The following is a 57,671-nucleotide window of genomic DNA, read 5'->3' on the forward strand; positions in this document are numbered from 1 at the left end:
CTCCGACTCGGCAGACTGCCTGGCCGTGGCCACAAAGGAGACTCTGGCCATACGCGACGGGCTTATTTTGTCAATGCTGGCGCCTGAGCCTGGTCTGGACAGCGATCGGTTGATGGACCTGTGTGTTCGTCCCAATGATCCGTCGAATGTGACGGCGCTCTGCAGCATCCTGGATGCGGTCTTCAAGGACACTGCGACACGGCCGGACCAGCCCCGCTGTCGTGCAGGGCTTGCCATGCTTGAAGCCATGGCGGATCAGGTTCCGCCGGGGTTTCGGTCCCAGCCACTGGCGGTCGCGGCCTATGTCGACTGGTGGAGTGGGGGATCCCGAGCATCGGGGTTTGCGCAGAAAGCCCTGGCAGACGACCGTTCCTGCAGTCTAGCCGCCATCGTCCTGGCCTTGATAGGCCGTGGCATCGATCCGGCTTGGAGGCAATTGAGCTGAATCGGGAATAATCGTCCCCCTGGGGTGGTTCACTGTAATGAGTCTACGATTTGACCTTGCCATAGCTGTGCCCTTAAAGCAGTGTCGGCGGGTGGGATGATCCAGGAGGAGAATTTGGCCACGAAGGACACCAAGTCAGCCAAGACAGCCGCAGTGGATACCGCAAAGGGCCGGGGCAGTTCGACTGCCGGCAGGACCAAGACCACCACCAGGTCCAAGACCAGCAGCAAGGCGTCCCGCAAGACCACGTCCCGTAAGAGCGCCGCTACTAGCACCTCGGCGACCAAGAGGAACCGCCGTCCGGCCTCCAAGACCACCAAGAAGGTCGAAGAGAAGCCCATCCTGCAGCAGGAGGAGCAGGAGCCCGACGAGGATCTGCTGGAGGATCAGGAGGACGACGACCAGCTGGAGGACGAGCCCGACGAGGACGATCAGGAGGAGGATGAGGCCTCCCAGGTCCATGATGAGGCCGAGGAGGACCGCAAGGCCGCCCATGCCCTTGCCGCCAAGGTCAAGGGCGCTTTCGTCGTCGACGATTCCGATGACGATGAGAATGTCACCCCCTCTGGCAATCCCAAGCGTCGCGTGGTCACCGCCGGCGCCACTGCGGATCCTGTCAAGGACTACCTCAAGCAGATCGGCCGCGTCAGCCTGCTGAACGCCGAGCAGGAGGTGGACCTCTCGGAGCGCATTGAGGCCGGCCTCTATGCCCAGCATCTGCTGGATACCGAGGGCGAGGGTATGGACTTCAAGCGTCGCCGCGAGCTCAAGTGGGCCGCCAACGATGGGAAGAAGGCCAAGGATCATCTGCTGGAGGCCAACCTGCGACTGGTGGTCTCCCTGGCCAAGCGCTACACGGGCAGGGGCATGCTCTTCCTGGACCTGATCCAGGAAGGCAATCTGGGTCTGATCCGTGCCGTGGAGAAGTTCGACTACACCAAGGGCTACAAGTTCTCCACCTATGCCACCTGGTGGATTCGTCAGGCCATCACCCGCGCCATGGCCGACCAGGCCCGCACCATCCGCGTGCCCGTCCACATGGTCGAGGTCATCAACAAGCTTTCCCGCGTCCAGCGTCAGATGCTGCAGGATCTGGGCCGCGAGCCCACCCCCGACGAGCTGGCCAGGGAGCTGGACATGCCCGTCGAGAAGGTCCAGGAGGTCCAGAAGTACGGACGTGAGCCCATCTCCCTGCACACCCCTCTGGGTGAGGACGGCGACTCGGAGTTCGGCGACCTGATCGAGGACACCGACGCCATCGCCCCCTCGGACGCTGTGGCCTTCTCCCTGCTGCAGGAACAGTTCCAGCAGGTTCTTGAGACCCTGAGCCCCCGTGAGGCCGGCGTCATCAAGATGCGCTATGGCCTGGAGGATGGGCAGCCCAAGACCCTGGACGACATCGGCCGAGTCTACGGGGTCACCCGTGAACGCATCCGCCAGATCGAGTCCAAGACCATGTCCAAGCTGCGGCATCCCTCGCGCTCGCAGACCCTGCGTGACTTCCTGGATCAGTGACCTCTGCGCCCGACGGGGAGGCCCTGACACTGTCGAGGCCTCCTTGCTAGAAATGGTCATCGGTGCGTAAGCGACCGCCCATGTGGGACTCCTGTCCTCCTGGGCGCCATGAGGTGAACGGCGAGGTAAATGGTGGCGAAAAAGCCTGATAAGGAAAAGTCCTATGGTGCCGGCAGTCTGACGGTTCTGGATGGCTTGGACGCGGTGCGCAAGCGTCCGGGTATGTACATCGGGACCACGGACAGCCAGGGGCTCATGCACTGCCTTTGGGAGATCATCGACAACGCCGTGGACGAGGCCCTGGCCGGTCAATGCGACCACATCAAGGTCATCCTGCACAGGGATGGCTCCATCGAGGTGGATGACAACGGCCGAGGCATCCCCGTTGATATAGAGCCTCGGACAGGGTTGACCGGCGTGGAGGTGGTTCTGACCAAGCTTCACGCGGGAGCCAAGTTCGGCAACTCTTCATACACGGCTGTGGGCGGCCTGCACGGCGTGGGATCTTCGGTGGTCAACGCCCTGAGCTCCCGACTGGACGTGGAGGTGGACAGGGACGGCAAGACCCACCGGATGCGCTTCCATCAGGGCCATCCCGGTACCTACCAGGACCCTGATCCGGAGCATCCCTCGCCTGACTCGCCCTTTAAACGCACCAGGAAGAACCGGCCTACGCCCCTGGAGGTGGTCGGCAGCGTGCCCAAGTCCAGGACCGGCACCAGGGTGCGCTACTGGGCCGACCCGGAAATCTTCAACCCCACGGCCCGGTTCAGCTACGCCCAGCTGATCGACCGGGTACGTCAGACCAGCTTCCTGGTGCCTGGCCTCAAGATCACTGTGATCGACGATCGCATCCCCGCCACAGGAAGTGCCGAGCAGGATCTGCGCCTGGAGGTTGACGGCGAACCTGCTGCAGAGCCGAATAATCAGGACGTTCAGGAGAACCTTCGTGAATCGCCTGACAGCGACGATCACTCTGAAGAAGGCGACGGGGACGAACGTGCCGAAGACGCGCAGGCCGAGGATGCCGACCTTTCGGCCACCGAGAGGGCCGACCGGGCCATGCTGCAGCCGGAGGACGAGTCCGGCCATCAGCGGGTGGAGGAGTTCCTGCACACCGGTGGGGTGACGGACTTTGTGGACTTCCTGTCCAAGGGCGAGCCGGTCAGCGACATCTGGCGGATCAGCGGCCAGGACACCTACCAGGAAGAGACCCAGCGGGTCGGTCCCGATGGCGAGCTGCACGCCGAGCAGGTGGAACGTGTCTGCGGGGTGGATATCGCCCTGCGCTGGGTCAATGACTACGATTCAGTCGTTTGTAGCTTCGTCAATGTGGTGGAGACGCCCGGCGGGGGCATGCACGTGGACGGGTTCATGAACGCCATGACCCGCCAGGTGCGCAAGGCCGTTGAGGCCAACGCTCGCCGTCTCAAGGTCAACCTCAAGGATTCTCACACCAAAGTGGAGCGCGACGACGTTCTGGCCGGGCTGGTGGCCGTGGTCACCGTGCGCATCGCCGAGCCGCAGTTCCAGGGCCAGACCAAGGACGTGCTGGGTACGGCCCAGGTCAAGCCCATCGTCACCCGGATGACCGACGACCAGTTCGGCCAGATGATCAGCGGCTCCAAGCGCGGCTTCAAGGAGCAGTCCGGCCAGGTGCTGGAGAAGATCGTGGGCGAGATGCACGCCCGCGTCCAGGCACGCAAGACCAAGGAGGTCACCAGGCGCAAGAACGCCCTGGAATCGGCCTCCATGCCCTCCAAGCTCTCGGATTCCATGCCCGGCAACGACGACATCGCCGAGCTGTTCATCGTCGAGGGCGACTCAGCCCTGGGCACGGCCAAGGCGGCCCGAAACTCCATGTTCCAGGCCCTGCTGCCCATCCGTGGCAAGATCCTCAACGTGCAGAAGGCCTCCCTGTCCCAGATGCTGACCAACAAGGAGTGCGCCTCCATCATCCAGGTGGTCGGCGCGGGCTCGGGAGCCAGCTTCGACATCGACCAGGCCCGCTACAACAAGGTCATCATGATGACCGATGCCGACGTGGACGGCGCCCATATCCGCATCCTGTTGCTGACCCTCTTCTACCGCTACATGCGGCCCCTGATCGAGAACGGGCGGGTCTACGCAGCCGTGCCGCCCCTGCATCGAATCGCCCTGGCAGGCAGGAACAAGGGGAAGTTCATCTACACCTATTCGGACGATGAGCTGGAGGGCAAGCTGGCCGATCTGCAGGCCAAGCACATCGACTACAATCCCGATGTGCAGCGCTACAAGGGTCTGGGCGAGATGGACGCCGACCAGCTGGCCGACACCACCATGGATCCCAGGACCCGCATGCTGCGCCGCATACGCATGGAGGATGCCGCTCAGGCGGCCGGTATCTTCCCCCTGCTCATGGGGGACGACGTGCCGCCCCGCAAGCAGTTCATCGTGGACAATGCCGACGACTTCGACCGGAGCAAGATCGACACCTGATCTGTCTTCAGCAAGGCCCGAAAGGTGGGGAGAGGAGCGTAACGCAGATGAGCAGCGATCCCTTGGGTAATTTTTCCCCGCAGACGGCCGGCTGGTTTCGTCAGGCCTTCCCTCAGGGTCCCACGCCGACCCAGGTGCAGGCCTGGCCGGCCATCCGTTCAGGCGGCGATGCGCTGATCATTTCGCCCACCGGCTCGGGCAAGACCCTGGCCGCCTTTCTCTGGGCCATCGACGAGCTTATGACCATGCCCCGGCGCTCCCGGAAGCCTGGGGTCGCCGTGCTCTACATCTCGCCCATGAAGGCCCTGGGGACGGATGTGGCCCGCAACCTGCAGGCTCCGCTGGAGGGCATAGCCGAGCGCTTTGTACAGCAGGGAGGTAAAGCGCCCAAGGTCCGGACGGGCATCCGTACCGGAGACGCCGACGCCCGCGGCCGCAGAGCCCTGGCCGCCCATCCTCCGGATATTCTGGTCACCACACCTGAGTCCCTCTATCTGATGCTGACCTCCAAGACGGCCAGCACGCTGAAGAACGTGCAGACCGTTATTGTGGACGAAATCCACGTTTTGGCGGGCAATAAGCGCGGGGCTCATCTGGCGCTGAGCCTGGAGCGCTTGGACGACCTGGTCGGAGGGCCTGTGCAGCGGATCGGCCTGTCGGCGACGGTCCGTCCACCCGAGCAGGTGGCCCGTTTTCTGGGCGGCAGCCGTCCGGTCAGTCTGATCCAGCCCAGGTCGTCCACAGCCATGGACCTGCGCCTGATCGAGCCCCTGGAGGACATGGGGGATCTGGCCGCGCCGCCCGGCGAGTCCAGCCAGGAAGGGCAGGAGGGGGACCAGAGAAGCGGATCCATCTGGCCTGCCGTCGAGCGGGCCATCCTGGATCAGGTCCTGTCCCACCGCACCACCCTGGTCTTCGTCAACTCCCGAGGACTCGCCGAACGCCTGACCGCCCGGCTGAACGACCTGCACCAGTCTGATCTGCAGGCATCCGGCCACGACCGGCCAGGTTCATCCGATGAAACAGCTGAGCCCAGGGAGCCGGCCCACTACGATTCGGCCACCGGGTCCACCTCCGAGAGAACCTCCGGCCTGAGCGTCGACCAGCCCATCGCCATGGCCCATCATGGTTCGGTATCCAAGGAACGCCGCCGCCAGGTGGAGGACGATCTCAAGGCCGGCAGACTGCGGTGCGTGGTCGCCACCTCAAGCCTGGAGCTGGGTATCGATATGGGTTCGGTCGATCTGGTCATCCAGGTCAATGCCCCGCTGTCGACCGCTTCGGGACTGCAGCGGGTGGGCCGGGCTGACCATCAGGTGGGTCAGGTATCGCAGGCCAGGCTTTTCCCCCTAACCCGCGAGCAGATCCTGGAGTGCACGGCCAGCATGGAGAGCATGGTCCAGGGTGACATCGAACCCACCATCATGCCCAGCAGTCCCTTGGATGTTCTGGCCCAGCAGACGGTGGCCGCGGCCGCCATGGGCCCGCTCAAGGAGGAGGACTGGCTGGCCACGGTCAGACGGGCCGCGCCCTTCGCCCACCTGGACCAGCAGGTCTACCGGGCGGTGCTGGGCATGCTCAGCGGTGCCTACACCTCCCAGGATTTCACCGCCTTCCGTCCCATACTGGTCTGGGACCACCAGACCGGTATGCTGACGGCCCGGCCCGGCGCGCAACGACTGGCGGTCACCTCCGGAGGCACCATTCCCGACCGTGGCTCCTACAGTGTGGTCATGCCCTCCGAGGCCGCCGGCGGCAAACCCCGCCGAGTGGGGGAGCTGGATGAGGAGATGGTCTACGAGTCCCGCAAGGGGGACGTGATCACCCTGGGTACCACCTCCTGGAGGATCCAGCAGATCACCCGCGACCGTGTGGTGGTCGTGCCCGCTCCGGGACGCTCCGCCAGGCTACCCTTCTGGCATGGGGAGGGCACCGGCCGCGACCCTGCCTTTGGCCGTCGCCTGGGCAGACTCGCCATGGAACTGTCCCAGGGCCTGATACCGGCGGTCCAGACTGCCTCCGGCCGGCCGGGTTTCACTCAATCAGTAAGCACTCGTCTGCTGAAGGACGGCCTGGACCGTCCTGCTATCAACAATCTGGCCGCCTTTCTGGCCGAGCAGCAGGCCTCCACCGGCCGGGTGCCCGACGACCGGCACCTGGTGGTCGAGCGCTGCCCCAACGAGGAGGGTGATCTGAGGCTGATCCTCCATTCGCCATACGGCCGCAGGGTCAACGAGCCTTGGGCCCTGGCCATCGCCGCCCGGCTCTCCCGTGAGCGCGGATACGACGGATCCGTCTGGGCGGGGGAGGACGGCATCGTCGTGCAGATTCCGGGCACTGATGCCTTCCTGGAAGATCAGCGAATATTCGGATTCACCCCTGATCAGGTGGAGCGCGAAGTCCGACGGCACCTGGTGGGCTCAGCGCTCTTCCAGGCCCGCTTCCGCCAGTGCGCAGCCCGCTCGCTCTACATGCCCAGGATGGAGCCGGGTCGTAGGGTTCCGCTCTGGCAGCAGCGTCTGCGGGCCTCCCGTCTGCTGGACGCGGCTCTGAAGGAGGATGACTTCCCCCTGGTTCTGGAGACCATGCGCGAGTGCCTGCAGGACGTCTACGACATGCCTGCCCTGCGCGAGCTCATGGCCGACCTGGAGCAGGGGAGCGTTCGTCTGGTCCCGGCCTCCACCAAGGCCCCCTCGCCCATGGCTTCAGGGCTGCTCTTCGGCTACCTGGGGACCTTCATGTACCAGTACGACATGCCCAAGGCTGAGCGCGACGCCGCCATGCTGGCCATCGACTCCGACCTGCTGGAGCAGATGGTCGGCCAGGTGGACATGGCTGACCTTCTGGACCAGGAGACCGTAGACCAGGTGACTGCTGATCTGCAGCGGCTTTCGCCCAGAACCCGGGCCAGGGGAGCCGAAGGACTGGCCGACCTGTTGCGCACCCTGGGCCCCATGGATTTGGCTGGGATTCGTCGGCGCATGCGCGGGCAGGAGGACGAATCGGTTACGGAGGCACAGGTCCGGGCCATGCTGGAGGAGCTGCAGACCCAGGCCAGGGTGGTCCAGGTCAGACTGGGTACACGCGACTGCTGGGTATGGGCCGGTCAGGCAGGGCGGCTGACGGCGGTTCTGGGCCTTGGCATCATCCGGCCATCCGCTCAGTCAACACAAAAATCGGAATCGGACAGTGAAGCCTTTGACCAGCTGGTCAGGCAATATGCCGAAGTCCATGGGCCATTCACCACCGAGGACCTGGCCGGTCACCTGGGTCTGGGCAGCGCTCTCTTGGAGGACCGACTGCGCTCCCTGGCCTCACGCGAGCTGCTCATGACCGGGGTCTTCCCCAGGCCTGACCTGAGTGCCTATGGCGAGCCGGGATTTGAGGGAGGCGAACCCCGCCGGGGGTGGCTGGATCCCGAGGTCTTCCGTCGGCTGCGCTCGCGGTCCCTGGCCAAGGCCAGCAAGGCCGCCAGTCCTGTCCCCGGTCATGTCTACAGCGACTTTCTTCTTCACAGGCAGGGTCTGGCACCCCTGGGCCAGGAGCCCTTGATGGGCACCGAAGGATTGCTGGAGGTGGTCGGGCAGCTGGAGGGGCTGGCTCTGCCGACCGAACTCTGGGAGTCGGCCATCTTCCCGGCCAGGGTGCGTGATTACGGACCGGCCTTGATGGACGATCTGCTGGCTTCGGGCCAGGTGGTCTGGGTGGGGTCCGACCAGGGGGAGGGCCCGTTGGGCGCCATGACCTTTTATCTGGCCGAGGACCTGGATGATGAGCTTCCAGCACAATCTGTTGGTCCTCCGTCGGTCACGGATGTGGCCGGCAAGTCGAGCAAGGCGGGCGACGCGTGCGATCTGGAAGAGACCATGCTGGATGTTCTGGCCGACGGGGGAGCCTACCGCTTCGATCGGCTTCTGCGCGCCTGCGCCGGCCGGGGCGGGAATGACGTTGAGTCTCTTGGTTTTGAAGCCCCCGATCAGGAGGCCGTGGCACGGTCGCTCTGGGATTTGGTCAGGTGTGGACTGGTCACCAACGCCTCCCTGGCTCCGGTTCGGCGCCTGATCCGAGGATCAGGGTCTCAGTCCTCGGGGAGGACCCGACGCCTGCCCCACGGCCTGCATGGACACGGCAGGCCCAGGGGTCGTGCAGCCATGATGCGGGCGACAAGCTCAACAGCGCTGTCAGCAGCGGCGGAGGGGTTCTGGACCCTGGTTGTGGATGAGCGCGGGTCAGCAGGAGGCTCAGCGGGGACTGGCATGGCCGGTTCATGCGATGAGTCTAGAGGCAGCCAGGACGATGATCGACAGCGGACCGTCCGCCTGGTCCACGAGGAGCAGGCCATCCTGGACCGCTATGGGCTCCTGGCTCCGGTGCTGCCTGAGGTGCGGTCCCTGCCTGGCGGATTCTCGGCCCTCTATCAGGTCTGCAGACGGATGGAGGAGGCCGGTCAGCTGACGCGTGGGGTCATCGTCGACGGTTTCGGCGGTGCCCAGTTCGCCCCCCGAGAGGTGATCAACCAGCTCAGGGACTTCCAAGAGGATGAGCGCCGGAGCGATGGTGAAGACAGATCGGGGCAGCGACCTCCCGAGCCCGTGGTCATGGATGTGACCGATCCCGCCAACCTCTATGGCACGGCTCTTGTCTGGCCGACTACATCAGGGGATGCCGGCGGTCGGCCCATTCGGCGGATGGGGAACCTCTTGATGCAGCATCGAGGCTGCGCCCTGGTCTATGCGGCGCCCAAGGGGCATCATCTGCTGGTCTTCGGCGAGCCCGAGCGTGGATTGCTGGAGGCGGCCTTCGCCCAGCTGGCTTCATGGCTGAGGCGGGGCGGGCAGGGACGCATCCTCTTCAGTGATGCCAATGGCCGGCCTCTGACCATGCGTGAACCGGTGGGCATGGCCCTGGCCGCCGCCGGATTCACGGCCGGACCAGGCGGCATGGCCCTCTACTGAGCCTTGTGTGAACGTGTCCTCAGGCTACAAAGGCGATGGGCGCTGCCAGCTCCTGGCCGGAGGCATCCCGGCGCATGTCCACGTCGGGCAGGTCGACCGGAGAACAGGCAGCGGTGCTGGCGTGCAGGGGCCAGGCGCCCACCCGGGCCAGCAGCAGGGTGTCCTGACCCTTGAGGAAGCGCTGGGAGCGCACGCCCCTCGTGCCACGGCCCTTGACCGGATACATCTCCAGCGGAGTCAGCTTGGCCGACCCATTCTCGGTGCCGGGCAGAGCCTCGGAGTCACCGGCCACGGTCAGGACCACGGCCCCGGCCTGGGTGCTCATGCCATCTTCGCCGGTCTCCTGGTAGGTCCAGCCGATCTCTCCGGCCGGCACAACCGCGAAGGTGGCGACCTGGCAGCCCTGGACCAGTCGGATGCCCACCATGCCTGCCGCATTGCGACCCTGGGGGCGAACCTTGTCGCCGGTGAAGGTCAATAGGCTGGCATCCGAGGAGATGAGCACCATGCGGTCCCCGTCCTGGCAGGGGGCTGCGAAGACCACCTGATCCTCATCCTTCAGGTCGATGACCGTCCAAGAGTCCATGGTGGTCGGGGACTCGCGGTTCCAACGTTTGACCGTGCCAAGCCGGGTGCCCAGGGCCAGGGGCCGGGTGTCGGCCATGTCGATGACGGTGACGGCGTGCTCGTCGGCCTGTGGTTCGGTGCTGGCGGTCCCGCCCAGAAGTTCGTCAGCCACGATGCCCCCGCTCAGGTTGGGGTTGGCGGTGGCGGGGATCAGCGGCAGGTCGGCCACAGGAGCGGTGATCAGCCGTCCAGCCGTGGTGACCAGGCCGTAGGTGGCCAGGGTGGTGGTGGCGAATATGGCGATGATCTGGTCGTCATGCCCCCGGTCCTGGTTGCGTGGCCGGGACCGCCAGGCGTCCAAGGCTCCTGGGGTGCTGCGTGCCAGCAGGCCGGTGGCGCTCATCATGACCGTGCAGGGCTTGTCCTCCATGTGCAGGTCGCCGCCGTCCCCGCCGCGGCTGGTTCCTCCGCTTGCCATCAGTGCGGCCTGTGGGCCGGCACCGGCCTTGCCGGGGGTTTGCTGGTCGCCGGCTGCTGCCGACTGCACGGGGGCCAGATCGCCGGAGGGCTCCTGGTCCAGGATGACCGTGCGCCTGGGCGTACCCCACTGGGCCACCGCCTGGTCCATCTCCTGGATGACCACACGGTCAAGCTCGGCCGAGGAACCCAGAATCCGCTCCAGTTCCTCCAGCTGCTTGTTGAGGTCGTCGCGTTCGCCCTCCAGCTCGATCCTGCTCATCTTGGTCAGCCGCCGCAGCCGCAGGTCAAGAATGTACTGGGCCTGGGTCTGATCCAGGTCGAAGACCGCCATCAGCTTGGTCTTGGCCGCATCCGCATCGTCCGAGCTGCGAATGACCTGGATGACCTCGTCGATGTCGACCAGGGCCAGCAGAAGACCCTCGACCAGATGCAGACGTTCCAGGGCCTTCTTGCGGCGGAACTCGCTGCGTCTATGGATGACCGTGCGCCGGTGTTCCACCCAGACCTCCAGCAGCTCCTTGAGCCCCATGGTTCTGGGCCGTCCGTGGACCAGGGCCACGTTGTTGATGGTGAAGGAGTCCTCCAGGGGCGTGTACTTGAAGAGTTTGCCCAGGACCTTGCCAGGGTCGAATCCCGTCTTGATCTCGATGACCAGGCGGGTCCCGTTGTGCCGGTCGGTCAGGTCGATGGCGCTGGAGATGCCCTCCAGCTTGTGGTTGCGCACCCCATCCGAGATGCGTTCCAGAACCCGTTCGGGTCCCACCATGAATGGCAGCTCAGTGACCACGATGGCCTTCTTGCGGGCGGTCACGTTCTCCAGGTGGGTGACGGACCTGGTCACGAAGGCCCCCCGGCCGTGCTCGTAAGCCTTGCGGATGCCGTCCCGACCCACGATGACCCCGCCGCCGGGCAGATCCGGGCCGGGCACGTAGCGCATGAGTTCGTCCAGGCTTGCGTCCGGGTGGGCCATCAGATACTTGGCAGCGGCCACCACCTCGCTCAGGTTGTGGGTGATCATGTTGGTGGCCATGCCCACGGCGATGCCCGAGGCTCCGTTGACCAGCAGGTTAGGGATGGCCGAGGGCAGGACCTGGGGCTCCTTGAGCTTGTTGTCGTAGTTGGGGGAGAAGTCCACCGTGTCCTGGTCGATGTCGGCGTTCATGCCCAGGGCCGCCGGAGCCAGCCTGGCCTCGGTGTAGCGGGAGGCCGCCGGTCCGTCGTCCAGGGATCCGAAGTTGCCGTGGCCGTCGACCAGGGGCAGGCGCATGGCGAAGGGCTGAGCCAGCCTGACCATGGCCTCGTAGATGGAGGAGTCGCCATGGGGGTGCAGCTTGCCCATGACCTCGCCCACGGCCCTGGCGGACTTCATGTAGGGGCGGTCGGGGTTGAGGTTCATCTGGCCCATCTGATAGATGATCCGCCGCTGGACCGGCTTGAGTCCGTCACGGGCGTCGGGCAGGGCCCTGGCGTAGATGACCGAGTAGGCGTATTCCAGGAAGGACTTGCTCATCTCCTCGTTCAGAGGGGTTTCGACGATGTGCTCCTTGACCTGCCTGGGGTCGTACCCCGCCGCCTTGCTCCTGCGATGAGTTGCCATGCTCCAGCTCCTGCTCCTTCACGTTCCGCCTTATGATAACCGGACGGTCCGCCAAAGCCTTCACCGCAGGGATGCGGTGTCGGCCTGGGGTCTGACCGTGCTTGAATGGAAGGCATGGGTCTGGATACACCTGACATGAAGGAACTGCTGCAGCCGAGTCCGCCTATCCAATACGGGGACCGGGCGGGGGCTAACCATGTTGGCGGGGCCAGGCATCTGTCCGCCGTCCTGCCAGCCCTGAGTGCCTGCCTGGGAATGCCTGTGGCCACCGACGTCCATCCGTCTGCCAAGGCTCTCCAGGAGGCTCTGGGACTGCCGGAGGCCCGGTCGGTGGTCGTCGTCCTGGTGGATGGGCTGGGATTCTGGAATCTGGTCAGCCGCCAGGGCCATGTGCCCTACCTGCGCTCGCTGCTGTCCGAGCCCATCAACCAGCGTCCCCTCTACACCAGTCTGCCCTCGACGACCGTGGCGGCCATGGGGGTCTTCGGCACCGGAACCAGCCCTGGACTGACCGGCATGACCGGCTACACCCAGCTGAACCCGGACACCGGCCAGTTGGGTCAGATGATCCAATTCAGGGGCGCTCAGGATCCCGAGCACCTGCAGCGCCGTCCCACGGTCTTTGAGACCCTCCAGGCGCAAGGGGTCCGTGTGACCTCCTCGGGCCTGCCGCGTTTTCGCGATTCAGCCCTGACCCGCGCGGCTCTGCGTGGCGGGGAGTATCTGGCCCACAACCACTCCCGTCAGCGTCTCCTGGCCGCCTGCGAGGCCGCCCGCCAGCCGGGTCTGACCTACCTCTACATTCGCGATGTGGACAAGGTGGGCCACCACAGCGGCTGGGAGGGTGAGGAGTGGGTGGCCGCTCTTGAAGCCACCGATGCACAGCTGGCCGAGCTTCATCGCCGCCTGCCTGCCGGGACACTGACGGTGATCATAGCCGATCACGGCATGGTTGAGTCCGATCCGAACCAGCGCATTGACATTGCCCAGGATCCCGAACTGAACCGGGATGTGCGACTGGTGGGCGGCGAGCCCAGGGCGGTCATGCTCTATCTGGACCAGGGGGCGAACCCCCAGGTCGTGGCTACACGCTGGCGTGAGCGTCTGGGGGAGCGGGCCTGGGTGTTGACCCGGGACCAGGCCATCCAAGGGGGAATCTTCGGCCCTGTGGACGCTCGGATCCGACCCATGATCGGCGACCTTCTGGTGCTGGCCGGTGACCGGATCACCCTGGTGAATTCTGCAGATCAGACGGATGCCGCAACCAGGCTGCCCGGCGTGCATGGTTCATGGACCCGTCTGGAGACGCAGATTCCCTGCCTGATCGACCTGGTCTGACTACTTGCCGAAGAGGATCTCATCCCAGCTGGGCACGGCCGACCGTCCGGAGTGCTTTTTGGCCCGCTTGCTGCGGCGACCCTCCTTGGGCTGATCCTCCTGCTCGTCCTGCCCGGCATCATCGCCTGGATCCTCTTGCCGGGGCTGCTCCTGGTCCGCCTGGCTCTGTCCATGGTTCTGCACGGGCAGGACCATGGTGGATTCGTTGTCCCTGATGGGAGGATGCTCGGCTGTGTCGGGGTCCTCGGTCAGTTCTGCGCTGGGGTGGCTGGGCTCTTGCTCGGCTGTCCGCTCCTGGCTCTCCTTGGGCTTGCCATAGAGCCAGGCCGTGAGTGCCGCCTGACGTTCACCGCTCTCCTGGCCCTCCGATCCGGCGTCCTCTTCTTCGATTTGGGTAAAGGTATCCTTCTGGCTTGGAGGCCGCCTGTCGGTCTGATCGTCAATCGCTTCGGCAGGCCGATCCTGACCATGATCGTCTGCGGAATCATCCAGCAGCATCCTTGCCGCCCCGTTCAGACAGGTCACGGTGTTGTCATGCATGTTCCAGGCCCAGCGGGCGTTGAAAATCCGCTTGTCCAAGGTAAACACGCCGTTGATGTTCCAGGGTTCGTACCCTCGTCTGGTGGCCTGCCAGGACACCTGTGACAGGCTGACCCCTGCGCGGGCCAGCACCTTGCCGATCAGTTCCTGGTAGTTTCGCCCGCCCGACCCCTTGGGCGCCGGCATGGTCAGGAACTGCTCGATGGCGTACTTCTTTTCGGTCTCCACCGGGGCCGCGAAACGCCGTACCAGCGCTTCGTTGACAGCGTATTGCTGAGCCACCTGCTCAGGGCGAGCGCCGGCGCGCACAGCCGCCTGAATGGCCGAGACAGGCAGGGGCTTGGACTTGCCGGTCTGGGGGTCAACGTCCTCTTCTTCCTTGACCTGCTTGGCCTCAAGAATGGCGCGATCAAGCGCATCGTCGACCCTTACGGCGAAGTGCCGGTGGTCACAGACGAAGACCAGATCGCCCCTGTCGTCGACATGGTCAAAGCTGGCCACCCTGGTCCCATTCTCAGACATGCACGCCCCTATCCTCTTACGGTTCCTTTACACGGCCTTAGGTATTTCCATTGTGCCCTACGGTTGGTATTTTACGTGCTTTTGAAATCGTGTATCCTATGCGCAGTACATATCGTGTGAAATGACCGGCATACGAGGTGGCCGGCCGAACAAGGAAAGGGTACACGATGGCACAGGATTACGATACCCCGCGCGACAAGGACGAAGACGAGGAATCCCTGCAGGAGCTGGGCAAAAGCGGCCAGGATGCCGGGGCCGACCTGGACGACGACGAGAACGCCATCGCCGAGGACTACGAGCTGCCTGGCGCCGACCTGAGTAATGAGGACTCTTCGGTGACCGTCATCCCCATGCAGGGCGATGAATTCATCTGCTCCAACTGCTTCCTGGTCAAGCACCGGAGCCAACTGGCCTACACCACCCCCGACGGCAAGCCCGTCTGCAAGGAGTGCGCCGCCTGATGGCCTACGACGAGTCCTACAACGAGCCAGAAACGGTCGAGGTCCTGTTCAAATCCTTGGATGGGGCCAAGGTGCCGGAATACGCCATGCCCGGCGATGCAGGTGCCGATCTGCGAGCCAGGGTGGCCGTGGATCTGGCTCCCTTCCAGCGGGCGCTGGTTCCCACCGGCGTCGCTCTGGCTCTGCCCAACGGGTACGTCGGCCTGGTTCACCCGCGCTCGGGACTGGCAGTCAAGATGGGGGTAACCGTGCTCAACGCGCCCGGAACCATCGATGCCGGGTACAGGGGCGAGATCAAGGTGCCGCTGATCAACTTGGATCCGCGTGAGTCGGTTCACTTCGAGCCCGGGGAGCGCATTGCCCAGCTGATCATTCAGCGCTACGTACAGGCCCGTTTCGTGCCCGCGGAACGTCTGCCCGGCTCGGCGCGTTCGGATGCCGGATTCGGCTCGACGGGCCGCTGAGGCATCCTTCGGACACGGACGGCCTGAATGGGTCAGGCGCAAGTGTAAGATTGGTGCATCATATCGCTACATTGGAGGCTTGAATGGTCACTCAGGAGGGCAGCGTCTGCAGCAATGATGTCGGCGATCAGACCCCTTCTGGCCTGTCCTCCAGAGCCTTGGGATGTGAGGTCAGCGACGATCCGCTCAACCCCCTGATGTCCATCTGGGAGATTTGCGCCGCCCATCATCCGGGCGAGGATCTGTCCATGCTCCAGCGCGCCTATGACCGCGCTGTGGTCCAGCATGCCGACCAGAGGCGCAAGTCTGGCGAGCCCTACATCATCCATCCGCTGGCTGTGGCACAGATTCTGGCAGACCTGGGCATGGGGCCCAAGGTGGTTTCGGCTGGTCTGCTGCACGACACTGTGGAGGACACCGACTACACCCTGGAGCAGTGCAGGGACGAGTTCGGCGACACGGTGGCCGGCCTGGTGGACGGGGTCACCAAAATATCCAAGATGGACTACGGCGATTCGGCACAGGCCGAGACCATACGCAAGATGATCGTGGCCATGAGCCGAGATGTGCGCGTCTTGGTGGTCAAGTTGGCCGACCGGGTCCACAACGCCCGCACCTGGCGCTACGTCAAGGCTTCATCAGCCCAGCGCAAGGCCCGCGAGACCCTGGATGTCTATGCGCCCCTTGCCAACCGGCTGGGCATGAACGCCATCAAAACCGAATTGGAAGAACTCAGCTTCAAGACTCTCTATCCCAAGATCTACCACGAGATCGTGGTGCTGGTCTCCCGCAGGGCGGGCCAGCGGGAGGTCTATCTGAAGCAGATCCTGGACGAGATCCACGAGGATCTGGACGCCCAAGGCATCAAGGCCCAGGTGACCGGACGGCCCAAGGACTACTTCAGCATCTACCAGAAGATGATTGTGCGCGGGCACGATTTCGCTAACATCTATGATTTGGTCGGGGTGCGGATCATTGTGGACACCATCCGCGATTGCTATGCGGCCCTAGGCGCCGTCCATGCCCGCTGGAGTCCGGTGCCTGGGCGGTTCAAGGACTACATCGCCATGCCCAAGACCAACCGCTACCAGTCCCTGCACACCACGGTGGTAGGCCCGGGCGGCAAGCCGGTGGAGATTCAGATCCGCACCTGGCAGATGCACCGTCGTGCCGAGTTCGGCATCGCCGCCCACTGGAAGTACAAGGAGAACGGGTCCGCCGGCCGCGAGCTCTCCCAGCCGGACAAGTCCGACGTCAAGCGTGAGCGCCAGGAGGGGGAGCTGAGCCAGGAGGACAACCTTACCTGGATCCAGCAGCTGGCCGACTGGACCAGCGAGACTCCTGACTCCAATGAATTCCTGGGCTCCTTGAAGGATGATCTAGGCTCGGCCGAGGTCTATGTGTTCACTCCCAAAGGCAAGATCATCTCCCTGCCGGCCGATTCCACGCCGGTGGACTTCGCCTATGCCGTCCATACCGAGGTGGGCCACAGAACCATGGGCGCGCGCGTCAACGGCCGTCTGGTCCCCCTGGATACCAAGCTGCGCAACGGGGATACTGTGGAGATCCTGACCAGCAAGTCGGACACCGATGGGCCTTCGCGCGACTGGCTCAGCTTCGCCAAGAGCCCCCGCGCCCGCAGTAAGATCCGTCAGTGGTTCAGCAAGGAGCGCCGTTCGGAGACCATCGGAGAGGGCAAGGACGAGCTGATCCGCGCCATGCGCAAGCGGAACCTGCCCGTGGCCACTCTGCTTACCCCCGAAGCCATGGTGGGTGCTGCCGACGAGCTTAACTATCCCAATGAGAATGCGGTCTACGCCGCCATAGGCGACGGACAGGTCTCCACTCAGAATGTGATTTCCCGGCTGGTCAATGATGCCGGCCGGTCAGCCCTTGAGGACGAGGTGGAGCAGGAGGCCATTCCCCTGCAGCGGGTCACCAAGTCCAGCCGGCCGGAGACCTCCCAGGGGATCTCGGTCAAGGGTGTGGACGATGTCTGGGTCAAGCTGGCCCGTTGCTGCACCCCGGTGCCGGGAGATCCCATCACCGGGTTCATCACCCGCAACCAGGGCGTTTCGGTTCATCGGTCCGACTGTCAGAACCTTCTGGACCTTCGCAAGAAGCAACCCGAACGGATCATCGAGGTCTCCTGGACAGGCAAGCAGGGCACCTTCATGGTCCAGATCCAGGTGGAGGCCCTGGATCGGCCCCACCTGCTCTCCGACATCACTCAGGTGCTGTCCGACCACGGCGTCAACATCCTGTCTGGCAGCCAGTCCACTGGCCGTGACCGGGTGGCGGTCAGCCAGTTCGTCTTCGAAATGGGCGACCCCCAGCATCTGAACACCCTCTTGTCGGCAGTCAGGAAGATCGACGGGGTCTTCGATGCCTACCGTCTGACCGGAGCCAAGGGTTCGACCAGCCCCCATATGCGGGCCATCTGACCTTCCATCTCAACCACCGCTATGTCCGCTTTTCCTCTACACTCTTGCGACGGCAGGGTCACTTGCTTTCGGCCTTGAACTGAAAGACGGTTATCAACGGTGGTTACGGAAGGGCCCCCGGTGGTCGATGACCAGGCCGGGGGCCCTGAAGCAGTCAGATGCGATCAGCGCACGGCGTTCATCCACTGCTCCTTGGTGGCCTTCTCGGCCTCAAGCTCCTGCTTCTTAGCCGGATCCTGCTCGGCGGCGATCCGACGGTCCAGATCCTCAAGCTGGGCGGCCAGCTGCTGCTCGAAGCTGGAGACGCGGGCATCGGCCTCGGGGTCCGACTGGTTCCAGGCTGCATCCTCCACGGCCTTGATCTGCCGGTCCACAGCATCCATCCTGCCTTCGATCCGGCGCATGTCGTCACGGGGGACAAAGCCGATGCCGTCCCATTCCTCCTGGATCTTGGCCAGCTCCTGCCGGGCCTGCTTGGCGGCCTTGGCATCCTTGACGGGCAGCAGAGCCTCAGCCTTGGCCACCAGGGCTTCTTTCTTGGTCAGGTTTTCGCGCTCGTTGACCGAGGTCTTGTCCCGGTCTGCCTGACGGGCGTTGAAGAAGACATCCGCGGCCTGACGGAACCGGGCCCAGAGGGCATCGTCATCCTGACGTCCTGCCCGTCCGGCCTGCTTCCAACGGTCCATAAGCTCGTTGAACTGGTGGGAGGTGGGTCCCCAGTCGGTGGAGTCCTTGATCTGGTCGGCCTCGGCGATGATCTCCTCTTTGATCCGCTTGGTCTCTGTCCGTTGGGCATCACGCTGCTGGGCCCACTTGCGGCGGGCCTGGTTGAAGGTGGTGCGGGCGGAGGAGAAGCGCTTCCAGAGCGCGTCCGCGTCGGCCTTGTCGATGCGGATGGTGGTGCGCTGGTGGTGCTGCCACTGCTCGAAGAGGGAACGGAACTTGTCCGCTGTGGAACGCCAGTTGGTGGAGTCGCCCAAGGAGGCAGCCAGCTCTTCGGCCTTCTCCACAATGGCGGTCCGCTCCTTGATGGCCTTGGCCATGGCATCCTTGCGAGCCTGCGCCAGCTCGGCCTTGCGTGCCTGCCCCTGTTCGGCCAGCTGGTGCAACTGCGTGCGGAGGGCTGCGAGGTCGCCGACGGCCTCGGGCTGGCTGGTCTCCTCCTTGAGTGAGGTTATGGACTCGTCAATCTCGTGGGCCTTGATCTTAGGGCTGCGCAGCCTGGAGGCGAAGAGGTTCAGCTTCTCCTTGAGGTCCAGGTAGCGGCGGGCGTAGAGGTTTAGGGCCTCCTTGGCATCAGCGTTGGGGAACTGGCCCACCTGGCGCTCCTGGTCGCCCTCGCGGACGAAGACATTGCCCTGCTCGTCCACCCGTCCGAAGGCTTCTGCCTTGTCGATCTCCTCCTGGCTGTAGGTGGGAGCGGCCGAAGCGGCCTTGACATGAGGGGCCTTGTGGGCCAAAGCCGCAGGGGAGGGGACTGCCTTGGGCTTTGCCGGCGGCTCAGCCGGTACCGGTGCGCTCTGGGTCTGTCCGGCTTCGGGTGTCGTGGCAGCGGCGACCTGGCCCGCCGCATCCGCGGTGTGCTCCTCCTGCGGTGTCGAGGTGTTCTCGGGTGTGATGGCGGTGTTGTCGGCCATGGCCAGCTCCTTAGGCTTGTGTGTTGGAGAGATCGCAAAATATGGCAGTACCATTTTCCTTGACCTCCTATAGTATAGGTTCTTATGGCAAAAGGCACATCTCTATCCGGTTTCCCTGAATGGCTTCCTTCACAACGAGTGGTGGAGCAGCGCGTTATCGACACGCTCCGCAAGGTCTTCGAATTGAACGGCTACATCGGCATTGAGACCCGGGCAGTCGAAGAGGGCTCCAGCCTGCTCAAGAAGGGGGAGACCAGCAAGGAGATCTACCTGCTCTCCCGGCTGCAGGATCTGGGCCAGGAAAAGGATGCGCCGGTGGAGCGTCGGCTGGGCTTGCATTTTGACCTGACCGTGCCGCTGAGCCGCTACGTGGTGGAACACAGCAACGACTTGACCTTCCCCTTCAAGCGCTGGCAGATTCAAAAGGTCTGGCGGGGGGAGCGCCCCCAGGAGGGACGGTTCAGGGAGTTCGTCCAGGCTGATATTGATGTGATTGGCAACGGGGAGCTGCCCGACCACTACGAGGTCGAGGTGCCCCTGGTCATGCTGAGCGCTCTGGAGGAGCTGCGGGCCTTCGGACTGCCCAAGCCCACCGTGCATGCCAACAACCGCAAGCTTTCCGAGGGATTCTACAGGGGTCTGGGTCTGGAGGATGTCGAGGGCGTGCTGCGCGAGATCGACAAGCTGGACAAGATCGGCCCTGACGAGGTGGCCAGCCTGCTGGTCAGTGAGTGCGGTGCCAACCAGGACCAGGCCAGGGCCTGCCTGGATCTGGCTGAGCTGACTGCCGACGATGGCGAGCAGCTGCGCCAGCGGTTTGACGCCCTGGTCGACAAGGTTGGCATCGACAAGCAGTCTTCTTCATACTCCTTGGCCATTGAGGGGCTGGAGACGCTGGCCATGATCATCGACGAGGCCGCACGCATCCGGCCGGGCTCTGTCATCGCCGACCTGAAGATCGCCCGCGGCTTGGACTACTACACCGGCTCTGTTTATGAGACTTTCCTTGAGGGGGCGCAGTCCCTGGGATCCATCTGCTCCGGCGGCCGTTATGACAACCTGGCCAGCCAGGGCAATCGCACCTACCCGGGTGTGGGGCTGTCCATCGGGCTTTCGCGCCTGCTCTCCTACCTGTTGGCCCAGGGGGTTCAGGCCTCTCGGGTCTCCCCAGCGGCGGTCATGGTCGCTGTTTGGGACGAGGAGGATCGCACCGTCAGCAACCATATCGCCCAGGACCTGCGTGCCAGGGGGATCGCCGCTGACGTGGCACCCACCGCAGCCAAGATCGGCAGGCAGATCCGCTATGCCGACCACCTGGGCATCCCCTATGTCTGGTTCCCCGCCAAGGAGGGCCAGCAGGAGGGTGACCAGGTCAAGAACATCATTACCGGTGAACAGATTCCGGCTGACCTGGTGTCGTGGACGCCGGATAGCCTGTATGCCCGGCAGAGTGTGGAATACCAGGCCTGACGCACGGGCAGGCCGAGCATTATGGAGGTACAGGAAAGCATGGGCCAGTCGGCTTACAGAACCAGCTACGCCACGGATGTCACTGAAGATATGGTCGGTCGCCAGGTCACGGTGGCCGGTTGGGTGGATCGCCGCCGTGATCACGGAGGTGTGGCCTTCATCGACCTGCGTGACCGCTCCGGTCTGGTGCAGATCGTCATCTATGACGAGGAAGAGGCCCGGCCCCTGCGCAGCGAGTACGTGATCCAGGTCACCGGCAAGGTTCGCGAACGTCCCGAGGGCAATGACAACGAGCACCTGTCCACCGGGCACATCGAGATCGTGGCCGACAAGATCGAGGTTCTGGCCAAGTCGGCCGCCCTGCCCTTCCAGGTGTCCACAGCCCTGGAGAACGAGGCCGAGAACAAGCTGCCCGGCGAGGATGTGCGGCTGCGCTACCGTTATCTGGACCTGCGCCGCCCCTCCATGCAGCGCAACATCCGCCTGAGGGCCGCCATGAACCGTGCCGCCCGTGCCGCCCTGGACAAGATGGACTTCTGCGAGATCGAGACGCCAACCCTGATCAAGTCCACGCCCGAGGGTGCCCGCGACTTCCTGGTCCCGGCCCGCCTGGTGCCCGGATCCTGGTATGCCCTGCCGCAGTCCCCCCAGCTACTCAAGCAGCTGCTGATGGTGGGTGGCTTCGAGCGTTACTACCAGATCGCCCGCTGCTACCGCGACGAGGACTTCCGCGCCGACAGGCAGCCCGAGTTCACCCAGCTGGACATCGAGATGAGCTTTGCCTCCCAGGAGGACGTAATGGCCATGGCCGAGCAGGTCATTGCCGAGGTCTGGAAGGCTGCAGGATTTGAGGTCACCTTGCCCATCCCCAGGATCAGCTGGCAGGAGGCCATGGACAAGTACGGCTCCGACAAGCCCGACCTGCGCTTCGGCAACCCCATCGTCGAACTGACCGACTACTTCAAGGACACCCCCTTCCGGGTCTTCCAGGCCCCCTACGTGGGCGCCGTGGTCTACCAGGGTGCGGCCAACCTGCCCCGCAGGCAGTTCGATGCCTGGCAGGAATGGGCCCGCCAGCGGGGTGCCAAGGGCTTGGCCTACGTCCAGTTCACCGGCGAGGGCACCCTCAAGGGACCCGTGGCCAAGAACCTGTCTGATGCCGAGCGTCAGGGCCTCAAGGAGGCTGTGGGTGCTTCGGATGGCGATGCCGTCTTCTTCGCAGCCGGTCCCCGCGAGGCCTCGCAGACCCTGCTGGGTGCGGCCCGTGTGGAGATCGCCCGTCGCCAGGGACTGCTCAAGCCCGACGAATTCGCTTTGACCTGGGTGGTGGACTTCCCGCTCTTCAAGCCCACTGACGACCCGGATGACGACGATGTGGCCGTGGGCCATTCCAAGTGGACCTCCATGCATCACCCCTTCACCATGCCCTCGGCCGACTGGATCGACCGCTTCGACAAGGATCCCGAGCACGCCATGAGCGACTCCTACGACATCGTCTGCAACGGTGAGGAGATGGGCGGCGGCTCGGTGCGTATCCACCGCGACGACATCCAGGACCGAATCTTCAAGGTGCTGGGTATCGGCCCCGAGGAGGCCCAGGAGAAGTTCGGCTTTTTGCTGGATGCCTTCAAGTACGGCGCTCCGCCCCACGCGGGCATCGCCTTCGGCTGGGACAGGACCGCCCAGATCCTGACGGGAGCCAACTCCATCCGCGATGTCATCGCCTTCCCCAAGTCCGGTGGCGGCCAGGATCCCATGACCGGTGCCCCTGCGCCCATTTCCGACCAGCAACGCGCCGAGACCGGCGTGGACTGGGAGCCGGATCAGGAGGATGCCGACTGAGCGCACTTCGTCACTGATCGACGAGAGACTATAAGGGCTGGAATCCTGCGGGAGACCGGCCCTTATTGTTTTTGTCCTTCTATGCATTGGCGGGTCAATCGGTCGCGCTTGGCCAGGGGCTCCGCTTTTCATGAGAACCGTTTCTATGGCCGTTCTGCAACAAAGGATGAGTAAACTGCCCAATATGAGCGAAACAACCAAACAGCCGTCGGAGCGGATTCTGCCGGAGAAACCGGCTTCGGACCGCCCCGTCAAGGACAAGTCCGGGCCGCTGGTCGAGCTGGCCCACGTCGAGAAACATTTTGGCAGCCTGCACGTCCTCAAGGACATCAACCTGCAGGTCGACACCGGCGAGGTGCTGGTGGTGGTCGGGCCCTCAGGTTCCGGCAAGTCCACCATGTGCCGAACCATCAATCGCCTGGAGTCCATCGACTCCGGTGTCATCAGGATCGAGGGGGAGCCCCTACCCCAGGAGGGACGAGACCTGGCTCGGCTCAGGGCCGAGGTGGGCATGGTCTTCCAGTCCTTCAACCTCTTCGCCAACAAGACCATCCTGGAGAACATGACCCTGGCGCCCATCAAGGTGCGCCACATGCCCAAGAAGGATGCCGAGGACCTGGCCATGGACCTCCTGGCGCGGGTGGGCGTGGAATCTCAGGCCTCCAAGATGCCCTCACAGCTCTCCGGCGGCCAGCAGCAGCGTGTGGCCATCGCCCGTGCCCTGGCCATGCAGCCCAAGATCATGCTCTTCGACGAGCCCACATCAGCGCTGGACCCGGAGATGGTCAACGAGGTGCTGGATGTCATGATCCAACTGGCCCAGGAGGGCATGACCATGATCTGCGTGACCCATGAGATGGGCTTTGCCCGTCAGGCGGCCGATCATATCGTCTTCATGGCCGACGGGCGGATCCTGGAAAAGGACGACCCCGACGATTTCTTCGACCACCCCAAGACCCAGCGGGCCGCCGACTTCCTGTCCAAGATTCTGACCCACTGAAGCAGGAGGGAAGCGTATCCGCATGAATGCAAGCATGCATGGCATGGGCCGGCCGTTGAAACGGCTGGCCAGGAATCTGACCGCAATCCTGTGCGCACTGGGTTGTCTGGTCTCACTGGCGGCTTGCGGCTCCGACAAGGAGGCAGGCAAGATCCGGGTGGGCATCAAGTTCGACCAGCCTGGTCTGGGCTTCAAGAAGGCCGGGACCTATGTGGGCTTCGACGTGGACGTGGCAACCTACATCGCCGACAAGCTGGGGTACAGCGCCGACGACATCGTCTGGAAGGAGGCCCCCTCCAAGCAGCGGGAGGCCATGCTCCAGAACGGCGACGTGGACATGATCCTGGCCTCCTACTCCATAACGGACGAGCGCAAGCGGGCGGTCTCCTTCGCCGGACCATACATCGTGGCCGGCCAGGACCTGCTGGTGCGCAAGGAGGACCATCAGATCCGCGGCCCCGAGGACCTCAACGGCAAGCGCCTGTGCTCCGTGACCGGATCCACCTCGGCCGTCACTGTCAAGAAAAAGTTTGCCAAGGAGGTCCAGCTGATGGAGCAGCCCGGCTATGCCGAATGCGCCACGGCCCTCTTCTCAGGCATCGTCGATGCGGTCACCACTGACGACATCATCCTGGCCGGGCTGGCCTCCGCCTCCCGTGGAAGGCTGCGGTTGGTGGGCAAACCCTTCACCCAGGAGTACTACGGCGTAGGCATCAAGAAGGGGAATACCAAGCTGGCCCACAAGATCAACGCGGCCCTGGCCGACATGGAGGCCAACGGCTCCTGGCAGCGGGCGCTGGAGAACAACACCCGGGGCACCCACTACAAACCCGACCCGCGATTCAACCCGCCCAAGCCAACGGAAGGAGAGTGAGATGTCAACCATCATCGAACTGTTTTCCGACTACGACATCCCGGCGGCCTTCTGGGTCAACATCCAACTGACCCTCTGGTCGGCCCTCTTCTCGCTGGTTCTGGGCATCATCCTGGTGATCATGCGTATCTCGCCCATCTCCTCCCTGAGGGCCGTCGGCCGAGGGTATGTGGAGTTCTTCCAGAACATGCCTCTGACCATCATCATGGTCTTCATGGTCCTGGGGGCCTTCGCCCAGCTCAAGATCAGCTTCTCGCCGGAATTCTCCGTCAACTTCTTCTGGCTGGCGGTGACGGGCCTGTCCCTGTATACGGCGGCCTTCGTCTGCGAGTCCCTGCGCTCGGGCATCAACACGGTTCCTCTGGGCCAGGCCGAGGCGGCCCGCGCTCTGGGGTTGAGCTTCTTCCAGTCGGCCTCGCAGATCATTCTGCCCCAGGCCTTCCGCGGGTCGGTGGCGCCCCTGGGCAACACCTTCATCGCCCTGCTGAAGAACTCCACCGTGGCTGCAGCCGCTTCCGTGGCCTCCGAGAGCTCCTCCCTGATGAGCGAGATGATCGAGTTCCACGCCAACGCCATTGTGGCCATCTTCCTGATTTTCGCCCTGGGATACGTGATTCTGGTTCTGCCCATCGGAGCCTTGACCACGTACCTGTCCAACAAGCTGGCAGTGAGGAGGTGAGCGGCCATGGCACAGGACAATGAGAGCTCGCTGCTCTTCGATCAACCCGGCCCCAAGGGCCGGCGCACCATACGAATCGCCAACTGGATAGCCGCCGTCATCTTCGCCATCGTGGTCATCCTGGTGCTGATGAGGCTGCACAACCCTCCGGACGGTGAGAACCAGCTGAGCTGGGAACTCTGGCGCCCGGCCCTGGACTACGAAGCCTGGTCGGACTTCTACCTGCCCGGGCTCTGGCTGACCATCAAGGCCTCGGTTGTTGCCGTGATAGGCTCGGTCATCTTCGGATTCGTCTTCGGCATCGGCCGTCTGCTGCCCAACGGGCTGGTAAGGGCAGTCTCAGGCGTCATAGTGGAGTTCTGCCGGGCCGTCCCGGTGCTGATGATGATGATCTTTTTCTGGCGCTGGTTCGCCTTTGCTGGAATCAGCCAGGCCTCCTACTGGGCCGTCGTGCTGGGCCTGATCCTCTACAACGGCTCCGTGGTGGCTGAGCTGATCCGTTCGGGCGTGGGCAACCTGCCCAATGGCCAGCGCGAGGCCTCTCTGGCCCTGGGGTTGACCAGGACCCAGTCCCTGATGCAGATCGAGGTTCCCCAGGCCGTCTATGCCATGTTGCCGGCGGCCGTGACCCAGCTGGTCGTGGTCCTCAAGGATACGGCTCTGGGCTCCATCATCATGTACACGGATCTGCTGCAGGAGTCCCGTCGTCTGGGCTCCATGTACTTCAACATCCTGCAGACCCTGGTGGTGGCCTCGGTGGTCTACTTCTTCGTCTGCTTCCTGCTGTCCTACTTCGCCCGCTGGCTGCCCAAGAAGATGCAGGAGCGCACCGCCGCCCCCGCCGACTTCGTGGAGCCGGCCGCGCCTGTGGCCATCATGGATCCCTCCAATGTCAACCAGATAGCCGTGGCCAAGGAGGTGGATGAGGACCGGTACGGCGGCGCGCCGCTGCAGTACCACGCCCATCACCGTGGATCCAACGCCTCCATCCAGCACTGGAGGAAGACCCGCTACATCCAGGGCTATGACAGGACCCAGCCCGACACGCTGGTCGATCCACACAAGGCGAGCCTGGAGATTCCGGACTTCCTCAAGCCTAGACGCGGCGGCCGCTCCGACGGCGATCAGAAGGACGAGGGCAAGAAGCAAGAGGGCAAAGACCAGGACTGAACGGTCCTCAGCTCCCATGATCCCAAGCCAGTCTCCGGCCGGACTTGTGCGCCTGGCCGGATAGACTGGTGGACATGGTCCAAGAACATGCTGATTCCTCAACCGCCCCAACCGGCCAGCCCGCCTCCCTTGGCGACCTGGTTCCCGAGGCGGGAGGCCCTCGCAACCTGACCGAGGATCAGATCTACGACCGCTTCTTCTCCTGGGTGGCTTCCCGGGGCATCACCCCCTGGCCGCATCAGGAGGAGGCCGTCCTCTCCTTGGTTTCAGGCGACCATGTGATCCTGTCAACCCCGACCGGCTCGGGCAAGTCCATGGTGGCCCTGGCTATGCATTTCATCGCCCTATGCACCGGACGGCGCTCCTACTACACGGCCCCCATCAAGGCCCTGGTCTCAGAGAAATTCTTCGACCTGGTTTCGGTTCTGGGCCGCGACCGTGTTGGCATGATCACCGGCGACACCCACATCAACACGGATGCCCCGGTCATCTGCTGCACGGCCGAAATCCTGGCCAACCAGGCCTTGAGGGAGGGTCGCCATGCCGACATCGGGTGTGTGGCCATGGATGAGTTCCACTATTACGGGGATCCGGACCGAGGCTGGGCCTGGCAGGTGCCCCTGCTGACCCTTCCCGATGTGCAGTTCCTGCTCATGTCGGCCACCCTTGGCGACGTGGATCAGATCGCCCAGGACCTCGAACGCAAAACCGGGGTGGGTGTGGACATCGTTGCCGATGCCCCCCGACCGGTGCCACTGGATTACCGTTACGTGGACACCCCCCTGCCTAGCACCGTGGAGTCCCTGCTGGCCGATGGGGATTCGCCGGTCTATATCGTTCATTTCTCCCAGGATGCCGCCCTGGAGACGGCTCAGGCCCTGTCCAGCACGGGGGTCTCCGACCGGGGGCAGCGCGACCGGATCAAGGAGGCCATGGCCGGCACCCACTTCACCACGGCCTTCGGCAAGATTCTGCAGCGGCTGTTGCGCACCGGGGTCGGGGTTCACCATGCGGGCATGCTGCCAAGATACCGGCGCCTGGTGGAGCAGTTGGCCCAGGATGGCCTTCTGCCGGTCATCTGCGGCACAGACACCCTGGGGGTCGGCATCAACGTGCCCATTCACACCGTCCTGCTGACCGGACTGACCAAGTTCGACGGCTACAAGATGCGCCGTCTGCGCGCCCGGGAGTTCCACCAGATCGCCGGTAGGGCCGGACGCATGGGCTTCGATACCAGCGGACTGGTCGTGGCCGAGGCACCCGAATACGAGATAGAGAACGCCAGGGCCGTGGCCAAGGCGGGCAACGACCCCAAGAAGCTCAAGCGGATCAAACGCAAGAAGCCCCAGGAGGGGTTTGTCACCTGGGGCAAGGGAACTTTCGACAAGCTGATTGAGGCCCGTCCCGAGACCCTGACGCCGCACCTGAAGATCACCCACGCCATGGTCCTCAACGAGGTTGATCAGGGCGGGGATGCCAGGAGGCGGGTGGAGGATCTGATCGAGGACTCCCGTCAGACCCCGCAGCAGAAGGAGTATCTGCAGGACCGGGCCGACGAGATCTTCCAGACCCTGACCGATACCGGAGTCATCGAAACCGAACGGAACCCGGACGGCGGCCTGGACTACTTCACGACCGTGGATCTGCCCGAGGACTTCGCCCTGGACCAGCCCCTTTCGCCCTTCCTGCTGGCTGCCCTGGAATTACTGGATCCCGAGGATCCTGACTATGACATGAATCTGCTCTCCATGGTCGAGGCCACCCTGGAGGATCCCCGGCAGATACTCAAGGCCCAGCAGCGGCAGGCCCGAGATGCGGCCATCCAGCAGATGAAGGAGGATGGCCTGGAATATGAGGAACGGATGGAGCGCCTGCAGGAGGTGACCTGGCCCAAGCCCCTGGAGGAGCTGCTGGGGGAGGCCTTCGACCGCTACCGCCGGGACGTCCCATGGGCCAACGACTATGAGATCCACCCCAAGTCCGTTCTGCGGGACATGATCGAGACGGCCTCGGACTTCAACGGCTACATCGCCCGCTACGGAATATCCCGGTCGGAGGGGACTCTGCTGCGGTACCTGTCCGATGCCTATCGGGCTTTGAGCAGGACGGTTCCCGAAGAGTTCATGGATGAGCGGCTGGAGGACATCCTGGCCTGGCTGGGACTGATCGTGCGTTCGGTGGACTCCAGCCTGGTGGATGAGTGGGAGGCCGCAGGCAGGGCTGAAAATGGCGAAGTCCCGAGTGGGCTAGATGCCGCCCCGCCCAAGGTGGAAAACCAGGTGGTGGCGGACCGGCGGGGGCTGACCCTGCTGGTGCGCAACGCCATGTTCCAAAGGGTGGAGCTGGTGGCCGCCGACCGCCCGGAGGCCCTGGCCGACCTGGATGCAGACTGGGGATACGGTCTGCGGGCCTGGAGCGACGCGCTGGACGACCTCTACGAGGACCATGAGCAGATCCTGACCGATGCCCAGGCCCGGTCCTCGGACTTCTTCAGCCTGGATGACCGGGACGAGAGTCAGGGGCACACCTGGCGGGTCCAGCAGATCTTCGACGATGTCGAGGGCGAACGCGACTGGGGCATCGCCGGCATCGTGGACCTGGATGCCGCCCAGGAGAGCGGTCAGGTGGTCTTCAAGGAATACCGGGTGGGTCCCATCGAGGAGTTGATGGAGCTCTAGGCCGGGGTCTTTTACAGGACCTTGGAGAGGAAGGACTGCAGCCGAGGGCTCTGCGGGTGGCCGAAGATCTGCTCGGGCGTGCCCTCCTCCTCAATGATCCCGGCATCGGTGAAGATCACCCTGGAGGAGACCTCCCGGGCGAAGGCCATCTCGTGGGTGACCAGGATCATGGTCATGCCGCCCTCGGCCAGGGAGCGGATGACTTGGAGCACGTCGCCCACCATCTCCGGATCCAGGGCCGAGGTGGCCTCATCGAAGAGCATGATGTCGGGATGCATGGCCAGTGCCCGGGTGATGGCGACACGCTGCTGCTGACCGCCGGACAGATCCGTGGGTCGTGCGTCCGCCTTCTCCTGCAGACCTACGGTCTCCAGCAGGTCCAGGGCCTGCTGCCGGGCGTCCTCCTTGGGCGTCTTGTGCAGCATATGGGGGGCCAGCATGATGTTGTCGGCCACGCTCATGTTGGGGAAGAGGTTGAAGTGCTGGAAGACCATGCCCACGTGCTCGCGCAACTTGTCGATGTTGGTCTTTGGGTCGGAAATGTCGATCCCATAGACGCTGATAGTGCCCGAGGTCGGCATCTCCAGGGCGTTGATGCAGCGCAACAGGGTGGACTTGCCCGCTCCCGAGGGGCCGATGATGGAGATGACCTCGCCCGGCTTGACCTCCATGTCGATCCCCTTGAGGACCTCGGTGTCGCCGTAGCGCTTGTGCAGGTCGCGGATGGATACGGCCATCTGGGACTTTCCCTGGCTGAGGTGACTTTGGTTCTGACGGATGCGACGTGTCAGTCGTCCGGTGTCCATGTCCGGGTCCTCGAAGTTCATCGATGCAGCCTCCTATCGAGCATATTGGCCATCCAGGTCAGGGCGCTGATGGCGACGAAGTAGATGACGCCCACCATGAAGAGGGTTTCGGTCACGCGGAAGTTGGCCGCGTAGATCTGCTGGGCCTGGTAGAGCAGTTCGCCGAAGCCGATGGCCAGCAGCAGGGAGGAGTCCTTGAGCATGATGACCAGCTGGTTGATGATGGAGGGCGTGGCGATTCTGACGGCCTGCGGCAGAATGACCCGGCGCAGGGCCATGCGACGGGTCAGGCCCAGGCTGCGGGCCCCCTCCATCTGCCCGACGTCCACCGAGTCGATGGCCCCGCGCACGATCTCGACCAGGTAGGCTCCGGAGTTCAAAGACAGGGTCAGCGCGCCGGCCAGCCAGATGCTGATGCGGTGGCCGATCAGCTGGGGAACGCCTAGGTAGAAGAAGAAGGCCCAGACCAGGACGGGTGTGCCCCTGAAGACCGCCACGTAGATCCGGGCAATCCAGGACAGGATACGGTTGGGGCTGATCCGCCACAGTCCCAGGATGATGCCGATGGCCAGGGCGATGACGAATGATATGGCCGTGATGGCCAGGGTGTTGCGCAGGCCCAGCATCAGGGAGGGGAAGGCCTGACGGACCAGCTCGAAGAATCCTGGCCGGGAGGCGGAGTCATTCTTGCTGGAATGGCTGCTGCCCACATAGGATTCGACCAGTTTCTTATAGCTACCGTCGGCCTTCATCTTGGCCAGACCCTCGTTGAAGGCGGCCACAAATACCTTGTTCTCACCCTTGCGGACGGCCGCCCCGTAGGAGGCGCCAGGCTCCTTCTTGGTCACGGTCTTCAGCCCGTTGCCCTGGGCGATGCCGTAGGCCAGGACCGGGTAGTCGTCAATGACCGCTTGTGCGTTGCCGGACTTGACCATCTCGTACATGGTGGAGGACTGGTCCACCGCCTTGACGCTAAATCCGTACTGGGCCGCCCGCTGCTTGGCGAAAGCCTCGCCCTCGCTGCCGGTCTTGACGGCCACCACGCTGCCTCGCAGATCCTTGTAGCTGTGGATCTGCTCGTTATCCTTGGCAATAGCCATTTGCACGCCGGAGTCGAAATAGGGGTCGGTGAAGTCGTAGACCTGCTTGCGCTGGTCGGTGATGGTCATGCCGGCTATGACCACATCGGCCTGCTGGGAGTTCAAGGCCTGTAGGGCGGCGTTGAAGCCCAGGGACTGGATCTGCACCGAGAAGCCCTCGATGTCGGCGATCTTGCGGATCAGATCCATGTCGATGCCGACCAGCTTGCCGGAGGAGTCACGGAACTCGAAGGGGGCAAAGGTGGTGTCGGTGGCGACGCGGAAGGTGCGTCCGTGGACCGCCTGCGCGGCGGGGGAGTCCTGGGCCGCCTGCGCCGGCGTGGCCAGGGGGGCGACGATCAGGGCTGAGAGCCCCAGGACCAGGGCTAGCAGGCCCATGGCCCACCTGCCCGGACCGGATGTCCATCCCTGGCGAACATGCTTGGCGATCACTGGCGATTCTCCTTATTGTTCCGACCTGTGCCGGTTCCGGTTTTCATGGGCCTTCCTGAAGATATTCAGGCGGATGACCAGTAAACTGTACACACACCGGGTTTCCGGAGCCCAACTACGCGCTGGGCGATACGGCTATATGGGTTCCCAGTCTAGCGCGTTCGTCCTGCTGTTTGCGGCAGACGCAGGCCTATGCTGGTGAGGGCGGGGAGCCATAGGGGCTCCGAAAAATGAGGTATTGCATATGGTTGATGATCTCTTCCAGGCGGCGGATCCCCCTGAGGAGCACACCCTGCCTCTGGCGGTCAGGATGCGACCCAGGAGCCTGGACGAGGTGGTCGGCCAGGACAAGGTCACGGCTCCGGGAACCCCCTTGGAACGGCTGGCACGGTCGGATCCGAACAACCGTCTGACGGCTCCCAGCTCGGTCATTCTTTTCGGCCCTCCTGGGGTGGGCAAGACCACCCTGGCCTACATTGTGGCTCGACAGTCCGGTCGGCATTTCGAGGAGCTTTCGGCCGTCACCTCGGGCGTCAAGGAGGTGCGGCAGGTCCTCGCCCAGGCCCGGGAGCGGCTGGTCAGCCAGGGTCAGGAGACGGTCCTTTTCATCGATGAGGTCCACCGCTTTTCCAAGTCCCAGCAGGATGCCCTGCTGCCCAGCGTAGAGAACCGGGATGTGACCTTTATCGCAGCCACCACGGAGAATCCCAGCTTTTCGGTCATCGCGCCCCTGCTTTCGCGTTCGGTGGTGGTCAAGCTGGAGGTCCTGGACGACAAGGACCTGGCCAAGCTGATCCGCCGGGCCGTCAAGGACCAGCGGGGGCTCAAGGATCAGGTGCGGCTGGATTCCGAGGCTCTGAACCAGATTGTGCGTTTTTCCGGGGGTGATGCCCGTCGGGCCTTGACCATTCTTGAAGCTGCGGCCGGGGCGGTCACTGAGGATGGGCCTCGTGCCAAGGGGGCGCGTCGGCCCCTGATCAATGCCAAGGTGGTCTCCTCGGTCATGGACGTGGCCGCCGTCCGCTATGACAAGAAGGGCGATGACCACTATGACGTGGCCTCGGCCTTTATCAAGTCCATGCGGGGGTCAGACGTGGATGCGGCCCTGCACTACCTGGCTCGGATGATCCGGGCAGGCGAGGACCCCCGCTTCATCGCCCGACGGATCATGATCGCCTCCGCCGAGGAAGTGGGCATGGCCTCTCCGGAAGTGCTGGAGATCACGGTCGCGGCAGCCCAGGCCGTGGCCATGGTGGGCATGCCAGAGGCCCGGCTGATCCTGGCCGAGGCAGTCATCGCCGTGGCCACTGCACCCAAGTCCAACGCCTCCTACCTGGCCATCAACCAAGCCCTGGAGGATGTGGACGCCGGGCATATCGGCCAGGTGCCTCTCCATTTGCGCAACGCTCCCACCAAACTGATGAAGGCCTGGGGCAACCATGAAGGCTACCAGTATGCGCACGATGCGCCGGATGCAGTAGCACCGCAGCAGTACATGCCGGACGAACTGGTCGGACGACGCTACTACCACCCCAATGATAGGGGATACGAGCGTCAGCTGGGCCCACGTCTGGAGGCCATCAGGGCTATCCTGGACAGGGCCGCCGGGCCGGAGGGAAACGCCGGGTCTGGGCAATGACCGTCCAGACTCCTATACTGGTCACCCAATAGACGTTGAGCAGCCACACAATGACCGAAACGCCGCAGGGTTCAGGCCTTCCATATTGACGGTCGCCATGCTCCCACAAGGAGCCTGTCGCTGTCGGCAGGCCTGGCATGGACGCATGGGGCATGCCTCATGCACGGGCGCGAGGGTGACGATGTCGACGGCGGTCGTTGACAATGCAGACATATCCGAACAATCCAAAGGTCTCGGCGTGGCCGAGGACGACCTGGCGGTCCGCGAAATTACCCGGCGAGTAGACAATGCTCGTGAATCGGCTACTTTTTACAAGATCGTGGCCCTGGTGGCCGCGGGAATGCTCATGGACAGCATCGATATCTATGTGGGCAGCGCTGTAGCCAGTTCAGCCTTGAGCACCGGATGGTCCACGGTCGCCCAGAACTCCCTCTTCCTGTCGGCTGGCTTCCTGGGGCTCCTGGTGGGCTCGTTGCTGGCCGGATTCATCGGAGACCTGCGGGGGCGCAAGACCGCCTATCAGATCAACCTGCTGCTCTTTGGCGGCTTTACCCTGCTGGGCGCTCTGGCCCCGAACATGGCCATCCTCTCGGTCTGCCGGCTGGGGGCTGGCCTGGGGCTGGGCGCCGAAATCGTCACCGGATTCTCCATGGTCAACGAATTCGCTCCCATCAAACACCGCGGCCGTTGGAGCGCCATCGTCTCACTGGTGGCCAACACCGGAGTGCCTCTGGCCATGCTTCTGTGCGCCTGGATCATTCCGCGCTGGTCCTGGCGGCCGCTCTTCGTGGGCATTGGTCTGGCAGCTGTGCTGATCTGGTACCTGCGGCGTGACATCCCTGAGTCCCCTCGCTGGCTGGCCCTGCATGGGCGGATGGACGAGGCTGTCCAGGTGGTCGAGCTTCTGGAGGCCGATAATGGCCGGGTAGGGTCAAACTCCGGTTCTGCCAGCGGTTCCGCACTTGACGGAAGGAACGAGGGTGGCGAGCCATCTGCCAAGGCTTCGGGCAGCGTTGTTCGCGGCCTGATTGTGGCCACCGTGGCGGTTTCGGCCACCAACGTCTGCTCCTATGCCTTCACCTCCTGGGTGCCCACCATCCTGCTCAAGCGGGGCATAAATCTGAGCGGATCCCTGTGGATCAGCACCCTGATGATGCTGGGCGCCCCCTTGGGCTGCCTGATCGGATCCCTGCTTCTGGACCGGATCGGCCGCAAGCGGATCATCGTCACGGCCTTCCTGCTGACGGCGGTCTTTGGACTGCTCTACGCTGCGCAGACCAGCCAGGTCACGGCCATTCTGGTGGGCATCATGCTCATGGCCAGCCTCTACGTTCTCATGTCTTCGGTGGTGGCCGTCTATGCGCCCGAGCTCTTCCCGACCACGGTCCGTTTCCGTTGTGTGGGCATCGCCAATGCCGTTGCCAAGCTCTGCAATGTGCTCATGCCCGTGCTCATTGGTGCCATGCTCAGCCAGTGGGGGAGCACCTCAATCTTCGTTACCATCAGCCTGGTGGCCCTGGCTTCCATGCTGGTTGTGGGCCTGATGGGCTGGGAGACTTCCGGCCGTTCGGTGGGCTGACAGAGGCCGGTGCCAAGGGCGTAAAGACTCTGAAAAGCAAGGGACTTGGCATGAGCCTGGTGCCGTCAAGGGGCGGCCAAGGCATCGGCCAGGTCCTTTTCTCAGCAAGAATTTTGGGCAGTAAGAGCAATCAGAGATGGTTGGCCAGCAGCCGGTTGTAGACGCAGCGCAGCTCGGTCTGGAAGGTTTCAGGGTCGATATCGGGATTCTGCTTGAACAGGTCGATCCACCAGTTGTTGACCGATCTGATCCGCTTGCGAGCTATATCTGCGCCTGACTCGGTCAGGGCTATGATGTTGACCCGGTGATCGGCGGGGTTCTGTTCACGGCTGACCAGGCCTAGGGATTTTAAGGCTTTCAGGTCTCGGGCCAGCAGACTGGGGTCTACGCACAGGTCCCGGGCTATTTGGCGCTGGCTGAGGCCTGGATGATCGTAGAGATACACCATCAGATCACCTTGGGTGCCCCGTAAGGTGGAGTCGCCTGCGTACCGGCTGGCATCGTTGCGCGCATGCCGGTAGATTCCGGCTATGCAGCTGCTCAGGTTGTGGTAGTGGCTCTTCTTCAACATCGCTGCTGCCCCCTAGCTGATAAGGAAGATCACAGAGTTCGGCGGACATGATTGTCCGCATGGACCCCTTCGGCGCCGTTCCCCTTCCAGGCCTATTTTCGACAAGTCCCTAGCCTTGGCCCTATATGAACAACGCATTTTTCATCATATCAATACCGTCGACACCATGGGGATGATCCACGATCAGGACAGGGACTGCCTATTCGCGAGGCTGTTCGGGTCAACATCTGGCGGAACAGGATCCATGGAAGTCGGGGACTATCACCGTCATTGCTCCACGGTATGCTAAAATGTTCGCTTTTTAGTGCTGAGATCTGGAAAGGACTGGCATGCGGGTACTGGACTTCGACGGCACCATCTACGATGGCGAGAGCCTGCTTGACTTCTACCTGTTCACTGCCCGCAAGGATCCGCGGGTGCTGCACTACCTGCCGATTGCCCTCTTCTACGCCGTTCGCTACCGTCTGGGCCGGGTCACCCTGGAGCAGCTGGACTCCGCCATGCGTCGGGTGGGATCGCGCTACCTGCGTCGGCTGACCTCCCGTCCCGGCTTTGACATGGGCCGGTTGGTCAACCAATTCTGGGATGCCAACATGCACAAGATCATGGATTGGTACACGCCCCAGGCTGACGACGTGGTGGTGACCGCCTCCTTCGATCTGGTGGCCGGGGAGGCTTGCCGCCGACTGGGCATCACCCGCTGCATCGGCTCCACCCTGGATTTGGAATCCCTGACCGTTGGCTACCTCAACTTTGGGCCTGACAAGCCTCTGCACTTTCAGCAGATTCTGGGTCATAAGACGGCCATCGACGCCTTTTACACCGATTCGGCCTTCGATCTGCCCATGATCGATCTGGCACGGCGAGCCTACATGGTGGAGCATGGCCGGGTTCGTCGGATCAAGTAGGTCAACCCTGCCAATTTCCGCCTAGATCCGTCGGCGGGTTCAGCCCCGACCAACCCTGCTATCGTTCTGCTTAGAAGCAAGTGAGCATAATGGCATGCTGAGAACGAGGGAGGGCTTCTTGTGAAAGAGCCGGCCACGATACTGATTGTCGACGATGACAAGGATCTGGGCGAGATGTTGTCGATAGTGTTACAGACAAAGTCCTACAGGCCAGTGACCTGCACGGATGGGTCCAGGGCAGTGGAGATATTCCCTACGGTGGAACCTGATCTGGTGCTGCTAGACATCATGTTGCCCGGCATGGATGGGATCGGCATCGCCCGTTGGATCAGATCCAGATCCAATGTCCCCATCATCATGCTGACGGCCAAGTCCGATACCAAGAACATCGTCGAGGGTCTGGAGGCCGGAGCCGATGATTATGTGGTCAAGCCCTTCAGCACTGATGAGCTTTTGGCCAGGATCCATGCCCGCCTCCGCCCGGTCTCGGTCCGCGCTGCACAAAACGGGCAGGGATTGCCGGCCATCATTCACGGTCTGATAGAGATCAATCGGCAGAAACACACTGCGGTCAAGCGGGGCATTCAGCTTTCCCTGACCCCAACCGAGTTCGAGCTGCTCTATGTGCTGGCATCACACCCAGGTGAGGTGCTTAGTCGGGCAGAGCTGTTGCGAAAGGTCTGGGACTATCAGGACATGGGCGATACCCGCCTGGTCAACGTCCACGTGCAGCGTCTCAGGCAGAAAATCGAAGACGATCCCGAAAATCCAAGAATCATCGAGACGGTTCGGGGAATCGGCTACAAGTATGCGGCTGAGCAGCCAGGATCATGAGCACCCGCACCAGGCCCAAGGGCGCGTCCACAGTCGGGAAGACCCTGCGCAGACTCCGCAAAGCGGTCGGGAGCTCTTTGCAGGTACGTATGGTCCTTCTGGCGACGGTTTCGGCGCTTTTGATCGGCATCGTCTTCATGACAGCATCCCTGTATTCGGTCAGGACCTCCCTCTTGAACCAGGTTCTGCGACAGGCACAGGCCGACTTTGCTGCCGAGCTGAACAGGGCTCAGGGTGGACTTGACTCAGCAGACATCTCCGACGACGAGGGGAGCTATCAAAAGCTGGTGGTCAATATGGCAGCCAATGTTCAGAATGAGGGGGCCCCTAACATGGTTGGGGTCTTCATCTGGCCAGATGACTCCACAGCCCGCAGGTTCGTCCCCGTATCGACTGCCCCGGGGGACAGCGACCTGATCACTCCGGAAATCAGGAATGCCGTCGTCTCCAATGGCAGCCACTCATACTCGCAGATGATCAATACGGCCGACAAGGGCCAGTACCCGGTCCCGGGCATCGTCATGGGGTCCATGTTGAGGCCGGCCACCACCGGAGGGATCGAGTTCTACGCCATCTACTCCTTTGCGGACCAGCAGCGCTCCGTTCTCTCCGTGCAGATGGCCCTTCTCGCGGTCAGCGTGGTGACCAGCGTGGTGATGGGGATCATCGTGTTCCTGGCCCTTCACTCAGTCATCCGTCCGGTGACCAAGGTGGCAGGTGCCGCCAAGGGATTGGCCCAAGGGGAGTCGGACGTCCGGGTCACCGAAGACCGAACCGATGAGCTGGGTACCCTGCAGCGTTCCTTCAACGTGATGGCTGATTCCATCAATGAAAAGATCGGTCAGCTGGAGGAAGCCGAAGCCTACCAACGCAGGTTCGTTTCGGACGTCAGCCATGAGCTGCGAACCCCGGTCACCACCATCCGCATGGCCACGGACCTGCTCTTCCAGAGTCGGGACGACCTGGATCCAAACAAGCGCAGGACCGTGGAATTGCTGGACAAACAGGTGTCACGCTTCGCCAGCATGCTTGAGGATCTTCTCGAAATATCCAGGTACGAGGCCGGTCAGACATCGCTGAATCCGGACCTGTGCGATGCCTGCGATCTGGTTCGCAAGGTGGTGCAGCAGGTCGCCCAGATAGCCGGGACCAAGGGGGTTGCAGTGAATGCGCTCCTTCCCGACCACAAGGTGATGATCACCGTCGATGCCAACCGTTGTACTTCGATTCTGCGCAATCTGGCCAACAATGCCATCGATTTCGCTGAGGACGGGCCGGTGCAGCTGCGGCTGGCCGTCTCGGAGCAGGCCGTGGTATTCAGTGTGCGCGACTGGGGAACCGGCATTGCGCCCGAAGACCTGACTCATATATTCGAACGGTTTTGGCGGGCCGATCCGTCACGGTCTCGGTTGACAGGCGGTACAGGTCTGGGGCTGTCGATAGCTCTGGACAATACCAATCTCATGCATGGGCTGCTCCAGGTGCGCTCGCAGATCGGGCAGGGAACCTGGTTCCTGCTGACCCTGCCCAGGGATGTCTCCGAGCAACTGGATCAGGGCAGTGCGCCGGTTCGATTCCAGCCTGGTCAGGGTCTGGATGTGGAAGGCTCCTTTGAAGAGGCTGCATCATGAGTGTTTTCAGACCCTCCCGTTGGCCAAGAGTCCTTCGCTCTGTGCGGATGCTGGGCCTGTGTGCTGCCATGGTGGTTGCCCTGGTCGCCGGAGGTTGCTCCATTCCATTCGGACTGCCTACTTCCGGGTCGGTCCGTCAGCTCAGTCCCGTTGAGAATCAGCCCCATCGGGTCTTCTCCTCCCCGGAGGGTCCTGTGGACGGAGCCGGACCAGAGAGCATCGTCAAGGGCTTCCTGGCGGCTTTGCCTACCGGCATTCAAAGCGATGGCTTTGCTGTCGCCAAGTCCTACATGACCAAGCGGGCCTTTGCGGGATGGGACTTCAATGCATCCGTCTCGATCTATAAGGGTTCCCCTGTCTATGACCGCGTGGATGACGAGGGCAGCGGGAAAAGGACCGCCCTGGACCTGACTACCGAGTGCATTGGTTCCTTGGACGCCCATGGCATATTCTCCGTCACCGAGCAGGACTGCGGCTCAGGGTACAGGACCGAACGGTTTGAGCTTGCTAAGGTTCGCGGTCAATGGCGGATCAGCAAGGCCCCGGCGGGGATAGTGATCTCTTCGGATGATTTCATGCAGGTCTACCGTCAGGTCGTCATCTATCAGTTCCCCTTGGCCAAGGGTGTGCCTGTTCCTGACAACCGGTGGTTCGGCTGGCGCAACTGGAGGACCCTGGCCTTGAAGGAACTGCTGAAGGGCCCTCCGGCTTGGCTGCGGGATTCCGTGACGAACTTCAATACCGCCAAGGTCTCCTTGGCAGTCGACGCGGTGCAGCAGGTCAAGGGAAGCATGGAAATCAAAGTCAGCAGCTCCTTCGCCACCCTGAGCAGCGAAAACAAGGCCATGCTGGTCCATCAGATGCGGATGCTCTTGGGCGACGGCAATGGCGAGTTTGATCTGCGCGTGATCGATGCGTCAGGGATTGATTACTCCCACGCGGATGATGATCTGACCCTGGCCTCAGGGCAGACTTCCAACCGCATCTACAGTCTGGGCAGCAGCGGGGTGGTAGGTTTCAACTCCTCGAACCTGATCAGGGTCGGACAACCCCCCGTCTTTCATGAGCCCAAGGGGCTGGTCTTTTCCTCCAATGGCGGAGCGCTGCTGTCCGATCATGGCCAGGTGACCTGTCTGAAGCCTGATGCTTCATCCTGCGGGAAACTGTTTGTCGCCACGCCCATTGCCGCCATAACCGGCAGTCTGACCGATGAGATCTGGGCGGTCAGGCAGAGCGATTCCGCCATCCTGGTCGATACAGGCAAGCCGGGCGCCCTGGAATTCACCCTGCCCTGGCTGCATGGGCGGCGTGTGGTCGCCCTGGCTCTGGCGCCTGAGGGGCAGCGTCTGTGCCTGGTGCTCGACGACGGCTCGCAGGGTATGAACACCCTGGTCATGCTGGGTATTGTCCGAGGCGAGAATCAGCGGCCCAAGGGCTTGAGCGACCAGATCCAGGTCATCGCCCGGCATCGGGACATCAGGGCCTTAACCTTCTACAACGACAACACCCTGGTCTACAAGGATGGCGACATGGATGCGGGCGGCCATTCCCAGATCGCCCCCGGCCCGGAGACGGTCCAGCATCTACCGGCAGGAACCACAGGCTTGGCTGCAGGGCAGGTCAATCAGATGCAGAGCCTGATCGCCCTGGACCGTTCGGGCATTGTCCATTGTTTGTCCGGGGCCCTGGAGGGCATGTGGTACATCATTGATTCCCAGGTGGATACGGTTACCAGCGGCAGGTAACAAACACAAGGATGCGCGGGATCGACTGTGGATCGACTGTGGCCTATTGGTCAATATGATTGAACTGTTATCGATTTGTTATCGCAGCGCCTTGAGCTCGGTGAGCGGAAAAACCATACTGAAAATCGTGGATGTCATCATCGATGATCATAATGCTGTGGCTTCGATGCTGACTACTCAAGGAGGAGAACAATGAATACAGCACTGAAGAAGGCGCTGACCATCGCCACGGCCTCGGCTGCGGTCTTGGCCATGGGAGCTTGCGGGTCTTCCGGATCCAGCTCCAGCAAGGGCGGCGACAAGCAGAAGACCATCGGGTTTGTGGCTGTAGGTCCCGAGGGCGGCTTCCGTACGGCCAACGAGAACGATCTGAAGAAGGCCTTCAAGAACGCCGGATTCAACATGATCTATTCGCCGACCCAGAACAACGATCAGCAGAAGCAGATCCAGGCTTTCAACAAGTTCGTCAATGACGAGGTGGATGCCATCGTCCTGTCCTCCACCGAGGACAGCGGCTGGGACGAGTCGCTGAAGAAGGCCAAGGAGGCCGAGATCCCGGTCTTCCTGGTCGACCGTAACGTGCAGACCAAGGATGAGAGCCTGGTTGCCTCCCACATCGGGCCTTCCAACGAGTGGGCAGGACAGCAGGCTGCGGAGTTCGTCAACAAGAACTTCCCCGATGGAGCCAATGGCCTGATCCTGGAGGGCCCTGCCGGCCTGTCGGTGGTCAAGGACCGCCAGAAGGGCTGGGATTCCAAGATCGGTGGCAACATCAAGGTTCTGGAGAGCCAGTCGGCCAACTGGTCCACTGACGAGGCCAAGACCGTGACCGCCGGACTGCTGGATAAGTACAAGAGCCAGAATGTCCAGTTCATCTTCTCGCAGAACGACGAGATGGGCCTGGGTGCTGCACAGGCTGTCGATGCCGCAGGTCTCAAGGGCAAGGTCAAGATCATCACCATCGATGGCACCAAGCCTGCTCTGAAGGCCCTGATCGACGGCGACCTGTCGCTGGTGATCGAGTACAACCCGCTCTTCGGCGAAACGACCGCCAAGACCGTCAAGGATTACCTGGACGGCAAGAAGGTCAAGAAGAACATCGTCATTGATTCGAAGGTCTTCACCGCCGACGAGGCCAAGAAGGTCATCGATTCCAGAGCGTACTGATCTATCGCTGATCGCATAGGAAACAGGACGGCGCACCCGGGAAGGTTGCGGTACGCCGTTTTTCATGGGCGGGAAAGGGTCTTGGGACCTCGGTACCGCCCCTCGATCAGCATTCAGTTTGATGAGGCAAGACAATGACAAAAGAAGAACCCTTGGTCTCCATGAAGGGAATCAGCATTGAATTCCCTGGTGTCAAGGCGCTCGACAATGTCGATTTGCGTCTGTTCCCCGGTGAGGTCCATGCCCTCATGGGGGAGAACGGCGCAGGCAAATCGACCATGATCAAGGCGCTCACCGGGGTATACAAAATCAACGCGGGAACCATCACCGTCAACGGCCAGAACAGGATTTTCAACGGCACAGCCGATGCGCAGAACGCCGGCATCGCCACGGTCTACCAGGAAGTCAACCTGTGCACCAACCTGAGCGTGGGCGAAAACGTTATGCTCGGGCACGAGGTGAGGGGGCACCTGGGCATTAACTGGCGCAAGACCCATGAGGCAGCCAAAACCTATCTGGCCCAGATGGGACTGACGGATCTGGATCCCCACACTCCGCTCAATGAGATATCCATAGCCATGCAGCAACTGGTGGCCATCGCCAGGGCCATGGTCATCGATGCCAAGGTCCTGATCCTGGATGAGCCGACATCTTCGCTGGATGCCAATGAGGTTCAGGATCTGTTCCAGATCATGCGCAAGGTCAGGGACAGGGGTATCGCCATACTTTTCGTTTCCCACTTCCTGGACCAGGTCTACGAGATCGCCGACAGAATGACCATTCTGCGCAACGGCAAATTCGTCGAGGAGACCATGGTCAAGGACATGCCGCGCGATGTCCTTATTACCAAGATGATCGGCAAGAACGCCGACGAGCTCTCGCTGATCGGTACAAAGTCGAGGAAGGAAACACCTCAGGCTGCAACGGACCGGCCCCTGGCAAGCGTCCGCGGCTTCGGTAGAAAGGGCAGCATCTACCCCTTCGACATGGATCTCTTCAAGGGCAAGATCATGGGACTGGCCGGCCTGCTGGGTTCCGGCAGAACCGAAATCGGCCGTCTGCTCTTCGGCGCAGACAAGCCCGACAAGGGCACCTACACCTTTGATGGGAAGAAGATCTCCATCGACAGCCCGGCCACTGCCCTGAAGAACCGAATCGCCTACTCCACGGAGAACAGAAGGGATGAGGGCATCATCGGCGATCTGACCGTCAGGGAGAACATCATCCTGGCCCTCCAGGCCACCCGGGGCATGTTCAGGCCTATTCCCAGGAAGGAAGCCGATCGGATAGTCGACAAATACATCAAGGAGCTCAACGTTCGCCCGGCCGATCCCGACAGGTTGATCAAGAACCTGTCAGGCGGAAACCAGCAGAAGGTCCTACTGGCCAGGTGGCTGGCTACGGATCCGGAGCTGCTGATCCTGGATGAACCGACCAGGGGAATCGACATTGGCGCCAAGGCTGAGATTCAGCAGACGGTGCTGGATCTGGCCGCCCAGGGCATGAGCGTGGTCTTCATCTCCTCCGAACTCGATGAGGTCGTCCGCCTGTCCGATCAGATAACTGTCCTCAAGGACCGTCACAAGATCGACCTGATGGACAACGACGATACGGTTTCCCAGCAGACCATCGTGGAAGACATAGCCAACACCTCGGTCTCTGGACAATCTCAAGGAAAGGAGGAAAGATGAGCAAGCCCGCCAAGCAGCAATCGGAGGATGAAGATCCATCCTTCCTGCGCCGTATATTCGGCAATCAGCTGATTTGGAGCGTGGTCGCCTTCCTCGCGCTGATTCTGGTCTGTACGCTGGTTGATCACTCCTTCCTCAGCCTGTCATACAATCCGCGTACGGGTGGCCTGGCAGGACCCCTGATCACCATGATCCAGGAGTCTGCACGATACCTGATGATCGCCACCGGCATGACCCTGGTCATCTCGACCTCGGGCATCGACCTCTCGGTCGGCTCGGTCATGGCCGTGGCCGGAGCTGCAGCCATGCAGATGCTGATCAACGGGGTGAACGTCTGGATGGCCATTCTGATCTCCCTGGCCGTGGGTCTGGTTCTGGGCTGCATCAACGGCGCCCTGGTCTCCATCCTGGGACTCCAGCCCTTCATCACCACGCTGATCATGATGCTGGCAGGCAGGGGACTGGCCAAGGTCATCACCAATGGACAGAATGCCGACGCTTCAGGCGTGGCCGGCAGCGGACCATTGCGCTGGATGGCCAACGGTTTCATTCTTGGAATCCCGGCCAATTTCGTCATAGCAGTGATCATCGTCTGCCTGGTCGGTCTCCTGATGAGGAAGACGGCGGCCGGCATGATGATCGAGTCGGTGGGCATCAACCAGGAGGCCAGCCGAATGACCGGCATCAAGCCTCGGCGGATCCTCTTCCTGGTCTACGCCATCTCCGGCCTGCTGGCCGCTGTGGCAGGGCTCTTCGCCACTGCATCAGTGATGAGGGTCGACGTGGTCAAGACCGGTCAGGACCTAGAGATGTACGCCATTCTGGCTGTGGTCATTGGAGGCACCTCCCTGCTGGGCGGCAAGTTCTCGCTGCTGGGAAGCGCTTTCGGCGCCGTGATTATTGCGATGATCCGCAAGACCATCATCACCCTGGGCATTGATTCAGCCGCCACGCCAGCATTCTTCGCTGTGGTGGTCATCATCATCTGCGTCATGCAGGCGCCCAAGGTGCACAATGCGGTCGCTGAGTTCAAACGCAGGCGTGCCATGAGGCAGTCTGCAGAGGTGGTGGCATGATGAAGAAGAGTGCAAGCAGACAAACAGGTTTCCGGCTGAGCCCTAGGGCCATTCCGACAGTTGCTGCCGTGGTCATCTTCCTGCTCATGCTGATCATGGGCCAGGTGCTCTTCGGCACCTATATCCGGCTAGGATTCATGTCCTCCCTGTTCATGGACCACGCCTACCTGGTGATCCTGGCAGTAGCCATGACCTTCCCCATCCTCACCGGTGGCATCGATCTGAGCGTGGGGGCCATAGTGGCCATCACCGGCGTGGTCGGTGTCAAGCTCATGATTGCCGGTGTGCCGGCGTCACTGGTCATTGTCATCATGATCGCCATCGGTGCGGTCTTTGGACTTTTGGCCGGTGTGCTCATTGAAGAGTTCAACATGCAGCCCTTCATCGCCACACTGTCCACCATGTTCCTGGCCAGGGGCATAGCCTCCATCATCTCGACCGATTCGCTCAATATGCCGCAGAACAACAACTTCAGCTGGATCGGCGGCGAGGGACTGAAGATCATCGACAACCCGAAGATTTCCAACGACCTTTCGCTGAACTTCGGTGTGATAGTCGCTCTGGTTGTCGTGGCGGTCAGCTACGTCATCCTCCACAAGACCAGGACGGGCCGCACCATCTACGCCATCGGTGGTTCCCGGTCCTCGGCTGAGCTGATGGGCCTTCCGGTCAAGCGGACACAGTATGTCATTTACCTGACCTCGGCCGTCCTGGCCTCCATCGCCTCCATCGTCTATGTGGCTGGCATCGGTTCAGCCAAGAACACCATGGGCGTCGGCTGGGAGCTGGACGCTGTGGCTGCAGTCGTCATCGGCGGTACCCTGATTACTGGCGGTTACGGCTACGTGCTGGGCTCAGTCATAGGTGCGCTGGTTCGCTCGATCATCGATCCTCTGACCTCGGATTTCGGCGTTCCTGCCGAGGCCGTCACTATCGTGGTTGGTCTGATGATCCTGGCCTTCGTCATCCTCCAGCGTCTGGTGACCTTCGTCAGAAAGGAATGAAGCAGAGTTTTCCTGGATGATCTGAATGGGGGCTGATGCCGTGGCGATTGCGGCATCAGCCCCCATTTGCGTTGCTGGTTCATGATTCGAAGGGGAAGACCAATCCCCACTGGCGGCGCAGAGAGTCCATGAGCTCCATGATGCGCAGGGTGTCCTTGTGGGGCATCTGGGCGCACTCGGTCTTGTCATCCAGGATGGCCTGTGCCGCGCTGGACACCTCATACTCATAACCGGTCAGCTGGTCGGGGATGGGGTAGTGCTTCTTCAATTGATGATCCGCGTCGTACAGGTCGATGGACTCCACATTGTTGATGTTGGCGCACTGCAGGTAACCCTGGTCTCCCCAGATGCTGCCGGTCCGGTCACTGGCCGAGACCATGGAGCTGGTCGCCGCGCCCATGGATCCATCCTGGTAGAAAATGGTCGTGGAGTTCTGGCTGTCGACCCCCTCAGGGCTGCGGACCCAATCCGTGCAGACCCGCTCAATAGGCTTGGGTCCCATGACCATGTCAATGAAGTTGAGAGGATAGACACCTACGTCGAGCAGGGCGCCGCCGGCCAGAGCCGGGTCGGTCATTCTGGCCTTGCCTACGGTCACATATCCCAGGTTGGCGGTGACGGTCCTGACGGTGCCGATTTCCCCTGAGGAGACGATGTCGTCGATGATGGAACGTGAGGGCATGTACCTGGTCCAGATGGCTTCGGTGCAGAGCAGGCCGGTGCTCTCGGATGTATCAATGACTTGCCTGGCCTGATCGGCGTTGGCGGCGAAGGACTTCTCGACCAGTACGTTCTTTCCCGCCTTCATGCAGGCGATGGCCTGTTCGGCGTGGAGGCTGTGAGGCGTGGCGATGTAGACCAGATCCACTTGGGGATCATCCAGGAGTTCCTGGTAGGACCCATAGGAATGCTCGAATCCATATTTTTTGGCGAAGGCGGCTGCGCGATCCCCGTCCCTGGAGGCCACGGCGTAGGGGGCGATCAGATGGCTATACTGCGAGTCCTGAGCCATCATGACCACCGTCTTGGCCAGGGCATTGGCTATCCGTCCGGCGCCGAGAATGGCGAAATTGACCCGCATACCCCTCTGCTCAGCCTCTTGTCGTTTGCCGTTCAATCTACTCATCCTTGACTCCTTCGTTTGGATGGTCATCTGCTGTGATGGCCTCATACAATTTCTGCAGGGTTTCCTTGGCATGGCGGGCATCCAGCTGGCACTCCCAAACGGTGAAGACCCGCCAGCCCATGGCTTTCAGTTTTTTGCCCTGCTCCTGATCCCGCAAACGGTTCCTTGTTAGCTTTGTGGTCCAATATTCCACATTGGATTTGGGAAGCGAGAATTTGGCACAGCCCTGATGCATGTGCCAGAAACAGCCATTGACGAATACCATGGCCCGCCACTTGGGCAGTACCACATCAGGATGGCCCGGATACCTCTTGTCGTTTTTGCGAAACCGCAGACCTCGTGAGAATAGGTAGGACCGGACCTGGCGCTCTATTGATGTTTCCGTGCCCCTGATGCGGGACATGGTGTAGCTGCGTGTGCCGGGCTGGAATCTGCTGGGTGTTTTTCTTGAAACCATCCCCGGCCCGGCTCAGAGGATTTCGACGCTGTTGATGAAGACCGGCTCAAGGGGACGGTCGCCCGAGTCGGTGGCCACGGCGTCCAGCTTGTCGACCACCTTCCGGGAATCATCATCGGCCACCTGGCCGAAGATGGTGTGGTGCCCGTTCAGCCAGGGGGTTGGCACGGTGGTGATGAAGAACTGTGATCCGTTGGTGCCGTGGGTCTTCCCGGTGGCAGGATCCCGGCGCAGCCCTGCATTGGCCATGGCCAGCTTGTAGGGTTCGTCAAAGGTCAGAGAGGGGTCGATCTCGTCATCGAACTCGTAGCCGGGGCCGCCTGTGCCGGTGCCCAGCGGGCAGCCGCCCTGGATCATGAATTCCTTGATGATCCGGTGGAAGGTCAGACCGTCGTAGAAAGGATCCTGACGCTTCTGGCCCGTCTCGGGGTCGGTCCAGTCCCTGCGGCCGGCGGCCAAATCGAGGAAGTTGGTTACGGTTTCAGGGGCCTGATCGTCAAAGAGGTCCAGGCGAATATCGCCCTCTGAGGTATGCATAATGACTGTGCTCATGTCCCAATCCTTTCATAAGACGGCGACGCGCACCGAGGATCCGAAGGGCATCAGGGCCAGGCGGGCCATCTTGAAGGCCTGCAGGCCGAAGGGTATGCCCACCACGGTCAGCATGGTGACCAGCCCGGCCGCCAGATAGGCCAAAGCCAGCCACCAGCCGCCCAGGATGATCCAGAGCAGGTTGGCCAGCCAGGATCCCAGTCCGCCGCCGTAGATGACCTGTCGGCCAAAGGGGGTCAGGGTCAGTCTGGCCATCTTGAAGGCCTGGATGCCCAGGGGAATGCCCACTACGGTCAGGCAGAGCACGATGCCCACCATGGTCCAGGCCAGGGCGATGGCCAGTCCGCCCAGCACTAGCCAGCAGATGTTGCCGATCAGGCGCATGTCGGTCCTTCCGTCAGGGTGGCGGTGACGGCCTTGGCACAGGCGGTCACTTTCTCCATGATGCAAGTCAGTCGTTTCTCCCGCTGCTCGGGCGCAAGCTCCTGGTCCAGGGCATCAATCAGTCGCATGCCGGATTGAACGATCCCTCGCGTCACCTCCACGCCCATGGCCGGGTCTGTTGGGCGCAGGGCTGTCCACGCCTGGATCAGCGGCTGGTTGACCTGCCGGTGGAAGTCCAGCAGGGCTTGGATCTGCCGGTCTGTGGACCGATCGCTCTTAGGATCAGGCTCTTGGGGATTCGAGGGGCTCCCGTAGATCAGGGCCTGGCGTAACTGCTCGTCGTGCTGCTCGGCGTAGAGGTTCATCAGCCAGCCGTGTCCGTGCAGCCCGGCCTGTTCAAGATTGGTGCGGGTCCAGACCTCGACCGTCCGGCGTGGGTCGTCCGTCTGACCCAGGGCCAGGTCCAGGGCCTGGCCCCAGTCAGGCAGGTGCCGTTCCATGACCATGTCGCAGAGCTGGTCGGCATCCCTTGCGTAGCGGTAGAGGGAGTTCCGTGCCAGATTGGCACGTCGGGCCACCTCGGCCATGGTCAGTTGGCTTCGTCCGCCGGTGCGCAGGATGGCTTCGGCGGCGGCGATGATCTGGTCCAGGGTTTTGGCGCGGTGTTCCTGGAGTGTGGATTCGCGAATCCTGGGCATGGTCCTCCTCGGTCCGGCCTGCTGGGCGCAGCGATCGTGAATCGGGCTGGGCCGGTCATGGGGCATATGATATGGCCTATTTGCAGTAGAGCCAAGTTGCCAGGACCGGTTCAGCGTGCGGCTTGTCCGCGCTGAGAGAACTTGCCAGACAGGTTTTCGCGACGTATAGTCGCAAAAAATCGCAGACCAGGGTGAGGGGAGATCTTATGACCGGATCGGCCAGTATGGACTTGAAGAAGGGTAGCCAGAAGAACCGTCAGGAGTCTCAGGAGGCGGCACCGCCCTGGCGCGCCCTATGGGTGTTGGCTCTGGGTCTGGCCATGATCGTGCTGGATTCGTCCATCGTCAACGTCTCCATACCTTCCATCATCGCTGCCATCCATATCAACCTGGCTCAAGCCCAGTGGGTGACCGCCCTCTACAGCATCGTCCTGGCGGCCCTGCTCCTGCCTTCCGGTCGGCTGGGAGACATGATCGGACGCAAGCGGATCCTGCAGGTGGGCACGGTCATCTTTGTACTGGGTTCCGTCTTTGCCGCATCGGCCTCCTCCGGCACACTGCTGCTTTTGGCCAGGTTTGTTCAAGGAATCGGCGGCTCCCTGGTTATGCCTTCCACCCTCTCTACCGTGTCCGCCACCTTCCGGGGTCGGCACCGGGCCACTGCATTCGGCATCTGGGGGGCCGTCATGTCATCCGCAGCGGCGGTCGGCCCCTTCCTGGGCGGGGTCTTCACCAGCACCATCGGATGGCGGTGGATCTTCCTGGTCAATCTGCCCCTGGGACTGATCGTCTTCCTGGCCAGCGCAGTCTTTGTGCCCGAGACCAAGTCAGCACCCAGGCAGGCCGGCGACCGGTGGGGGATGCTTGCCGACTGGAAGGGTATACTCCTTTCGGCCCTGGGGTCGGCCCTGGTGGTCTTTGCGCTGATCGAGGGGCAGACCTACGGCTGGTGGCGTCCCCGCGCCGCACTTGAGCTGGGCCCACTGCACTGGTCTGCATCGGCGCCCCTGTCGCCGGTTCCAGTCAGTCTGCTCCTGGGGCTGTCCCTGCTGGCCGCCTTTGCACTGACCGAGCTGGCCAGGGCGCGCAGGGGCAAGATGGTCATCCTGGATGTATCCATGTTCGCCATCGGCACCTTCGGCTGGGGCAACCTCACGGCCGCCATCGTCAACGCCGGTCAGTTCGCGGTCATGTTCATCCTGCCCCTCTATCTGATCAACGCCAGAGGCCTGAGTCCATTGGGAGCCGGATCCATCCTGGGTGTCATGGCTCTGGGGTCGGTTGTTTCGGGCGGTCTGGCCCGGGTGGTCTCGGCCCGTCTGGGAGCCGGCGGCACGGTGCAGACGGGCCTGCTGATGGAGATCGTCGGCGTGGCCCTGTCCATTCTGCTCATGCGTGGGTCGGTACCTGTCTGGCCCATGACCCTGACCCTGATTATTTACGGTGCCGGCCTGGGCTTTGCCTCGGCACAGCTGACCAGCCTGGTGCTGTCCGGTGTTCCGGTGGCACAATCCGGCCAGGCTTCGGCCACACAGTCCACCATCCGTCAGTGGGGGACCGCCTTGGGTGCCGCAGTCTCTGGTTCCGCCCTCTCCCTGGCTCTGAGCCTGGTGCTACCGAGGCATCTGACGGCCCTCAAGGGTATCTCGGCGCAAATGGCTGATGGTCTGGTCAGATCGGTTCAGTCTTCTGCCGGAAACGCCATTGTCGGCATGCGGGCTCAGGGTACCCGGGGCCGACTGGGAGCTTTGGGCCCCCAGGTGACCAATGCCTTGACCGAGGGATTCACCCAAGGCGCCCAGTGGGCCATGGGCTTCGCGGTCCTGCTGCTTCTTCTGGGACTGGTCGCCTCGGTGCTGGTGCGTCGTGCCGCCCGCAAGGCTGGCGCCGATAAGATCTGAGGCATTCGTGACCCCGCCTTCTTCGGGTTCGGCACCGCATGGGGTTGTCTGCCCGTCGGCCGGCCTTGGCACGGTTTAGAATCATGGATATGGGCATACAAGAGGAACAGCCGCGGCGGGATGGCGATCTGCTGGTGGCTCTGGCTCAGATCGACACCTGTGTGGGCGATCTTGACGGCAACGCTGACATTATTATGGACTACTCCCGAAAGGCGGCTGGGCAGGGGGCGACCCTGGTGGTCTTTCCGGAGATGAGCCTGACCGGTTACCCGATCGAGGACCTGGCGTTCCGCGCCAGCTTCCGTCGGGCCGCCTGGTCTCGGGCCGACCGTCTGGCCAGGCAGCTGGAGGAGCAGGGTCTGGGCAATCTGTATGTGATTGTGGGGACCGTGGGCACCGATACGGATCAGGACCGGCCCCGCAACCGGCTGGTGGTCCTGCACCAGGGTCGGGTCGAGGCCGGCTACGACAAGCACTTCCTGCCCAACTACGGGGTCTTTGACGAGTACAGGATTTTCACCCCGGGGGATAGGACCGTGGTCCTGGAGGTGCAAGGGCACCGGATAGGGTTGGCCATCTGCGAGGACATCTGGCAGGAGGGCGATCCCATCAGCGACTTGGCTGGACGGGACATCGACCTCTTGGTGACCATCAATGGCTCACCCTTCGAGGAGGGCAAGGGGCATGTCCGCTACGAGCTGGCGACTCGCCGGGCCAAACAGGTCGGCGCGCCTTTGCTCTACCTGAACCAGGTAGGCGGGCAGGACGATCTGGTCTTTGACGGCGGCAGTTTCGTGGTGGATCAGGATGGCACCCTGCTGGAGCGCTCGCCCAGATTCGTTCAGGATCTGTCCATCTGGACCCTGCCTGCATCAGGGGAGCGCCCCATGCCCAGCAAGTCCTGCATGGCCGAAGAGATGCCTGGGGACGAGGAGGTCTATCGGGCCTGTGTGCTGGGTCTAAAAGATTATATGGTCAAGAATCACTTCACGGGTGTCTGCCTGGGTCTGTCGGGCGGGATCGACTCGGCCCTGGTGGCCACCATAGCCGCCGATGCCTGTGGAGGGGAGCATGTGCGCGGCATCTCCATGCCTAGCCGTTACTCCTCGGAAGGCTCTCGGGATGATGCCGCCGACCTGGCCCAGCGTCTGGGTGTGCGTTACGTGGTTCAAGCTATAGGCCCGGAATTCGATGCCTTCCAAGGGCAGTTGCACCTGGAAGGTGTTGCTGAAGAGAACCTCCAGGCCCGGATACGCGGCGTCATCGTCATGGCTTACGCCAATGCCGAGGGGCTTCTGGCCCTAGCCACGGGCAACAAATCCGAGCTGGCCTGCGGTTACTCAACTATCTATGGCGATGCAGTCGGCGGCTATGCGCCCATCAAGGATCTGCTCAAGACCCGGGTCTGGCAGCTGGCCCGCTGGCGTAACGCCCAGGCTCAGGCAAGAGGCGAACGTGAGCCCATCCCGGTCAATTCCATCGTCAAGCCGCCTTCGGCCGAGCTGCGACAAGGGCAGAAGGACTCTGATTCCCTGCCTGACTACAGCCTGCTCGATAAGGTCCTTGAGGCATACATCGAGCATGCCCACGGTCGGGCTGATCTTCTGGCCGATGGTTTCGATCCTGACACGGTCGACACGGTCATGCGGCTGGTGGATCGAGCCGAGTGGAAGCGGCGCCAGTATCCGCTGGGACCCAAGGTCACCTCCCTGGCCTTCGGTCGTGATCGTCGGCTACCCGTCACCAACGCCTTCAGGGAGTGATCGCCATGGGTTCCGAACAGGAGAGGACGGCCTGGTACTTCAACACCGTCACCGGCATACCCGAGCAGGGCAAGCTGTCTCCCCAGGACAGGCGGATGGGCCCTTACAGCAGCAGGCAGGAGGCCCTCGATGCCTGGAAGATCGCCAAGCGCCGGAACAAGGAATGGGATGAGGAGGACCGTCGTTGGCGGCAGGCCTGGGAGGGAGAACCTGAGCAGGGACAGTCATCAGCTGACAGATGAAGCTCCTGCTGGATCGGCAACCTGCTTTGGCGACCAGTTGGCTGTGCAATCTGAACGGATGGGGACTCAAGCCGTGTGCCGGGCGAGTTTGCTAGATGTGGGCGTGGCGGCCATTGCGAGTCCGCCCTCAGTGTGATATAGCTCACGTCGCGATTCGGTTTCCCGTGGTATTGCGCCCCCTATACTTAAAAGTGACAGTGGTGTGAGGAAGCGCCATTGACCATATCAACAAGGAGTTGACTATGACAGCAGTTGAGACCAACACCGTCTCTCCCGCAGAGCTGCAAGCCAAGGCTTGGAAGGGCTTCAAGGGCGAGGACTGGAAGAAAGACATCGACGTTCGCGACTTCATTCAAAAGAACTACACGCCGTACACCGGTGACGAATCCTTCCTGGCACCGGCCACGGAGAAGACCAAGTTCCTGTGGAATTACCTGGACGATAACTTCCTTGCCGTGGAGCGCAAGCAGCGCGTCTACGACGTGGACACCCACACTCCGGCGGGCATTGACGCCTTCCCGGCCGGATACATCGACGGCAAGCCTGCCGGCGAGACTCAAGACGACGTGATTGTCGGCATGCAGACCGACGTTCCCTGCAAGCGTGCGATGATGCCCTACGGCGGCTGGCGCATGGTTGAGCAGGCCCTCAAGGAGGCCGGCAAGGAGCCCGACCCCGAGGTCAAGAAGATCTTCACCCGGTATCGCAAGACCCACAACGATGGCGTCTTCGACGTCTACACCAAGAGGATCAAGCTGGCCCGCCACAACAAGATTCTGACCGGTCTGCCCGATGCTTACGGCCGCGGCCGTATCATTGGCGACTACCGTCGTGTGGCCCTCTACGGCATTGACGAGCTGATTGCCCGCAAGAAGGCCGACAAGGATTCGATTCCTTACCGCAACGACTTCACCGAGGAAGAGATCGAGCACTGGATCCGCTTCCGCGAGGAGCACGCAGAGCAGATCAAGGCTCTGAAGCAGCTGCTGACCCTGGGCAAGGAGTACGGCCTGGATCTGAGCCGTCCTGCCATGAACGCCAAGGAAGCTGTCCAGTGGACCTACATGGCCTACCTGGCCTCGGTCAAGAGCCAGGACGGCGCCGCCATGTCCATCGGCCGTCTGTCCGCCTTCTTCGACGTCTACTTTGAGCGTGATCTGGCCGCTGGTCTGATCGACGAGACCGATGCCCAGGAGATCATCGACAACATCGTGATGAAGCTGCGCATCGTGCGCTTCCTGCGGACCAAGGACTACGACAACATCTTCTCCGGCGACCCCTACTGGGCCACCTGGTCCGACGCTGGCTTCGGCGACGACGGCAGGCCCATGGTCACCAAGACCTCCTTCCGTCTGCTGGCCACCCTGACCCTGGAGCACCTTGGACCCGGCCCTGAGCCCAACATCACCATCTTCTGGGATCCGAAGCTGCCCGAGGGCTACAAGCGCTTCTGCGCCCGTATCTCCATCGACACCTCCGCCATCCAGTACGAGTCCGACAAGGACATTCGCGCCCACTGGGGCGATGACGCTGCCATCGCCTGCTGCGTGTCTCCTATGAGGGTCGGCAAGCAGATGCAGTTCTTCGGCGCCCGTGTCAACTCCGCCAAGGCTCTGCTCTATGCCATGAACGGCGGCCGTGACGAGATGACCGGCATGCAGGTCATCGACAAGGACGTAATCAAGCCTGTCACCCCCAAGGAAGACGGATCTCTGGACTTCCAGGAGGTCAAGGACAACTACGAGAAGGCCCTGGAGTGGCTGAGCGAGACCTACGTCGAGGCCCTGAACATCATCCACTACATGCACGATAAGTACGACTACGAGTCCATTGAGATGGCCCTGCACGACAAGGAGGTCTACCGCACCCTGGGTTGCGGCATGTCCGGCCTGTCCATCGCTGCTGACTCCCTGTCGGCTATCAAGTACGCCAAGGTCTACCCGATCTACAACAAGGATGCCAAGGGCACTCCTGAGTATGTCGAGGGCGCTGACGACGACCTGATCGTCAACTACAAGACTGTTGGCGAGTTCCCGATCTACGGCAACGATGATGATCGCGCCGACGACCTGGCCAAGTGGACTGTGTCCACCGTTATGGGCCAGATCAAGCGCCTGCCCGTCTACCGTGGCGCTGTGCCGACCCAGTCCATCCTGACCATCACCTCCAACGTGGAGTATGGCAAGAACACCGGGTCCTTCCCCTCCGGCCACAAGAAGGGCACCCCGTATGCTCCCGGCGCCAACCCCGAGAACGGCATGGATTCGCACGGCATGCTGCCCTCCATGTTCTCCGTTGGCAAGATCGACTACGACGACGCCCTGGACGGCATCTCGCTGACCAACACGATCACCCCTGACGGCCTGGGCCGCGACGAGGATGAGCGCATCAACAACCTGGTGGGCATCCTGGACGCCGGCAACGGCCACGGGCTCTACCACGCCAACATCAACGTCCTGCGCAAGGAGCAGTTGGAGGATGCCGTCGAGCACCCCGAGAAGTACCCGCACCTGACTGTGCGCGTCTCGGGCTATGCCGTCAACTTCGTCAAGCTGACCCGCGAGCAGCAGCTCGACGTGATCTCCCGCACCTTCCACCAGGGCGCGGTGACCGACTGATCGCACTTGTGCGATAGTCAACCGTTGATGAGACGGTGAATCATGGGGCGGGGCGCACCAAGGCCCCGCCCCCTTTTCGTCTTTTTCAGGAGGATCCGATGACGGAGACCACCACCTTCCGTACCACACAGCCGCACATGCTGAAGGAATCCAAGGTCTACCAGAGCCAGACCCTGATGGGCGGCCTTTCGGGGTTCGAATCGCCCATAGGGCTGGATCGCCACGACCGAATGAATGCCCTGCGCACGGGTGACATTGGTTTTGTTCACTCCTGGGACATCAACACCTCAGTGGACGGGCCGGGCACAAGGATGACCGTCTTCATGAGCGGATGCCCCCTGCGTTGCCAGTACTGCCAGAATCCGGACACCTGGAAGATGCGGGATGGCCAGCCCGTATACCTGCAGGCCATGATCGATAAGGTGGCCCGCTACCAGGATCTTTTCAAGAGCACGGGCGGAGGAATCACCTTCAGCGGCGGCGAATCCATGATGCAGGCCGCTTTCGTTTCAAGGGTCTTCAGAGCCGCCAAGGAAATGGGCGTCCACACCTGCCTGGACACCTCGGGCTTTCTCAACCGCAACTACACCGATGCCATGATTGACGACATCGACCTGTGCCTGCTGGATGTCAAATCCGGCGATGAGGCCACCTACAAGAAGGTGACCGGCGGCACGCTGGCCCCTACGATCGAGTTCGGCAAGCGCTTGGCTGCTCGTGGCAGCAAGATCTGGGTTCGCTTCGTTTTGGTGCCGGGGCTGACCGACTCAGAGGAGAACGTCGAGAATGTTGCGCGGGTATGTGAACAGTTCAAGGATGCGATTGAGCACATTGATGTGCTTCCCTTCCATCAGCTTGGACGGCCCAAGTGGCACGAGTTGCGCATTCCCTACCCGCTCGAGGATGCCAAAGGTCCCTCTGCGGCTCTGAAGGATCGGGCCAAGAAGCAGCTGGAGGCCCACGGCTTCGTGGTCTACTGAGCCTCGGGACCCAGGAAGAACCAGAATAATTGCTTGTGACTCCCCATGGCAGATGTCGTGGGGAGTTTTGTTTGCCTGGGTGAAGGCCCGCCGGCCAATCAGCGAATGTCAGACTCACTGAATGTCCGGCACGATGAATGGCTGGCTCGATGAATAGCCGGTTTGGGGAATGGCCGACCCTGTAAATCGATAAATTGTCGACCAGGTCTGCTCAGTAAATGATTATCGGTGGGTTGAGGCCATGGACTATGCTTTCAGGCGTGTGTTTTCCGGGCCGATCGGCCCGGTGGCGTGATGGAAGACAAACTACAAAAGAGGTTGAGCGCAGGTGACCACGGAACCTAAGACGCAGCTGCTTTCAGAGCCCGCCCAGGGTGTACCGTCGCTCATCGACGATATGGACGGATACCACCGGGCCTGTCGGTTGCTGTCTCAGGGGAGCGGTGCACTGGCCGCGGATGCTGAACGGGCCTCGGGCTTCCGCTATGGCCACGACGACTACCTGGTCCAGTTCAAGCGCCAGGGGGCGGGGATATTCCTGCTGGACCCACCAGCTTTGATGCAGGCGGGCTGCGACTGGTCGGAATTCAATAAGGCTGTCGATGGGGCCCAGTGGATCATTCATGACTCCCCTCAGGATCTGCCTGGCTTCTATGCATTGTGCATGAGGCCCTCATCGCTCTTCGACACCGAGCTGGCGGCCAGGATGCTCAACCTGGGTCATTACGGCCTGTCTGCAGTGACTGCGCACTATCTGGGACTGACGCTGGCCAAGGAGCACTCTGCCGCTGACTGGTCCTACCGCCCTCTGCCCCGTGATTGGCGTAATTACGCCGCCTTGGATGTGGAGCTGCTGGATCAGGTGCGAACGCGAGAGCTGGAGGACCTGCGTCGTCACGGCAAGGACGAGTGGGCCAGGCAGGAATTCACCTGGCTGCTGGAGCAGGGCAAAATCCCCAAGCCGGAGCCTGAGCAGCCCTGGCGGCATATCTCGCATATCAACTCCCTGCACAATGACCGCCGAGGACTGGCTGTGGCCCGTTCCCTGTGGACCACCCGAGACCAGCTGGCCAGACGCAACGACATAGCACCGACACTCCTCCTGCCTGACAAGGCCATCATCGAGGCAGGCAGGCTCAAGCCACGCAACAACGCCCAGTTCCGAGCCATACGATCCTTGAACGAGCGGGTCAGAATCCATACCGGCGGCGAGCAGGACCGCATGTTCGAGCGCTATGCACCCATCCAGCGCCGGGTCAGGCCCTCGGTCTGGAAGCAGGCCATTCTGGATGCCTTGCATCTGCCCACCGAGGAACTGCCGGTGCCTCCCAAGCCACGGGTGGAGGAGACCAACGCTCCCAAGTCCATGCAAGTCTGGCGGCACCGCCACCCGGATCGGTTTACCAGGCTGGAGGCGGCGCGCAAGGCGGTGACTGCAGTGGGACGCCAGACCAACACCCCCGACGATATTCTGATCAAACCCCGCTACCTGCGCAACCTCTGCTGGACCGATCAACCGGAGAAGCGTGATGTAGCCGACTTCCTGCGTCAGGAGGGTGCCCGTCCCTGGCAGGTTTCGCTCCTGTCAGAGTCCCTGACTCGCGCTATTAT

The 57,671-nt window shown here is 62.5% G+C and carries 43 protein-coding genes (2 of these 43 cut by a window edge); 32 read left to right on the forward strand and 11 right to left on the reverse strand.

The annotated features are described in order from the left end of the window. The 4 genes from J3T93_RS07385 to J3T93_RS07400 form a co-directional block, all read left to right on the forward strand. Positions 1–445, forward strand: partial view of a hypothetical protein gene (locus J3T93_RS07385; RefSeq protein ID WP_267400130.1) — the 3' portion only. It extends 161 nt beyond the left edge of the window; 445 of the gene's 606 nt are visible here — the last part of the coding sequence; its start codon lies beyond the left edge, outside the window; the stop codon is at positions 443–445. A gap of 114 nt (positions 446–559) precedes the next feature. Next, positions 560–1,960 (forward strand): RNA polymerase sigma factor, encoded by a 1,401-nt coding sequence (locus J3T93_RS07390; RefSeq protein WP_416378838.1) that lies wholly within the window; start codon positions 560–562, stop codon positions 1,958–1,960. A gap of 129 nt (positions 1,961–2,089) precedes the next feature. Continuing rightward, the gene (locus tag J3T93_RS07395) at positions 2,090–4,438 is read left to right on the forward strand and encodes a DNA gyrase/topoisomerase IV subunit B (RefSeq protein ID WP_267431148.1); all 2,349 of its coding nucleotides are present in this window, start codon (positions 2,090–2,092) and stop codon (positions 4,436–4,438) included. A 47-nt stretch (positions 4,439–4,485) separates the two neighbouring features. Continuing rightward, positions 4,486–9,393, forward strand: a complete 4,908-nt coding sequence (locus J3T93_RS07400; RefSeq protein ID WP_267431149.1) for an ATP-dependent helicase — start codon at positions 4,486–4,488, stop codon at positions 9,391–9,393. A 19-nt stretch (positions 9,394–9,412) separates the two neighbouring features. On the opposite strand, the gene J3T93_RS07405 is transcribed toward J3T93_RS07400, so the two are convergent. Then, positions 9,413–12,037, reverse strand: coding sequence for a DNA gyrase/topoisomerase IV subunit A (locus tag J3T93_RS07405; protein WP_267431150.1), 2,625 nt, complete (start codon positions 12,035–12,037; stop codon positions 9,413–9,415). A 114-nt stretch (positions 12,038–12,151) separates the two neighbouring features. Here J3T93_RS07405 and J3T93_RS07410 point away from each other — a divergent pair, with 114 nt between their 5' ends. Then, entirely contained in the window at positions 12,152–13,375 is a 1,224-nt protein-coding gene (locus tag J3T93_RS07410) for an alkaline phosphatase family protein (protein WP_267431151.1), read from the forward strand. On the opposite strand, the gene sepH is transcribed toward J3T93_RS07410, so the two are convergent. Continuing rightward, a complete protein-coding gene (sepH, locus tag J3T93_RS07415; protein ID WP_267431152.1) occupies positions 13,376–14,437 on the reverse strand; it encodes a septation protein SepH in 1,062 nt (353 codons plus the stop codon). 167 nt (positions 14,438–14,604) lie between these two features. On the opposite strand from sepH, the gene J3T93_RS07420 reads away from it, so the two are divergent. The 3 genes from J3T93_RS07420 (at position 14,605) to J3T93_RS07430 (ending at position 17,806) form a co-directional block, all read left to right on the forward strand. Next, entirely contained in the window at positions 14,605–14,898 is a 294-nt protein-coding gene (locus J3T93_RS07420; protein ID WP_024627827.1) for a DUF4193 domain-containing protein, read from the forward strand. Next, the gene (dut, locus tag J3T93_RS07425; RefSeq protein ID WP_267400120.1) at positions 14,898–15,362 is read left to right on the forward strand and encodes a dUTP diphosphatase; all 465 of its coding nucleotides are present in this window, start codon (positions 14,898–14,900) and stop codon (positions 15,360–15,362) included. The genes J3T93_RS07420 and dut overlap by 1 nt, the downstream gene beginning before the upstream one ends. Positions 15,363–15,445: 83 nt before the next feature. Continuing rightward, a complete protein-coding gene (locus tag J3T93_RS07430) occupies positions 15,446–17,806 on the forward strand; it encodes a RelA/SpoT family protein (RefSeq protein WP_267431153.1) in 2,361 nt (786 codons plus the stop codon). A 164-nt stretch (positions 17,807–17,970) separates the two neighbouring features. Here J3T93_RS07430 and J3T93_RS07435 read toward each other — a convergent pair whose 3' ends face one another. Then, positions 17,971–19,443, reverse strand: a complete 1,473-nt coding sequence (locus tag J3T93_RS07435; RefSeq protein WP_267431154.1) for a DUF349 domain-containing protein — start codon at positions 19,441–19,443, stop codon at positions 17,971–17,973. A gap of 84 nt (positions 19,444–19,527) precedes the next feature. On the opposite strand from J3T93_RS07435, the gene hisS reads away from it, so the two are divergent. The 7 genes from hisS (at position 19,528) to J3T93_RS07470 (ending at position 29,156) form a co-directional block, all read left to right on the forward strand. Beyond that, the gene (gene hisS / locus J3T93_RS07440; protein WP_267431155.1) at positions 19,528–20,913 is read left to right on the forward strand and encodes a histidine--tRNA ligase; all 1,386 of its coding nucleotides are present in this window, start codon (positions 19,528–19,530) and stop codon (positions 20,911–20,913) included. Between the two features lie 39 nt (positions 20,914–20,952). Further along, positions 20,953–22,755 carry an aspartate--tRNA ligase gene (gene aspS / locus J3T93_RS07445; protein ID WP_267431225.1) on the forward strand — a complete coding sequence of 601 codons (1,803 nt, stop codon included), beginning with the start codon at positions 20,953–20,955 and terminating at the stop codon, positions 22,753–22,755. A 184-nt stretch (positions 22,756–22,939) separates the two neighbouring features. Next, on the forward strand, positions 22,940–23,755 hold the full coding sequence (locus tag J3T93_RS07450) for an amino acid ABC transporter ATP-binding protein (RefSeq protein ID WP_301280166.1): 816 nt from the start codon (positions 22,940–22,942) through the stop codon (positions 23,753–23,755). 43 nt (positions 23,756–23,798) lie between these two features. After that, complete coding sequence (locus tag J3T93_RS07455; protein WP_254477180.1) at positions 23,799–24,629, forward strand: glutamate ABC transporter substrate-binding protein; 831 nt, start codon at positions 23,799–23,801, stop codon at positions 24,627–24,629. 1 nt (position 24,630) lies between these two features. Further along, positions 24,631–25,308, forward strand: a complete 678-nt coding sequence (locus J3T93_RS07460) for an amino acid ABC transporter permease (protein WP_015021680.1) — start codon at positions 24,631–24,633, stop codon at positions 25,306–25,308. A 6-nt stretch (positions 25,309–25,314) separates the two neighbouring features. Next, the gene (locus J3T93_RS07465; RefSeq protein WP_254477078.1) at positions 25,315–26,478 is read left to right on the forward strand and encodes an amino acid ABC transporter permease; all 1,164 of its coding nucleotides are present in this window, start codon (positions 25,315–25,317) and stop codon (positions 26,476–26,478) included. A gap of 74 nt (positions 26,479–26,552) precedes the next feature. Continuing rightward, positions 26,553–29,156: a DEAD/DEAH box helicase gene (locus J3T93_RS07470; protein ID WP_267431156.1), complete on the forward strand. Its 2,604-nt coding sequence runs from the start codon at positions 26,553–26,555 to the stop codon at positions 29,154–29,156. An 11-nt stretch (positions 29,157–29,167) separates the two neighbouring features. On the opposite strand, the gene J3T93_RS07475 is transcribed toward J3T93_RS07470, so the two are convergent. Together J3T93_RS07475 and J3T93_RS07480 are read right to left on the reverse strand one after the other, a co-directional pair. Next, complete coding sequence (locus tag J3T93_RS07475) at positions 29,168–29,893, reverse strand: amino acid ABC transporter ATP-binding protein (protein WP_267400264.1); 726 nt, start codon at positions 29,891–29,893, stop codon at positions 29,168–29,170. 86 nt (positions 29,894–29,979) lie between these two features. Beyond that, positions 29,980–31,494, reverse strand: a complete 1,515-nt coding sequence (locus tag J3T93_RS07480; protein WP_267431157.1) for an ABC transporter substrate-binding protein/permease — start codon at positions 31,492–31,494, stop codon at positions 29,980–29,982. A 244-nt stretch (positions 31,495–31,738) separates the two neighbouring features. Here J3T93_RS07480 and J3T93_RS07485 point away from each other — a divergent pair, with 244 nt between their 5' ends. Further along, positions 31,739–33,133 (forward strand): replication-associated recombination protein A, encoded by a 1,395-nt coding sequence (locus J3T93_RS07485; protein ID WP_267431158.1) that lies wholly within the window; start codon positions 31,739–31,741, stop codon positions 33,131–33,133. Between the two features lie 181 nt (positions 33,134–33,314). Continuing rightward, positions 33,315–34,712 (forward strand): MFS transporter, encoded by a 1,398-nt coding sequence (locus J3T93_RS07490; protein ID WP_267431159.1) that lies wholly within the window; start codon positions 33,315–33,317, stop codon positions 34,710–34,712. A gap of 130 nt (positions 34,713–34,842) precedes the next feature. Here the strand turns inward: J3T93_RS07490 and J3T93_RS07495 are convergent, their stop codons facing one another. Then, positions 34,843–35,283, reverse strand: coding sequence for a MarR family winged helix-turn-helix transcriptional regulator (locus J3T93_RS07495; RefSeq protein ID WP_267400112.1), 441 nt, complete (start codon positions 35,281–35,283; stop codon positions 34,843–34,845). Between the two features lie 329 nt (positions 35,284–35,612). Here J3T93_RS07495 and J3T93_RS07500 point away from each other — a divergent pair, with 329 nt between their 5' ends. From J3T93_RS07500 to J3T93_RS07540, 9 genes are all read left to right on the forward strand, one after another. Next, positions 35,613–36,191, forward strand: a complete 579-nt coding sequence (locus tag J3T93_RS07500) for a haloacid dehalogenase-like hydrolase (RefSeq protein ID WP_267431160.1) — start codon at positions 35,613–35,615, stop codon at positions 36,189–36,191. Between the two features lie 174 nt (positions 36,192–36,365). Further along, positions 36,366–37,025 (forward strand): winged helix-turn-helix domain-containing protein, encoded by a 660-nt coding sequence (locus J3T93_RS07505; protein WP_416378842.1) that lies wholly within the window; start codon positions 36,366–36,368, stop codon positions 37,023–37,025. Further along, on the forward strand, positions 37,022–38,656 hold the full coding sequence (mtrB, locus tag J3T93_RS07510) for an MtrAB system histidine kinase MtrB (protein WP_267431161.1): 1,635 nt from the start codon (positions 37,022–37,024) through the stop codon (positions 38,654–38,656). Before J3T93_RS07505 ends, mtrB begins: the two co-directional genes overlap by 4 nt. Next, positions 38,653–40,401, forward strand: a complete 1,749-nt coding sequence (locus J3T93_RS07515; protein WP_267431162.1) for an LpqB family beta-propeller domain-containing protein — start codon at positions 38,653–38,655, stop codon at positions 40,399–40,401. Before mtrB ends, J3T93_RS07515 begins: the two co-directional genes overlap by 4 nt. 55 nt (positions 40,402–40,456) lie before the next feature. Continuing rightward, the gene (locus J3T93_RS07520) at positions 40,457–40,597 is read left to right on the forward strand and encodes a hypothetical protein (protein ID WP_267400108.1); all 141 of its coding nucleotides are present in this window, start codon (positions 40,457–40,459) and stop codon (positions 40,595–40,597) included. Next, the gene (locus J3T93_RS07525) at positions 40,594–41,568 is read left to right on the forward strand and encodes an ABC transporter substrate-binding protein (RefSeq protein ID WP_267431163.1); all 975 of its coding nucleotides are present in this window, start codon (positions 40,594–40,596) and stop codon (positions 41,566–41,568) included. The genes J3T93_RS07520 and J3T93_RS07525 overlap by 4 nt, the downstream gene beginning before the upstream one ends. Before the next feature lie 134 nt (positions 41,569–41,702). Continuing rightward, positions 41,703–43,259, forward strand: coding sequence for a sugar ABC transporter ATP-binding protein (locus J3T93_RS07530; RefSeq protein ID WP_254477087.1), 1,557 nt, complete (start codon positions 41,703–41,705; stop codon positions 43,257–43,259). After that, complete coding sequence (locus tag J3T93_RS07535; RefSeq protein WP_254477088.1) at positions 43,256–44,335, forward strand: ABC transporter permease; 1,080 nt, start codon at positions 43,256–43,258, stop codon at positions 44,333–44,335. The genes J3T93_RS07530 and J3T93_RS07535 overlap by 4 nt, the downstream gene beginning before the upstream one ends. Further along, positions 44,332–45,339 (forward strand): ABC transporter permease, encoded by a 1,008-nt coding sequence (locus tag J3T93_RS07540; RefSeq protein ID WP_267431164.1) that lies wholly within the window; start codon positions 44,332–44,334, stop codon positions 45,337–45,339. Before J3T93_RS07535 ends, J3T93_RS07540 begins: the two co-directional genes overlap by 4 nt. Positions 45,340–45,418: 79 nt before the next feature. On the opposite strand, the gene J3T93_RS07545 is transcribed toward J3T93_RS07540, so the two are convergent. From J3T93_RS07545 to J3T93_RS07565, 5 genes are read right to left on the reverse strand one after another with little or no spacing between them, the layout of a single operon-like run. Continuing rightward, positions 45,419–46,465: a Gfo/Idh/MocA family protein gene (locus J3T93_RS07545; protein ID WP_267431165.1), complete on the reverse strand. Its 1,047-nt coding sequence runs from the start codon at positions 46,463–46,465 to the stop codon at positions 45,419–45,421. After that, on the reverse strand, positions 46,458–46,922 hold the full coding sequence (locus tag J3T93_RS07550; protein ID WP_267431166.1) for a very short patch repair endonuclease: 465 nt from the start codon (positions 46,920–46,922) through the stop codon (positions 46,458–46,460). Before J3T93_RS07550 ends, J3T93_RS07545 begins: the two co-directional genes overlap by 8 nt. A 12-nt stretch (positions 46,923–46,934) precedes the next feature. Then, the gene (locus J3T93_RS07555) at positions 46,935–47,474 is read right to left on the reverse strand and encodes a peptidylprolyl isomerase (protein ID WP_254477092.1); all 540 of its coding nucleotides are present in this window, start codon (positions 47,472–47,474) and stop codon (positions 46,935–46,937) included. A gap of 12 nt (positions 47,475–47,486) precedes the next feature. Further along, positions 47,487–47,858, reverse strand: coding sequence for a YccF domain-containing protein (locus tag J3T93_RS07560; protein ID WP_254477093.1), 372 nt, complete (start codon positions 47,856–47,858; stop codon positions 47,487–47,489). After that, the gene (locus tag J3T93_RS07565) at positions 47,849–48,556 is read right to left on the reverse strand and encodes a TetR/AcrR family transcriptional regulator (RefSeq protein ID WP_267431168.1); all 708 of its coding nucleotides are present in this window, start codon (positions 48,554–48,556) and stop codon (positions 47,849–47,851) included. The genes J3T93_RS07560 and J3T93_RS07565 overlap by 10 nt, the downstream gene beginning before the upstream one ends. 206 nt (positions 48,557–48,762) lie before the next feature. Between J3T93_RS07565 and J3T93_RS07570 the strand changes: the two genes are divergently transcribed. The 6 genes from J3T93_RS07570 to J3T93_RS07595 all read left to right on the forward strand — a co-directional run. After that, entirely contained in the window at positions 48,763–50,457 is a 1,695-nt protein-coding gene (locus J3T93_RS07570; RefSeq protein WP_267400097.1) for an MFS transporter, read from the forward strand. A gap of 83 nt (positions 50,458–50,540) precedes the next feature. Next, a complete protein-coding gene (locus J3T93_RS07575; RefSeq protein WP_416378837.1) occupies positions 50,541–52,220 on the forward strand; it encodes an NAD+ synthase in 1,680 nt (559 codons plus the stop codon). Between the two features lie 5 nt (positions 52,221–52,225). Further along, positions 52,226–52,462 (forward strand): hypothetical protein, encoded by a 237-nt coding sequence (locus tag J3T93_RS07580; RefSeq protein ID WP_254477097.1) that lies wholly within the window; start codon positions 52,226–52,228, stop codon positions 52,460–52,462. 242 nt (positions 52,463–52,704) lie between these two features. After that, on the forward strand, positions 52,705–55,080 hold the full coding sequence (gene pflB / locus J3T93_RS07585) for a formate C-acetyltransferase (RefSeq protein ID WP_024627933.1): 2,376 nt from the start codon (positions 52,705–52,707) through the stop codon (positions 55,078–55,080). A 98-nt stretch (positions 55,081–55,178) separates the two neighbouring features. Then, positions 55,179–56,060, forward strand: coding sequence for a pyruvate formate-lyase-activating protein (pflA, locus tag J3T93_RS07590; RefSeq protein ID WP_121914576.1), 882 nt, complete (start codon positions 55,179–55,181; stop codon positions 56,058–56,060). Between the two features lie 328 nt (positions 56,061–56,388). Continuing rightward, positions 56,389–57,671 carry the 5' portion of an HRDC domain-containing protein gene (locus J3T93_RS07595; RefSeq protein ID WP_267400093.1) on the forward strand. It continues 4 nt past the right edge of the window, so the window shows 1,283 of its 1,287 coding nt (coding positions 1–1,283); the start codon lies at positions 56,389–56,391; its stop codon lies off the right edge, out of view.

The organism is Bifidobacterium sp. B4111 (genome assembly GCF_026537235.1).
GTDB lineage: Bacteria > Actinomycetota > Actinomycetes > Actinomycetales > Bifidobacteriaceae > Bombiscardovia.

Excerpts from the sequence above, each read along its gene's own strand:
- J3T93_RS07395 (WP_267431148.1), top strand. The coding sequence starts at position 2,090 with ATGGTGGCGAAAAAGCCTGATAAGGAAAAGTCCTATGGTGCCGGCAGT.
- J3T93_RS07400 (WP_267431149.1), top strand. The coding sequence starts at position 4,486 with ATGAGCAGCGATCCCTTGGGTAATTTTTCCCCGCAGACGGCCGGCTGG.
- J3T93_RS07405 (WP_267431150.1), bottom strand. The coding sequence starts at position 12,037 with ATGGCAACTCATCGCAGGAGCAAGGCGGCGGGGTACGACCCCAGGCAG.
- J3T93_RS07410 (WP_267431151.1), top strand. The coding sequence starts at position 12,152 with ATGGGTCTGGATACACCTGACATGAAGGAACTGCTGCAGCCGAGTCCG.
- sepH (WP_267431152.1), bottom strand. The coding sequence starts at position 14,437 with ATGTCTGAGAATGGGACCAGGGTGGCCAGCTTTGACCATGTCGACGAC.
- J3T93_RS07420 (WP_024627827.1), top strand. The coding sequence starts at position 14,605 with ATGGCACAGGATTACGATACCCCGCGCGACAAGGACGAAGACGAGGAA.
- dut (WP_267400120.1), top strand. The coding sequence starts at position 14,898 with ATGGCCTACGACGAGTCCTACAACGAGCCAGAAACGGTCGAGGTCCTG.
- J3T93_RS07430 (WP_267431153.1), top strand. The coding sequence starts at position 15,446 with ATGGTCACTCAGGAGGGCAGCGTCTGCAGCAATGATGTCGGCGATCAG.
- J3T93_RS07435 (WP_267431154.1), bottom strand. The coding sequence starts at position 19,443 with ATGGCCGACAACACCGCCATCACACCCGAGAACACCTCGACACCGCAG.
- hisS (WP_267431155.1), top strand. The coding sequence starts at position 19,528 with ATGGCAAAAGGCACATCTCTATCCGGTTTCCCTGAATGGCTTCCTTCA.
- aspS (WP_267431225.1), top strand. The coding sequence starts at position 20,953 with ATGGGCCAGTCGGCTTACAGAACCAGCTACGCCACGGATGTCACTGAA.
- J3T93_RS07450 (WP_301280166.1), top strand. The coding sequence starts at position 22,940 with ATGAGCGAAACAACCAAACAGCCGTCGGAGCGGATTCTGCCGGAGAAA.
- J3T93_RS07455 (WP_254477180.1), top strand. The coding sequence starts at position 23,799 with ATGGGCCGGCCGTTGAAACGGCTGGCCAGGAATCTGACCGCAATCCTG.
- J3T93_RS07460 (WP_015021680.1), top strand. The coding sequence starts at position 24,631 with ATGTCAACCATCATCGAACTGTTTTCCGACTACGACATCCCGGCGGCC.
- J3T93_RS07465 (WP_254477078.1), top strand. The coding sequence starts at position 25,315 with ATGGCACAGGACAATGAGAGCTCGCTGCTCTTCGATCAACCCGGCCCC.
- J3T93_RS07470 (WP_267431156.1), top strand. The coding sequence starts at position 26,553 with ATGGTCCAAGAACATGCTGATTCCTCAACCGCCCCAACCGGCCAGCCC.
- J3T93_RS07475 (WP_267400264.1), bottom strand. The coding sequence starts at position 29,893 with ATGGCCGTATCCATCCGCGACCTGCACAAGCGCTACGGCGACACCGAG.
- J3T93_RS07485 (WP_267431158.1), top strand. The coding sequence starts at position 31,739 with ATGGTTGATGATCTCTTCCAGGCGGCGGATCCCCCTGAGGAGCACACC.
- J3T93_RS07490 (WP_267431159.1), top strand. The coding sequence starts at position 33,315 with ATGTCGACGGCGGTCGTTGACAATGCAGACATATCCGAACAATCCAAA.
- J3T93_RS07495 (WP_267400112.1), bottom strand. The coding sequence starts at position 35,283 with ATGTTGAAGAAGAGCCACTACCACAACCTGAGCAGCTGCATAGCCGGA.
- J3T93_RS07500 (WP_267431160.1), top strand. The coding sequence starts at position 35,613 with ATGCGGGTACTGGACTTCGACGGCACCATCTACGATGGCGAGAGCCTG.
- J3T93_RS07505 (WP_416378842.1), top strand. The coding sequence starts at position 36,366 with ATGTTGTCGATAGTGTTACAGACAAAGTCCTACAGGCCAGTGACCTGC.
- mtrB (WP_267431161.1), top strand. The coding sequence starts at position 37,022 with ATGAGCACCCGCACCAGGCCCAAGGGCGCGTCCACAGTCGGGAAGACC.
- J3T93_RS07515 (WP_267431162.1), top strand. The coding sequence starts at position 38,653 with ATGAGTGTTTTCAGACCCTCCCGTTGGCCAAGAGTCCTTCGCTCTGTG.
- J3T93_RS07520 (WP_267400108.1), top strand. The coding sequence starts at position 40,457 with ATGATTGAACTGTTATCGATTTGTTATCGCAGCGCCTTGAGCTCGGTG.
- J3T93_RS07525 (WP_267431163.1), top strand. The coding sequence starts at position 40,594 with ATGAATACAGCACTGAAGAAGGCGCTGACCATCGCCACGGCCTCGGCT.
- J3T93_RS07530 (WP_254477087.1), top strand. The coding sequence starts at position 41,703 with ATGACAAAAGAAGAACCCTTGGTCTCCATGAAGGGAATCAGCATTGAA.
- J3T93_RS07535 (WP_254477088.1), top strand. The coding sequence starts at position 43,256 with ATGAGCAAGCCCGCCAAGCAGCAATCGGAGGATGAAGATCCATCCTTC.
- J3T93_RS07540 (WP_267431164.1), top strand. The coding sequence starts at position 44,332 with ATGATGAAGAAGAGTGCAAGCAGACAAACAGGTTTCCGGCTGAGCCCT.
- J3T93_RS07545 (WP_267431165.1), bottom strand. The coding sequence starts at position 46,465 with ATGAGTAGATTGAACGGCAAACGACAAGAGGCTGAGCAGAGGGGTATG.
- J3T93_RS07550 (WP_267431166.1), bottom strand. The coding sequence starts at position 46,922 with ATGGTTTCAAGAAAAACACCCAGCAGATTCCAGCCCGGCACACGCAGC.
- J3T93_RS07555 (WP_254477092.1), bottom strand. The coding sequence starts at position 47,474 with ATGAGCACAGTCATTATGCATACCTCAGAGGGCGATATTCGCCTGGAC.
- J3T93_RS07560 (WP_254477093.1), bottom strand. The coding sequence starts at position 47,858 with ATGCGCCTGATCGGCAACATCTGCTGGCTAGTGCTGGGCGGACTGGCC.
- J3T93_RS07565 (WP_267431168.1), bottom strand. The coding sequence starts at position 48,556 with ATGCCCAGGATTCGCGAATCCACACTCCAGGAACACCGCGCCAAAACC.
- J3T93_RS07570 (WP_267400097.1), top strand. The coding sequence starts at position 48,763 with ATGACCGGATCGGCCAGTATGGACTTGAAGAAGGGTAGCCAGAAGAAC.
- J3T93_RS07575 (WP_416378837.1), top strand. The coding sequence starts at position 50,541 with ATGGATATGGGCATACAAGAGGAACAGCCGCGGCGGGATGGCGATCTG.
- J3T93_RS07580 (WP_254477097.1), top strand. The coding sequence starts at position 52,226 with ATGGGTTCCGAACAGGAGAGGACGGCCTGGTACTTCAACACCGTCACC.
- pflB (WP_024627933.1), top strand. The coding sequence starts at position 52,705 with ATGACAGCAGTTGAGACCAACACCGTCTCTCCCGCAGAGCTGCAAGCC.
- pflA (WP_121914576.1), top strand. The coding sequence starts at position 55,179 with ATGACGGAGACCACCACCTTCCGTACCACACAGCCGCACATGCTGAAG.